This window comes from Thalassotalea euphylliae (assembly GCF_003390395.1).
Taxonomy (GTDB): domain Bacteria; phylum Pseudomonadota; class Gammaproteobacteria; order Enterobacterales; family Alteromonadaceae; genus Thalassotalea_F; species Thalassotalea_F euphylliae_C.
Window position 1 is genome coordinate 115343 of sequence record NZ_QUOV01000001.1, and the last position, 57671, is coordinate 173013.

At 41.5% G+C, this 57671-nt stretch carries 49 protein-coding genes (2 of these 49 running past the window's edge); 39 read left to right on the top strand and 10 right to left on the bottom strand.

Annotated elements, in window-relative coordinates; genetic code table 11:
• The 4 genes from DXX92_RS00515 to glpG all read left to right on the top strand — a co-directional run.
• Nucleotides 1-820: the 3' portion of a glycine C-acetyltransferase gene (locus DXX92_RS00515; protein ID WP_115998637.1), read on the top strand. The gene continues 383 nt to the left of window position 1, outside the view; the window shows 820 of its 1203 coding nt (coding positions 384-1203); its start codon lies off the left edge, out of view; it ends in the stop codon at nucleotides 818-820.
• Nucleotides 821-832: 12 nt separating this feature from the next.
• Nucleotides 833-1861: an L-threonine 3-dehydrogenase gene (tdh, locus tag DXX92_RS00520; protein WP_115998638.1), complete on the top strand. Its 1029-nt coding sequence runs from the start codon at nucleotides 833-835 to the stop codon at nucleotides 1859-1861.
• A 205-nt stretch (nucleotides 1862-2066) separates the two neighbouring features.
• On the top strand, nucleotides 2067-2396 hold the full coding sequence (glpE, locus tag DXX92_RS00525; RefSeq protein ID WP_115998639.1) for a thiosulfate sulfurtransferase GlpE: 330 nt from the start codon (nucleotides 2067-2069) through the stop codon (nucleotides 2394-2396).
• Nucleotides 2396-3250, top strand: coding sequence for a rhomboid family intramembrane serine protease GlpG (glpG, locus tag DXX92_RS00530; protein ID WP_115998640.1), 855 nt, complete (start codon nucleotides 2396-2398; stop codon nucleotides 3248-3250). Before glpE ends, glpG begins: the two co-directional genes overlap by 1 nt.
• A 196-nt stretch (nucleotides 3251-3446) precedes the next feature.
• Here glpG and DXX92_RS00535 read toward each other — a convergent pair whose 3' ends face one another.
• Nucleotides 3447-3827 carry a flagellar basal body-associated protein FliL gene (locus DXX92_RS00535; RefSeq protein WP_115998641.1) on the bottom strand — a complete coding sequence of 127 codons (381 nt, stop codon included), beginning with the start codon at nucleotides 3825-3827 and terminating at the stop codon, nucleotides 3447-3449.
• Nucleotides 3828-4006: 179 nt separating this feature from the next.
• Between DXX92_RS00535 and DXX92_RS00540 the strand changes: the two genes are divergently transcribed.
• Both DXX92_RS00540 and ubiA read left to right on the top strand, forming a co-directional pair.
• Nucleotides 4007-4585, top strand: coding sequence for a chorismate--pyruvate lyase family protein (locus DXX92_RS00540; protein WP_115998642.1), 579 nt, complete (start codon nucleotides 4007-4009; stop codon nucleotides 4583-4585).
• 2 nt (nucleotides 4586-4587) lie between these two features.
• On the top strand, nucleotides 4588-5448 hold the full coding sequence (ubiA, locus tag DXX92_RS00545; RefSeq protein WP_115998643.1) for a 4-hydroxybenzoate octaprenyltransferase: 861 nt from the start codon (nucleotides 4588-4590) through the stop codon (nucleotides 5446-5448).
• A gap of 72 nt (nucleotides 5449-5520) precedes the next feature.
• On the opposite strand, the gene plsB is transcribed toward ubiA, so the two are convergent.
• The 6 genes from plsB to DXX92_RS00575 all read right to left on the bottom strand — a co-directional run bounded on the left by plsB (nucleotide 5521) and on the right by DXX92_RS00575 (nucleotide 13792).
• Entirely contained in the window at nucleotides 5521-7962 is a 2442-nt protein-coding gene (plsB, locus tag DXX92_RS00550; protein WP_115998644.1) for a glycerol-3-phosphate 1-O-acyltransferase PlsB, read from the bottom strand.
• 86 nt (nucleotides 7963-8048) lie between these two features.
• Entirely contained in the window at nucleotides 8049-9107 is a 1059-nt protein-coding gene (locus DXX92_RS00555; RefSeq protein WP_115998645.1) for an XrtA/PEP-CTERM system-associated ATPase, read from the bottom strand.
• A gap of 2 nt (nucleotides 9108-9109) precedes the next feature.
• Complete coding sequence (locus tag DXX92_RS00560) at nucleotides 9110-10696, bottom strand: TIGR03016 family PEP-CTERM system-associated outer membrane protein (protein ID WP_181901659.1); 1587 nt, start codon at nucleotides 10694-10696, stop codon at nucleotides 9110-9112.
• Complete coding sequence (locus tag DXX92_RS00565) at nucleotides 10659-11516, bottom strand: XrtA-associated tyrosine autokinase (RefSeq protein ID WP_115998647.1); 858 nt, start codon at nucleotides 11514-11516, stop codon at nucleotides 10659-10661. Before DXX92_RS00565 ends, DXX92_RS00560 begins: the two co-directional genes overlap by 38 nt.
• A complete protein-coding gene (locus DXX92_RS00570) occupies nucleotides 11516-13117 on the bottom strand; it encodes an XrtA system polysaccharide chain length determinant (protein WP_115998648.1) in 1602 nt (533 codons plus the stop codon). The genes DXX92_RS00565 and DXX92_RS00570 overlap by 1 nt, the downstream gene beginning before the upstream one ends.
• Before the next feature lie 36 nt (nucleotides 13118-13153).
• Nucleotides 13154-13792, bottom strand: coding sequence for an XrtA/PEP-CTERM system exopolysaccharide export protein (locus DXX92_RS00575; protein WP_115998649.1), 639 nt, complete (start codon nucleotides 13790-13792; stop codon nucleotides 13154-13156).
• Between the two features lie 275 nt (nucleotides 13793-14067).
• On the opposite strand from DXX92_RS00575, the gene DXX92_RS00580 reads away from it, so the two are divergent.
• The 15 genes from DXX92_RS00580 to DXX92_RS00650 all read left to right on the top strand — a co-directional run bounded on the left by DXX92_RS00580 (nucleotide 14068) and on the right by DXX92_RS00650 (nucleotide 33418).
• Nucleotides 14068-15399, top strand: coding sequence for a TIGR03013 family XrtA/PEP-CTERM system glycosyltransferase (locus DXX92_RS00580; RefSeq protein ID WP_245961367.1), 1332 nt, complete (start codon nucleotides 14068-14070; stop codon nucleotides 15397-15399).
• 6 nt (nucleotides 15400-15405) lie between these two features.
• Complete coding sequence (locus DXX92_RS00585; RefSeq protein ID WP_115998651.1) at nucleotides 15406-16242, top strand: XrtA system polysaccharide deacetylase; 837 nt, start codon at nucleotides 15406-15408, stop codon at nucleotides 16240-16242.
• Between the two features lie 4 nt (nucleotides 16243-16246).
• Complete coding sequence (locus DXX92_RS00590) at nucleotides 16247-17329, top strand: FemAB family XrtA/PEP-CTERM system-associated protein (RefSeq protein WP_245961368.1); 1083 nt, start codon at nucleotides 16247-16249, stop codon at nucleotides 17327-17329.
• A gap of 5 nt (nucleotides 17330-17334) precedes the next feature.
• On the top strand, nucleotides 17335-18579 hold the full coding sequence (locus tag DXX92_RS00595) for a TIGR03087 family PEP-CTERM/XrtA system glycosyltransferase (protein ID WP_115998653.1): 1245 nt from the start codon (nucleotides 17335-17337) through the stop codon (nucleotides 18577-18579).
• Entirely contained in the window at nucleotides 18576-20009 is a 1434-nt protein-coding gene (xrtA, locus tag DXX92_RS00600; protein ID WP_115998654.1) for an exosortase A, read from the top strand. The genes DXX92_RS00595 and xrtA overlap by 4 nt, the downstream gene beginning before the upstream one ends.
• 93 nt (nucleotides 20010-20102) lie before the next feature.
• Complete coding sequence (locus DXX92_RS00605) at nucleotides 20103-21707, top strand: polysaccharide deacetylase family protein (RefSeq protein ID WP_147301907.1); 1605 nt, start codon at nucleotides 20103-20105, stop codon at nucleotides 21705-21707.
• A gap of 19 nt (nucleotides 21708-21726) precedes the next feature.
• Nucleotides 21727-22893: a TIGR03088 family PEP-CTERM/XrtA system glycosyltransferase gene (locus DXX92_RS00610; RefSeq protein ID WP_181901660.1), complete on the top strand. Its 1167-nt coding sequence runs from the start codon at nucleotides 21727-21729 to the stop codon at nucleotides 22891-22893.
• Between the two features lie 2 nt (nucleotides 22894-22895).
• Nucleotides 22896-24794, top strand: a complete 1899-nt coding sequence (locus DXX92_RS00615; protein ID WP_115998657.1) for an XrtA/PEP-CTERM system amidotransferase — start codon at nucleotides 22896-22898, stop codon at nucleotides 24792-24794.
• Nucleotides 24795-24796: 2 nt separating this feature from the next.
• Nucleotides 24797-26017 (top strand): TIGR04063 family PEP-CTERM/XrtA system glycosyltransferase, encoded by a 1221-nt coding sequence (locus DXX92_RS00620; RefSeq protein ID WP_115998658.1) that lies wholly within the window; start codon nucleotides 24797-24799, stop codon nucleotides 26015-26017.
• A complete protein-coding gene (locus tag DXX92_RS00625; RefSeq protein ID WP_115998659.1) occupies nucleotides 26010-27098 on the top strand; it encodes a glycosyltransferase family 4 protein in 1089 nt (362 codons plus the stop codon). Before DXX92_RS00620 ends, DXX92_RS00625 begins: the two co-directional genes overlap by 8 nt.
• Nucleotides 27091-28446 carry a phenylacetate--CoA ligase family protein gene (locus DXX92_RS00630; RefSeq protein ID WP_245961369.1) on the top strand — a complete coding sequence of 452 codons (1356 nt, stop codon included), beginning with the start codon at nucleotides 27091-27093 and terminating at the stop codon, nucleotides 28444-28446. Before DXX92_RS00625 ends, DXX92_RS00630 begins: the two co-directional genes overlap by 8 nt.
• A gap of 100 nt (nucleotides 28447-28546) precedes the next feature.
• On the top strand, nucleotides 28547-29860 hold the full coding sequence (locus DXX92_RS00635) for a putative O-glycosylation ligase, exosortase A system-associated (RefSeq protein ID WP_115998660.1): 1314 nt from the start codon (nucleotides 28547-28549) through the stop codon (nucleotides 29858-29860).
• On the top strand, nucleotides 29835-30803 hold the full coding sequence (locus DXX92_RS00640) for a glycosyltransferase family 2 protein (RefSeq protein ID WP_115998661.1): 969 nt from the start codon (nucleotides 29835-29837) through the stop codon (nucleotides 30801-30803). The genes DXX92_RS00635 and DXX92_RS00640 overlap by 26 nt, the downstream gene beginning before the upstream one ends.
• Before the next feature lie 2 nt (nucleotides 30804-30805).
• Entirely contained in the window at nucleotides 30806-31885 is a 1080-nt protein-coding gene (locus tag DXX92_RS00645) for a glycosyltransferase family 4 protein (RefSeq protein ID WP_115998662.1), read from the top strand.
• Nucleotides 31886-32092: 207 nt separating this feature from the next.
• Nucleotides 32093-33418 (top strand): hypothetical protein, encoded by a 1326-nt coding sequence (locus DXX92_RS00650; RefSeq protein WP_115998663.1) that lies wholly within the window; start codon nucleotides 32093-32095, stop codon nucleotides 33416-33418.
• 125 nt (nucleotides 33419-33543) lie between these two features.
• Here the strand turns inward: DXX92_RS00650 and DXX92_RS00655 are convergent, their stop codons facing one another.
• The 3 genes from DXX92_RS00655 to DXX92_RS00665 all read right to left on the bottom strand — a co-directional run bounded on the left by DXX92_RS00655 (nucleotide 33544) and on the right by DXX92_RS00665 (nucleotide 36757).
• Entirely contained in the window at nucleotides 33544-34425 is an 882-nt protein-coding gene (locus tag DXX92_RS00655; protein WP_115998664.1) for a sulfotransferase family protein, read from the bottom strand.
• A gap of 247 nt (nucleotides 34426-34672) precedes the next feature.
• Nucleotides 34673-36082, bottom strand: coding sequence for an oligosaccharide flippase family protein (locus tag DXX92_RS00660; RefSeq protein WP_115998665.1), 1410 nt, complete (start codon nucleotides 36080-36082; stop codon nucleotides 34673-34675).
• A gap of 9 nt (nucleotides 36083-36091) precedes the next feature.
• On the bottom strand, nucleotides 36092-36757 hold the full coding sequence (locus DXX92_RS00665) for a tetratricopeptide repeat protein (RefSeq protein ID WP_181901661.1): 666 nt from the start codon (nucleotides 36755-36757) through the stop codon (nucleotides 36092-36094).
• 135 nt (nucleotides 36758-36892) lie between these two features.
• On the opposite strand from DXX92_RS00665, the gene DXX92_RS00670 reads away from it, so the two are divergent.
• The 18 genes from DXX92_RS00670 to ctaD all read left to right on the top strand — a co-directional run.
• Nucleotides 36893-37831: a glycosyltransferase family 2 protein gene (locus DXX92_RS00670; RefSeq protein ID WP_181901662.1), complete on the top strand. Its 939-nt coding sequence runs from the start codon at nucleotides 36893-36895 to the stop codon at nucleotides 37829-37831.
• 2 nt (nucleotides 37832-37833) lie between these two features.
• Entirely contained in the window at nucleotides 37834-39090 is a 1257-nt protein-coding gene (locus DXX92_RS00675; protein ID WP_115998668.1) for a glycosyltransferase, read from the top strand.
• A gap of 15 nt (nucleotides 39091-39105) precedes the next feature.
• Nucleotides 39106-40830: an asparagine synthetase B family protein gene (locus DXX92_RS00680; protein ID WP_245961370.1), complete on the top strand. Its 1725-nt coding sequence runs from the start codon at nucleotides 39106-39108 to the stop codon at nucleotides 40828-40830.
• A gap of 4 nt (nucleotides 40831-40834) precedes the next feature.
• Entirely contained in the window at nucleotides 40835-41791 is a 957-nt protein-coding gene (locus DXX92_RS00685; protein ID WP_245961371.1) for a polysaccharide deacetylase family protein, read from the top strand.
• On the top strand, nucleotides 41788-42921 hold the full coding sequence (locus DXX92_RS00690; RefSeq protein ID WP_115998670.1) for a DegT/DnrJ/EryC1/StrS family aminotransferase: 1134 nt from the start codon (nucleotides 41788-41790) through the stop codon (nucleotides 42919-42921). The genes DXX92_RS00685 and DXX92_RS00690 overlap by 4 nt, the downstream gene beginning before the upstream one ends.
• Before the next feature lie 3 nt (nucleotides 42922-42924).
• Nucleotides 42925-43956, top strand: a complete 1032-nt coding sequence (locus tag DXX92_RS00695; RefSeq protein ID WP_115998671.1) for a GNAT family N-acetyltransferase — start codon at nucleotides 42925-42927, stop codon at nucleotides 43954-43956.
• Nucleotides 43957-43969: 13 nt separating this feature from the next.
• On the top strand, nucleotides 43970-44215 hold the full coding sequence (locus DXX92_RS00700) for an acyl carrier protein (RefSeq protein ID WP_115998672.1): 246 nt from the start codon (nucleotides 43970-43972) through the stop codon (nucleotides 44213-44215).
• Between the two features lie 2 nt (nucleotides 44216-44217).
• Nucleotides 44218-45018, top strand: a complete 801-nt coding sequence (locus DXX92_RS00705; protein ID WP_115998673.1) for a hypothetical protein — start codon at nucleotides 44218-44220, stop codon at nucleotides 45016-45018.
• A 14-nt stretch (nucleotides 45019-45032) separates the two neighbouring features.
• Nucleotides 45033-45857 (top strand): hydrolase 1, exosortase A system-associated, encoded by an 825-nt coding sequence (locus tag DXX92_RS00710; protein ID WP_115998674.1) that lies wholly within the window; start codon nucleotides 45033-45035, stop codon nucleotides 45855-45857.
• Between the two features lie 43 nt (nucleotides 45858-45900).
• Nucleotides 45901-49155: a right-handed parallel beta-helix repeat-containing protein gene (locus DXX92_RS00715; protein WP_115998675.1), complete on the top strand. Its 3255-nt coding sequence runs from the start codon at nucleotides 45901-45903 to the stop codon at nucleotides 49153-49155.
• 89 nt (nucleotides 49156-49244) lie between these two features.
• Complete coding sequence (gene tviB, locus DXX92_RS00720) at nucleotides 49245-50519, top strand: Vi polysaccharide biosynthesis UDP-N-acetylglucosamine C-6 dehydrogenase TviB (RefSeq protein ID WP_115998676.1); 1275 nt, start codon at nucleotides 49245-49247, stop codon at nucleotides 50517-50519.
• 10 nt (nucleotides 50520-50529) lie between these two features.
• The gene (locus DXX92_RS00725; protein WP_115998677.1) at nucleotides 50530-51552 is read left to right on the top strand and encodes an NAD-dependent epimerase/dehydratase family protein; all 1023 of its coding nucleotides are present in this window, start codon (nucleotides 50530-50532) and stop codon (nucleotides 51550-51552) included.
• A 23-nt stretch (nucleotides 51553-51575) separates the two neighbouring features.
• Entirely contained in the window at nucleotides 51576-51962 is a 387-nt protein-coding gene (locus DXX92_RS19395) for a GtrA family protein (protein ID WP_147301909.1), read from the top strand.
• Nucleotides 51963-52023: 61 nt separating this feature from the next.
• On the top strand, nucleotides 52024-52977 hold the full coding sequence (locus tag DXX92_RS00735) for a glycosyltransferase family 2 protein (protein WP_115998679.1): 954 nt from the start codon (nucleotides 52024-52026) through the stop codon (nucleotides 52975-52977).
• 1 nt (nucleotide 52978) lies between these two features.
• Entirely contained in the window at nucleotides 52979-54376 is a 1398-nt protein-coding gene (locus tag DXX92_RS00740; RefSeq protein ID WP_115998680.1) for a hypothetical protein, read from the top strand.
• 84 nt (nucleotides 54377-54460) lie between these two features.
• Entirely contained in the window at nucleotides 54461-55075 is a 615-nt protein-coding gene (gene lexA / locus DXX92_RS00745) for a transcriptional repressor LexA (protein ID WP_115998681.1), read from the top strand.
• 574 nt (nucleotides 55076-55649) lie between these two features.
• Nucleotides 55650-57152: a cytochrome c oxidase subunit II gene (gene coxB, locus DXX92_RS00750; protein ID WP_115998682.1), complete on the top strand. Its 1503-nt coding sequence runs from the start codon at nucleotides 55650-55652 to the stop codon at nucleotides 57150-57152.
• A 24-nt stretch (nucleotides 57153-57176) separates the two neighbouring features.
• Nucleotides 57177-57671, top strand: partial view of a cytochrome c oxidase subunit I gene (ctaD, locus tag DXX92_RS00755; protein WP_115998683.1) — the 5' portion only. It continues 1098 nt past the right edge of the window; 495 of the gene's 1593 nt are visible here — the first part of the coding sequence; it begins with the start codon at nucleotides 57177-57179; its stop codon lies off the right edge, out of view.

Below are 57671 nucleotides of genomic sequence, written 5' to 3' on the forward strand. Positions count from 1 at the left end.
GATTATTTCTGATGCGTTAAATCATGCCTCAATTATTGATGGTGTACGTTTGTGTAAAGCAAAGCGTTTTCGTTATGCCAATAACGACATGACAGAGCTAGAAGCAAGATTGCAAGAAGCCGATGAAGCTGGCGCTCGTTTCAAACTGATTGCGACCGATGGTGTGTTCTCAATGGATGGTGTTATTGCTAACCTGAAAGCTGTTTGCGATTTGGCCGATAAATACAACGCCTTAGTGATGGTAGACGATTCACATGCTGTTGGTTTTGTCGGTGACAAAGGTCGAGGCAGCCATGAGTTTTGCGATGTAATGGGCCGTGTCGATATTATTACTGGCACCTTAGGCAAAGCGATGGGCGGCGCTTCCGGTGGTTACACTTCGGGTCGAAAAGAAATTGTTGAATGGCTACGTCAGCGCTCGCGCCCTTATTTATTCTCAAACTCATTAGCACCAGCCATTGTTTCTGCGTCAATTCGCGTGCTGGATTTATTGGCAGACGGCGATGACTTACGTAAAACCTTGTGTGAAAACCAAAGCTACTTCCGTACACAAATGGAAGCTGCTGGCTTTACCTGTGCAGGCGCTGATCACGCAATTGTGCCTGTGATGATTGGTGATGCGGCATTAGCCAGTAAAATGGCAGATAAGTTATTGGCCGAAGGTATTTACGTGATTGGCTTCTCGTTCCCCGTCGTTCCGAAAGGGCAAGCGCGAATTCGCACGCAAATATCAGCAGCACACACTCGTGCACAATTAGACAAGGCGATTGCGGCCTTTACGCGCATTGGCCAAGAGCTAGGTGTGATTTCAGCGAGCTAGTAAGGAAAACAGATGAAATCTTTAGCTAAGTTACATGCCAAAGAAGGCATTTGGATGACCGACTCGCCAATGCCTGAGTTAGGTCACAATGATTTATTAATCAAGATTAAGAAAACGGCCATTTGCGGCACCGACATTCATATTTACAACTGGGATGAGTGGTCACAGAAAACCATACCCGTTCCTATGGTAGTAGGACATGAATACGCCGGAGAAGTTGTCGGCATAGGTCAAGAAGTTAAAGGCTTTGCTATTGGCGATAGAGTGTCTGGCGAAGGGCATATTACTTGTGGTCACTGCCGTAATTGTCGTGGCGGTCGTACGCACTTGTGTCGCAATACTGTCGGCGTTGGTGTTGATCGCACTGGCTGCTTCGCAGAGTACCTAGTGATCCCCGCTTATAATGCATTTAAATTGCCGGATGAAATATCTGATGAACTAGCTGCCATTTTTGATCCGTTTGGTAATGCAGTGCATACGGCATTGTCTTTTGACCTTGTTGGTGAAGATGTGCTGATCACAGGGGCTGGCCCGATTGGCATTATGGCCGCTGCAGTGGCAAAACATGTTGGCGCACGCCATGTGGTGATCACGGATATTAATGAGTACCGTCTTGATTTAGCGAGACAAATGGGCGCTACTCGAGCAGTTGATGTATCAAAGCAAAAGCTGAGCGATGTCATGGCTGAGTTAGGCATGACAGAAGGCTTTGATGTTGGCTTGGAGATGTCTGGTGTACCTGTGGCATTCCATGACATGCTCGAAAATATGAATAATGGCGGCAAAATTGCCATGCTCGGTATTCCTGGCCAAGATATGGCAATCGACTGGAGCAAGGTGATTTTTAAAGGGTTAACAATCAAGGGCATATATGGCCGTGAGATGTTTGAAACCTGGTACAAAATGGCAAGCCTGATACAGTCTGGCTTAGATCTAACGCCTATCATTACGCATCAATATTCAGTAGATGACTTCCAGCAAGGTTTTGATGTGATGCGCTCTGGTCATTCAGGGAAAGTTATTTTGGACTGGCAATCATAGCACTGCTGTAGCAAAGCTAACGGATGAATAGGCACGTAATACTACGTGCCTTTTTTATTTATGCACCGTTATTTTAGCTCAGATATTTATGCTCAGATTTTCATGCTCAGAGACATGTGCAAAATGGTATAAGGTTATTTATTGAGAATATTCGTATAATAGCGACCAGAAGATACTCTATTTTATGAGTTAAGAGGTTTTAAATATGCAGCAAGCAAGTAACTTTACGCATTTATCGGCCAACCAATTGGCTGAGCAGCTTGGCGAAGATCACTATGTGGTACTTGATATTCGAGATGCGAACACGTTTAACCAAGGGCGTATTCCAGGTGCAATTCATTTAACCAATGAAAATCTAGCCGATTTTATGCGCGAGGCTGACTTTGATAAACCGACAGTCGTTTGTTGTTACCACGGGATTTCTAGCCAACCGGCAGCGGATTTTTTACATAACCAAGACTTTAGCGATGTCTATTCGCTTGATGGCGGTTTTGTTCAGTGGCAGCAACTTTACCCAGAACACATTGAAAAGTAATGGATAGTTTGCCGTTGCAACCGCTTGTTAAAGTAGATCAACAAGCTATTGGCCAGCTGTTTGTCGATTATCTCTGTAGCCTAGAAATACCCGCTAAGCTTGTTGAACAAGATCATGCCCATTGGATATGCGTTGCTACTAATCAAGTTGAACAAGCTAAGCAACTCTTCAATGAGTTTGCCCTGCAGCCTTATCACCCTAAATATCAGCAAGCGGCTCAGCAGCATAGTGGCGCTCAGACATCGATGCCTAGCCATGCGTTTTCAGGTGTAAAGCAGCAGTTTTTTGCGCAAGCTGGCCCGTTCACTTTGATTGTGTTTGGTACCTGCTGGCTAGTGTACATATTGGCGAATTTAGGCTTAGGGCGAGATCTTTTTTCCAGTTTGTCGTTTTACAGTCAGCTTGATGTTCAAAGACTAGTGACCGAGCCATGGCGTCTTATTGGTCCAGCATTTCTGCACTTCTCGTTACTGCATATTGCTTTTAATACGCTGTGGTGGTGGCAATTAGGCGGTGCGATTGAGCGTATTTTTGGTCGTTGGCAAATTGTGAACTTATTTCTGTTATCGGCGATTGCCTCTAATGTAGGCCAGTTTATTGTTTCTGGCCCGAATTTTGGTGGCCTATCAGGTGTTGTTTATGCGGTGGTTGGTTTCGCTTGGTTTGCTGGCTGGTTAATGCCAGAGCGTGGTGTTGGCTTATCAAAGTCTATAGTTGGCTTTTTACTGATCTGGCTGCTGTTAGGCTTTGTCGATGTGTTACCGATTAATATGGCAAACACAGCACACTTAGTCGGTTTAGTTGTTGGCTGCGCGATGGCTTGGTTGATTGCTAAACGGCAAAAAGCAATTTAACTAGTTTCAGCTTTTGGGACACTTGGTTCAATTTGATTGAGCCAATTCGGTAGGTATAAAAGGTAGCTTAGGTTTGGCTACCTTTTTCATAGGTTCTTTCTTATTCGCTTTTTCTTACGTAGATGTGCGGAATCTAGACCAAGATAAATGGCTAAGCCAGTGTCAGGCTAACTATTTGGCTTGAGTTTTTGGGCTGCTAGTTATCGAGCCACTGGGTAAACATTAATCTTTTCACCAAAGGCTGGCCAGTTTCCTGCGTAAGTAGCTCTTTTACCTTAGCTTCACATTCACGTTGGATTTGTTGCCTGCCATTAATTGACTTTATTTTTTCTTCCGGTTGCTGGCCAATAATGTTGATAATGGCATCGCGCAGCAGCGGGGCATGGTGCTCAACGGCTTCTAGGTTACCACTTCCTTCAATCATTAACTCTACTGTTAATCGGACGTAGCCGAGCTTTTTCTTAACCGCAACATAGTTAGTTACGATATCTGGCTGGAAGCCATAGTAGACGTAATCAGAAGCTTTAACTGCTAACGAGGAAGAAGCGAGTAACAACAGCAGGAAGAGTTTTTTCATGTAATTAAAACTTAATCGCAAGGCATTCTTAATATATGTAAATCATTGTAACTTGATGGCAAAAAAAGGGTAGTTCTTGAAGTAAATTTATTCACATTCATTGGCAAATTCCCGTCAAAACTGGTGTAAATCGTTATTGCCCTGTTATTATTGCGCCATTGCCAACGATTTCTTTTGTTATGTTCGACTATACACGTCTATTCCCCGTGACCTTAAATGCCAACTGGCTGACCGAGCCGCAATTGCCATTATCGCCAGAGCTTAAATCTTGGTTGTATGATGGTGGTTCTTTGACGGCAAGGTTAAAGGCACACTGTCATCAATTTGAAGTAATTGTATTGGGTCAATCAGAGCAACTTTGCAGCGCCGAAGAAGCTTGCAGCCATATTAAAGAAGGTGAACCGGTTATCGTGCGCGAAGTGTTATTGTTATGCGATGGTAAACCACAAGTGTTCGCCCGTAGCTTGATGCCACTTTCCACATTAACAGGCGACGAAGCTTGCCTAGCTGGGCTAGGCAATATGCCCTTAGGGCAGGCTATCTTTAATAGTCCGCATTTACAGCGCGGTGAGTTTTCTGTCGCTAAATTTTCATCACAGAGTAGTGTCGCTCAGCTAGCTGAACAACTTGAGTTGACGCCACAGCACGAGCTTTGGGGCCGTCGTTCTATCTTCTTTTTACACGATAAACCGCTAGCAGTAGCGGAAGTATTCCTTCCTCAAGCGTTGGCGTATCAAGCAATGGAGGCAAGTGCATAGCGATGACGACGTTAAGTTGGCAGGCGATTAAGCAGATCACTCGCATCGACAAACCCATCGGTACTTATTTATTGTTGTGGCCGACCTATTGGGCGTTGTGGGTAGCGTCAGACGGTTTACCAGATGGTATCTTGCTGTTGATTTTCACTATGGGTGTGGTGATTATGCGCAGCGCTGGTTGCGTCATTAATGATTTTGCTGATCGTAAAGTAGATGGCAAAGTAAAGCGTACCGAGCAGCGTCCCTTGGTATCGGGTTTAATGACACCTGAGCAGGCGATTATGCTGTTTGGCTTTTTAATTGGTGCGGCAATGGCTCTTGCCATTAACCTCAGTTGGCTAACTATTCAATATGCTGTGGTGGCGCTGGTTTTGGCAACCAGTTACCCGTTTATGAAGCGCTATACTCATTTGCCGCAAGTGGTGCTTGGCGCAGCATTTAGTTGGGGCATGATAATGGCGTTTGCCGAAATTCAGGGGCATGTACCGACCGTAGCCTGGCTTTTGTTTGCGGCAAACCTATTGTGGACGGTTGCTTACGATACCATGTACGCCATGGTGGATAGGGACGATGACTTAAAAATAGGGGTGAAATCAACTGCTATTTTATTTGGTCGTTACGATATTCGAATTATTGGCTTTTTGCAGTTAATGGTCTTGGCCATTTTGCTCACTGTTGGTGAGATGATGGCGTTTGGCTGGCCATATCAGTTGTCACTAGTGGTGGTTGCTGGGCTATTTTGTTTTCAACAAATTTTGATTAAAGACCGACTGCGTGAGCCTTGTTTTAAAGCGTTTCTAAATAACCACTATGTTGGTTTAGCGGTTTTTGTTGGCTTGGTGATTGAGTACTGGGGTTATTAATCAAAGGTTAGCTACCAAACGAGATCAAAAAAGGCGCTTAGGCGCCTTTTTGTTTATTTAAGAGACTAAGCACTATCTTGCAATACTCTGCAGTACTTCAATATCGACCAAGTTATTAATCAACTCTTTAAGCTGCCTTAGCTCGGCGGTATCGCTCAAATAGCTGTTATCACTATTGGTTGCATATCCTTGCTCTTTCAGTACGCTGATAAGTGCGGATTGTGCTTTTTTGTCGATAAATTCCGGCGCGTTAATATTGTTTAACTTGGACAGTCGTTTGGCAATCGTGATGACTTGCTCTTCCAGCGCACTTTTACTGACTGGCGCTAATTGTGTCAGTAGGTTGGCGATAATCGCGAAGCGCTGTAAGGTTTCATCAATACACTCGCCCATCACTCTCAACTTAGTTTTTACTGTCGTGTCGTCAATCACAGACCAAAAACCAGCTTTGGTTTGTTTGATCATGTTTTGCTCGGCAAGTGCTTTCAAGACCTGCTCAGTTTGAGTATGAACCTCATCTTGGCTTTGCCATAAAAACAGTTCAGCTTTAATCAAAGCAAATAGCTGACTGACCTGTTCGAGCATTTCTTGGTGACCGGTTTTCGCGTTGCGCTCTAAGATTCGACAGACGAGTGACGGAACAACATATGCGTGCAAGATGTTGTTGCGGTAGTAACGCATCTCTAATGCAGCTGTACTATTCAAAGATAAAATAGTCCCTAAGTTATCTCGCTCAATAGTAACTTTAGCTAGCGATTTAATATGGCTAATCAATGTTTCTGCATCATCTTCTGGCAGTGTCATTGACTCGCTATAGGGGGCTAGCTTCTGCATATCAATAAAGAATTTAAGTTGTTGTGCAAGCTCGCTCTCAGCCATAGCTTTGTTTTCAGTCGCCAGCAGTATAAGTGCTGTTAGTGATACTGAATTGAGCGCGACACTCTTGTTAACAGAAACCATTACATCGTTGGCAAGCGTATTCACGGTTGGGGTTAGCCAACTGGGCTTTTGCGGGTCGATTGGGTCGATCGCATCTCGCCAGTCATCGACATGCTTATTTAAGAACTGATTAATGTTAATCGGTTCACCAAAATTCACATAACCTTTACCGTAGTTACGCAGGCTCTTGATGGCTTTAATGACACCACCAATGGATTCTTTTTGCTTTTTGCTGCCGCTGAGTTCTTTGTGGTATGAGCCAACTTCCATGACATGTTCATAACCTATATAAACAGGGACTAATGTCAGTGGTCGGTCAATGCCGCGTAATAGGCTTTGAATGGTCATCGCTAGCATGCCAGTTTTAGGCTGAAGTAAACGACCGGTGCGGCTGCGGCCACCTTCGGTATAGTATTTTACTGCGTAACCTCGCTCGAATAACAAGCCCAGATACTCACGGAAAATCGTTGAGTACATGCGATTACCACGGAAGCTTCGGCGGATGAAAAACGCGCCTGCTTTTCTGAAAATCGGGCCAGCTGGCCAGAAATTTAAGTTAATTCCTGCAGCGATACGGGGCGTCACAAGCCCTTCATGGAAAATTACATAGGTCAGTAATAAGTAATCCATATGGCTGCGATGACATGGTACGTAGATAATTTCGTGTCCGTCTTGAGCGACTTCTCTCAGTTTGCTGGCATTGTTTACTTCGATGCCTTGATATAGACGATTCCAAAGCCAAGTTAAAATGCGATCGCCAAAGCGAATCATTGAATCACGATAATCGCCAGCGATCTCATCCATCATTTTAAGCGCATTTTGTTTAGCTTTTTGTTCTGAGATTTTTTTACTGGCAGCCTCGTCAGCAATTACACGTTTTACCGCAGGGTTTGCAAGCAAAGCGGTAAACATTTGATCGCGATGCATTAGGCGTGGGCCAGTTGCAGCGATAGTTTGGCGATGAAAATGAAAACGAGCAACCCGTAATAGCTTGTGAGCAGTTGATTTGTCTGTACCGTGATCGTCTGCCATCGCGCGTAGTGATAATGCTTCGCTAAAGCGCACTAGTGTATGACGGCCTAGAAAGAGGACGATAAAAAACTTGCGCAGCGGAGTTGGAGACTCTTGATCTGCGAGCAAGGTGCCGACATTAGCATTGTTTTTTTCTAATGTTGGACGACGCCCCCAAACAAGATTTGCAGGTATTAATTGTGCGTTAAGGTCGCTGTCTTCGGCATGAAGTTTTAGTAGCCTGATACCTTGGATAAGTGCTTTTGTTTTGCGATGTTTTTTACCAAATAGCAGGGCGGTTGGCTTTTCCAAGCATAAGGTGCGATCGAAAGTTTGCCCTTTGATGGTGACTTGGCTTAATGGGTCAGGTAAACCCATGCGCTTACATGCTTTTTGTAGCGCGAGTAAATCACTGGCCGATTGGTGTCGAACAATATAGAAAATCGGCTGTTTGTCATTCTTTTTGGTAAGTTCAGGTAGGCTGTCCGGTACGATTTTACAGCGAACCAATAACCTGACAGGCAGTGACAGTAAAAAGTAAAAAAGTGAACGTAATGCTAACATGTGAAATCGCTCAGATTTATCAGGCCGCTGATTTTAGCATTAATGCTAAGCGTTGTCGCACCTGTAAATGTTGCAACTAATGTCGTTTAGTCTGGCTTAGTTTCGTCAATATTAGCGGCAACAGAGGCTTCAGCAAGCTGACGATTCTTCTGCTTGAGTAACTTATCAACGTAACGGGCCATTTTTACTTTTTGCTTTATCGATGTTTCTAAAATATCTTCAATTTCACGCAGTACATCTTTGATGTTTTCGACATTTTCTGAGGAATTGACAATAAGTTGCTCTTTGCTCGTTTGCGGCGCCGCTTCACTTTGTTCAAGACTTAACGAGCCGGTTAATTCAGCGCCCATTTCTTCTGCGACGGCGTTAATCGCGTCGATGTCTATGCTTGGTAATTCTTCTAAAAAACCAAATAGTAGTATACGGTCAACAAAGATATTGATTTTCCGTGGCACACCTAAGGTTTTTTCGTGAATTAAGGCGTAGGTTTGTTCAGAGAATAGCTCCTCTTTGTCGCAGCCCGCTAATTGAAGCCGATGTTTAATATAGTTTTCAACTTCTTCCACGGTGAGCGGACGTAGGTGGGCAGATGCAATAATTCGCTGGCGAAACTGTTCCATATTGGGCGCTTGGATAATACCTTTAAGCTCTTCTTGGCCGAGCAAGAAGCTTTGAATAAGAGGCTGGTTATCCAGTTGAAAGTTTGAAAGCATCCGCAATTCTTCAACCGTTTCTGCGGGTAGATTTTGCGCTTCATCAACTAACAGCAATGCGCGTTTACCTTGCTTATGTAAGGCAACCAAAAATTGCTCAATTGCTTTGAGCATGTCAGCTTTGCTATCCCCTTGATAGGCAATACGGAACTCGGCAATAACAAGCTCTAACAGCTCTTCAGGGTTAAGCTTGGTGGTCACTAACTGGGCTGCAACGATGTTGGCTTCCGGTAAATTGCTCATTAAGTTTCGCGCAATGGTGGTTTTACCCGTGCCAATCGGCCCAGTGATCACAATAAAGCCTTCTTTTTGATCTAAGCCATATTGTAAATAAGAGAGTGCTCGTTGGTGGTGTTTAGAGGCGAAGAAAAAACGAGGATCTGGACTGAGCTGAAACGGACGCTCAGTAAAGCCGTAGTAACTTTCGTACATAATTAAAAATCTTTTGTTATCGAGAGCGTTGCGCGGTTTTCGTCGTAGTCTCGAGTATTGGTATTAGATGTTCGCGCAAGATGTCTGAGATCAAAGTTTACAGAAATAGATTTACCAAGAGTTCGTGAATAGCCAATCGTATAAGTGCGGTAATAGTCGCGTCGCTCGGTATCAATGTCGACATTTCGAGTAAAAAAGTCATTTCGAGAAAATTGATAAGCTGCTGTTAGCTGACTTCTTGCGTTTAACTGCCTACTTGTGCTTAAGCCAAAGGATACGTCGTCTTGGGTATTGCCAGTATTAAGATCTTCCCGTTCATTGCTGGAAATCGTGAGGGAAAAAGTTGTTCGCGATAATGAGAGAGTTGAATTCCATGCAAGACGTTTGTTCAAAGAAAATTGATTATCCTCAACGGGTCTAATATCGAAAATAGGTAGTTCAAAAAATAGTTCTGGCTGCGTTTCGTTGTCTAAGTTTGATAAGCAGCTATCGATATCAATTGGTTGATTGAGTGGGCAGAACAAAACAGATTCAGTGAAAACCTCAAAGTTATCCCTTTGAAACGCTTGAATTTGTTCGTTGTAGCTAATGGTGTTGGTAAGTCTTTTGTTTCTGTGATTAATGTTTAACCCATACGAATCACCAAAAAATCGTTGGTTATAACTAGCAGATATTTGGGTGCGAGTAGTTGGCTGCCAGTTAAACTCAAATGCGACGTAATCATCGCTTAATTCTTCATCTTCCGCTGCATTATATGACAAGTCTATTATCATTAGGTTGACGGGCTGCCAACGAAAACCAGCACCATATGACTCACCCTGATTCAAGCTGTTGTTTGACACACTGCCAGAAAAATTCTCGTCAAAATAGCGTATAAACGGATTGAGCTTCCATGATGTAATGACACCAAATCTTGCTTGAACTTGATAGCTTCTGGCAGACTCTCCCCTATTTTTTCGATCTGAGTAGCTGCTCGAGATATCCCAAAATACATTTTTTTGGCCAATACCATTTTGGAAGCTAAAACTGTTGGTGTAGCCATAGCTTTCACCTACGTTGTCACCTGATCGGCTATCATTATATTGGCCACCTATAGATAACAAAAAGTCGCTGTTTTGAACTTGATAATTAAGGCCCGCTCCGTAATTAGTTGTTCGTACGGTGTCACCGGATATTAGGTCTGACGCAAAATTGCCACCTGTGCTACGTGGTACGTTAGCAATATTAGCCTGTAAATTAACTGTTGGTCCTTTACGCCAAGGGGTAATGTTTATTTGAGAGCTTAATGATTCATAGCCTTCATTTGCGTCACTGTCATGACTATAAAACTGATGAGTATAATTGCCATTTATGTTGGCATTGATGATAGCCGATGAAATAGAGTGGTTAAGGCCTAAAATAGCTCTGGTAACAAGGCTGTTTTGCTTATCAAAAGAGCTAAGCTCGACATTGTCTGAAAACACCTCTTCAATACTGATGGTAGGCGCAAAGCTTGAATCAGCTGCTTGAACAGAAAAGTGTAGCAACTGACATAGCATTGCGATTGAGACTTTACCTTTTACGTCCATAGCCATATCCGTAATAGCCATACACATCCTTGCTGGTTTTAATGGTTTTATTGAGTACAAAGCCAACGGCAAGATCTTCATCAAGCTGCATAGTCGCTCGCTTAATATCTTCGATTTTGGTTTTTGATTCCTCTGCGACAACTACGGCTTGGCCAACAAGGCTAGCAAGTACGGGTGTCTCAGTGACACCGAGCAATGGCGGACTATCGAATATCACGACTCGATCAGGATAGCGCTGAGATAATTCGTTGGCTAGTTTAGCCATACGCTCACTGGCTAGCAGTTCGTTAGTTAAATGGTGTGCAGTGCCTGCCGGCATAATTTTTAAGTTAGGTAAATTAGTTGGATAGATTATGCGAGCGACATCATCGGTATCGCCACAAAGGTAATCTAGTAGGCCAGTGTCATTCTCGAACTCTAATTCGCGGTGTAAACTCGGCCTTAATACATCAGCATCAATGAGTAGAACGGTTTTATCTTGTTCGAGTGCAACACTTAACGCTAGGTTAATGGAAACAAAGGTTTTCCCTTCGTTAGGGTTCGCGCTGCTAACCATGATTAAGTTGCTTTGACGTAATGTTTTGGCGGCAGGGCCAAATGCATTATTGAGCAGTTTACGCTTGATATGCCTAAATTCTTCTTGCTGGTGATGCGAATCTCCACCGCTGTGTAGGAAACCACGTTCTGTGAGTTTGTCATTGTCGACAAAAATACTGTGCTTTTCTTGCGGTACATTTTCTACAGGGGGAGGAGTAGCGCTTTCTTCGCTCTTAGATTGACTAGACTGCTCTACAATCTGTGCTGATTTTCGCTTTGCAAGCGCTTTTTCAATAGTACTCATTAACCTAGTACCCCTTTTAATGGTGCTTGAACGATATCAGGAAACGCAAAATAGCTAATAAAGCCAACAAGCAAAACAAGCAGCACTAAATTAGACATCATAAATAGCACAGTTTTTCTACGGTGCCATTGATGCAGCCCTAAAGTCTCATTCGCAGAAACAGTACCAAATACTGGGACACCTGTAACTCTCGATAATTGTTGAGTAGAAGTAATGACTGGGCTAATTTGACTCATTAATAACGACATTCCAAGTCCAGCACCAACCCCGAGGATTGTCACTCCGATAAAATAAACTAATCTTGGCGGACCAGAAGGCTGTAAAGCCGCTCTCGGCGGGTCAATAACTCGGAATTGAATTTTATCCGTTGTCTCGTCTGCCTGTTGTGCCAGTTGAGCGGTTTCTTTACGTGCTAATAACTCTTCGTATTTATTTTTTGTGATGTTATAGCCGCGGTTTAGTGCGGTAAGCTCTGCTTCTATCTCCGGCAGAGAGTGTATTTTGTTTCCTATTTCAGTTACGCGCCTTTTAAAATTTTCTACGCGCACTGTCAGTGAAGCGACCTCATTTTCATATTGGTTAGCTTGTATTTTTAGCTCTTGATAAACTGGGTTTTTGTCAACGCTTGTAACAGCTTTGTTAGTCTCTTCTTCAGAAGTTTTAATAGATGAGTAATAAGCTTCTATTTCTTCAGTTCGAAGGCGGTTGAGTTCATCTAATCGACGCTGAATTTCTTGAACTTCTGGATGCTTTTCAGTAAAGCGAAGTAATTTCTCATCCATACTGCGTTCAAGCTGTTCGATACGAGAATCATAAGTGGTAGCGACGCTATTATTGCTTTTAACCCGACTCGTGAATAAACCGAATACTGGCTCCTCACCGGCAAGTTGTGCTTTAGCGGAAGCTAATCGAGTTTTGGCTTCTTCCAGTTGAAGTTGCGCTCGTTCCAATTGCTCTTGCTCACTATTTAGCGTGGCATAAAAACCGCCACTATTGCTCATTAGTACATCACCGTACTTCTGTTTAAAGCTTGTTAAACGTGTTTCAGCCGCAACTAAGCGATTTTCATAATCTCTAATTTGCGCATTCAGAAACTTTTGTGCTTCATCTGAATCACTGCGCGTCTCACCCAAAGTATTTTCAATAAAGACGGTAAGTGCTGCCTGAACTATATTTTTCGCAACTTCTGCATTTTTGTCTTCGATAGACAATGTATAGATATTTTCGCGGCCCGCGCTGGATATTCTTAGGTCTTTTTTTAAATCTTCAATGATTTTATCGTACTCTTCGGTTGTATTGGCCTGCACGTCCAAGTCTGTCATACGAGAAATACGTTCTAGATTTGGTCGGCTTAGTAAAGTCCTGACCATTAGGCGGATTTGGGTATCGGGGTTTGTTTCTACAGTTAATCCGCGTAGCAGGGGCCTCAGCAATGATTGTGTGTCGACATAAACACGTGCGGAAGATTCATAAACATTGGGCATCTGAGCAACAAAATACCAGCCGATTGGGCAAATTGCCCAAGTTGCGATAATAATATAACGGCGTTTAATCCATATACCTTTCAGATAGTCGACTATCTGTTCAAGTAATTCTTGCATTCCCGACCTCTTACTAACAGGCTCTTGTCTTATTAATTAAAACCATGTTTCCGGCACGATTATGATGTCTCCGGGCAGCATATCAACATTGGCAGAAATATCACCGCTTTTGATAAGGTCATCAATTGCTAGTGGATACTGCTTCTGCACACCATTTTCTATCCTTACTAGCACAGCATCATTACCATCGGCAAATTCTGTTAAACCACCGACAGTGATCATGACGTCGAGCAGTGTCATATTCTTTTTGTAATTTATCGCAAGTGGCTGTGCTGCTTCGCCTATAACACGAATTTGCTCGCTAAATGGACCGACAAAGCCACCAACGGTGACGGTAACGATTGGATCTCTTAAATAAGTGCCTAGAACTTCTTCAATATCTCTAGCCAATTCAGTAGGCGTTCTGCCTGATACCGGAATATCCTCAACGAGTGATGTAGTAATCATACCGTCTGGTCGAACAATGAAGCTACCTGAGACTTCAGGGTTGCCATAAACAAAAATATTGACTGAGTCACCAGCACCAATAAGATAGCGATAAGAGTCAATATCGGTTGTTTTTGAAGGGTGCAGTGTTGCTTGAGGTAGTTGGTCTACAGAGCTACAAGCCACAAGCAAGTTTACGAAAAACAGTGCCGCAATGGTTTTTATAGTGTGGATAATACGTTTTTCCATGGTTAGTACCTTAATACCCGACATTCTAGTGATATTGCAAAATGATTGTATTGCATTTTTTTATTGTGTGCACACTTTTTAACAAATGGGTTGCGCTATTTAAAGTGTGTAAATGCATAGTTAACTCTGCTAGAGTTATCAACGCGCCAAAATAAGTGTTTTTCTGTTTTTTTAAGCGTACTCAAAGGAATAGTATAACTAATATGCCAGTCATTGCATTTCGAGACTTATCCATAAGTAGCAAGTCGTTTGTTTTGCTGGAGCTACTTGTTTTTATGTCTAGTTTATTGGTTGCGATTTCAGCGAACCAGTGGATAGGCATAGTCGATTTTACTCTACCGCCAAACAACGTATTGTTCATATATGCGTTAGTTTTCGCGTTAACTTTTCAGTTAACATGCTTGGCGCTTGGTTTATATAACTCTAAACTAAGAGAGAACTTTAGAGGCTTATTTCGCCGTATACTACTTGCTATCGCAATAGCCTTCTCTATCGTTACCCTGTTCAATCCACTTTACGGTGACTTTGCATTACCCATTGAATTACTCGCACTGTCCTCATTGATCGGTTTATTGTTCGTACTTGTTTTGAGATTTAGCGCACATCGCCTTGATTTTTTTGGCTTCCATAAAAGAAAGGTGTTAGTCATTGGTGCTGGTCAAAGAGCATCTATTATTGAAAAGCGTATGCGTCGCGACGTTGATAGGCAGTCGTTTAAAGTACACGCCTACGTGCAAATGGAAGGTGATAGTGCAGATGGCATTGAGCGAGAAACTAAAATTCGCCTCGATGGCTCGCTTGTTAGCTATGCGCTTGACAATGAAATTGATGAGATTGTTGTCGCCAGTGATGAAAGACGTAACAACCTGCCAGTTGATGAACTCTTCGCATGCAAAATTCGTGGTATCGAAGTTACTGAAATTTTAGATTTTATCGAGCGAGAAACAGGGCAAATCGCGGTTAATTTGATCTACCCAAGCTGGGTGATTTATTCTAACGGTTTTACCTCAACGAATTACTTACGCAACACTTTAGATTGGCTCTTTAACGCAGCAATCGCCTTTGTACTGTTATTGATTACATGGCCAGTGATGTTGATCACGGCCATCATTATTAAACTAGATGATGGATTTTCTGCACCGATATTTTATCGTCAAGAACGTGTAGGTGTAGATGGCCATCCGTTCTATATCATCAAGTTTAGAAGCATGCGCGTCGACGCGGAAAAAGATGGCGCGCAATGGGCGTCAAAAAATGACGATAGAACAACGCGCATCGGTAATTTTATTCGCAAATATCGCATTGATGAGCTACCGCAAATTTATAATGTTATGCGTGGTGATATGGGCTTTGTTGGGCCGCGACCAGAGCGTCCAGAGTTTGTACAAAACTTAGTTAAATCAATTCCGTATTACAATGAGCGACACAATGTCAAACCAGGCTTGGCTGGTTGGGCGCAATTAAAATATCCTTACGGTGCAACTGAAGCTGATGCATTGGAAAAACTTAAATACGACCTGTATTACATTAAGCATCGCAGTTTCTTTTTAGATTTGTTGATTCTGATCCGCACGGTCGAAATTGTTGTCTTTGGCAAGGGTAGGTAAGGTCATATGACTAAACGTACTCACCAAGCTATGACAGTTGATGTGGAAGACTACTTTCACGTGTCTGCGTTTGAGCAAAATATCTCTCGGCAAGACTGGCAAAAGTTACCGCTTAGAGTCGAGCAAAACACCTATCGTTTGCTAGAACTGTTTGATCAACACAACGCAAGAGCGACTTTTTTTACCTTAGGTTGGGTTGCTGAGCAGTGTCCACAATTGATTAAAGACATTGTAGCGCAAGGTCATGAACTGGCTAGTCATGGTTATGATCATCAGCGCGCTATTGTGATGACACGTGAACAATTCAAGCAAGACGTTGCCAAGAGCAAAGACTTATTAGAACAAGCGAGCGGTGAACAAATCTTGGGGTATCGCGCTCCCAGCTTTTCAATTGGTGAGCAAAATGTCTGGGCATATGATGTTTTAGCTGAGCTTGGTTTTGAATACAGCTCGAGCACTTACCCTATTGAGCATGACCTTTATGGCGTTCCTCATTGGCCGAGATTTAAATTCAGACGTGATGAGGGCATAATCGAGATTCCGGTACCTACAATACGTAAAAATGGCAGTAATATCGGTATTGGTGGCGGCGGCTATTTTAGGCTTTACCCATACTCCTTTTCTAAACGCAGAATTGACAAGTATTTATCACAAGAATCAGCGCCTTATAGCTTTTATTTCCATCCATGGGAGATCGATCCTGAGCAACCTCGTATAGAGGGAGCTTCATTGCGCTCGAAAGTTCGTCATTACATCAACTTGTCAAGAATGGAAGGCAAGATAGTTAAACTGCTCAATGATTATCAATGGTCAACAATGCGGGCCGTTTATTTAGAGGGATAATCGCATGGGGATCATGGATGTGAACAATAACGCGGTACAAACAGAATCATTAGCGGCAGAACATTTCATTGTGACTGAGCTAACGTCCGAGCATGAATTGTGGGATAACTATGTACATAGTCATACTCAAGGGTCATTTTTTCATTTAAGCAATTGGCAGAAAGTCATTTCATCAGTGTTTGGTCATCGCTGCTATTACTTAATAGCTTGGCATGGTGAGAAAATTGCTGGTGTGCTTCCCTTAGTCCAAGTGAAAAGTCAGCTTTTTGGTCATGCGTTGGTGTCTACACCTTTTTGTGTCTATGGTGGCGTGCTAGCAGACAGCCATGAAGTGCAGCAAGTACTGGAGCAGAAAGCGTGCAAGTTAGCTGAACAATTGACAGTAGATTATTTAGAACTACGTTATCGCCACGCTCAACAAAACAACTTTCTACTTAAACAAGTGCATAGCACTTTTGCCTGTGAAATAGCAGCTTCAGATGAAGCTATTTTGGCGGCGGTAAAAAAGAAGCAAAGAGCGGTTATACGTCACTCACTTAACAACGGACTAGCAATTGAACATGGCGAAGATGTCGATAACTTCTATCACTTATTATCGACGAGTTACCGCAACTTGGGCACACCCATATTTACGAAAAAATATTTTGCTGCCTTGCTAGAGCACTTCGGCGAAGATATTGATGTTTCGTTAGTTCGAGATAGTAGCGGTCAAGCGTCCAGCGCGGTGATGAACTTTTACTATCAGCAGCAAGTGTTGCCATATTACGGTGGTGGGAATGATGCTGCTAGAGCCCTTAAAAGTGCAGATTTTATGTACTATCAAGTGTTATGTTATGCGCGAGCAAAAGGCTGCAATTATTTTGATTTTGGCCGCAGTAAAAACGACAGTGGACCTTATAAGTACAAGAAAAACTGGGGAATGACTCCTGAGCCTTTGCATTATTACTATTACTTAGTAAAAGCCAAAGAGCTGCCGAACTTGAGCCCCAATAATCCTAAATACCAGTTATTCATTCGTCTGTGGCAAAAACTGCCACTAGCTGTTAGCCAGTGGCTTGGCCCATTATTGTCTAAATATTTGGGATAGCGTTTATGAACAAGCCACCGCTACTATTTTTGTGTCACCGCATTCCATTCCCACCAAATAAAGGGGATAAAATTCGCTCGTTTAATATTTTACAAATGTTGAACAAGCATTATGACGTTTACCTCGGCTGCTTTATTGATGACCCTTACGATGAGCAGTACGTTGATGAACTTAAAAAGCACTGTCATCAGCTGTTTTACCGCAATCAGAACAAACTCGTCGCTAAAATTAAAGGCATGACGGCTTTTCTTACTGGCAAACCAATAACCTTGCCATACTACTATGACCGAGAAATGGCGAAGTGGTGTCAAGAGGTCGCTGATAGACATGCCATTGAAAAAGTATTTGTCTATTCATCGTCAATGGCACAATACTGCGAAACAGCGCAATTTAATCAATGCCAACGGGTGATAGACTTTGTCGATGTCGACTCTGATAAATGGCGTCAGTATGCAGAAAATAGGTCAGGGCTAGCAAAATTCATATTCCAGCGCGAGTTTAAAACACTGGCGCGATACGAAGACAAAGTTTGCCTGCAATTTGATGCCTCGCTCTTTGTTTCGCCTGATGAAGCAAAGTTATTTAGAGCACGCCAGCAAGTTACTGCACAGGCAAAGGTACAAGGCATATTAAATGGTGTCGATATTGGATTTTTTAATCCAAATGCTTCACTTGCGCCGGAAAATAAAGTGCCTGATGGCCCTTTTATCAGTTTTACGGGCGCTATGGATTACTGGGCAAATGTTGATGCCGTGCTTTGGTTTGCAGAAAACGTGTGGCCGATTGTTAAAAAAAATATCCCGTCACTTAGTTTTGTGATTGCTGGGGGTAACCCAACCAATCAGATTAAATCATTAGCAACACAGCCAGATGTTATTGTCACTGGTCGGGTTGAGGATATACGCCCCTACATAACTCAGGCTGCGTGTATTGTCGCACCGCTGCGCATTGCCCGTGGTATTCAAAACAAAGTGCTTGAAGCCATGTCACTGGATAAACCAGTAGTGTGTACTTCAATGGCAATGGAAGGGATCAATGCTCCGCATCATCGATATTGTCAGGTGCATGATGAACCGGAAGCCTTTGCTGAGGCGGTAATCGAGTTGGTTAACTCGACACAAGTTTCAGCAACTACCGAACTTGTCACTGAAAATCGAGCATGGATAAAAGAACATTTTACTTGGCAGGCAACCCTAGCACCGCTTGCTAAGCTTTATCAAATAGAATCTTCAGAGGTTACAAGCCAATGATGGCGATCAACAGTCGACAGTTTATCTTGATGTTTGCTGTCCTGATAGCAGCTTGGATGCTGGTATTTTGGGATGGTATTACGGGCATGGAAGCAATTTGGCGTCGTTCTGACACATTTGCGCATGGTTATTTTATTTTACCGATAGTGATCTGGTTGTTGCATCGCGATCGTGCTTATTTACAATCCGCTAAAGTCCAGTCAACTTGGTTACCTTTGCCACTTTTAGCTGCCAGTAGTTTTGTTTGGCTCTTTGCATATGCAGCTGACATCAATGTGTTGAGTCAGCTGGCTGCCGTGACCGCGCTCATATTTCTAGTTTGGATGTTAATAGGTAATCAGTTGGCATGGCGATACAAGTTTCCATTGGCCTACTTACTCTTTGCTGTGCCTATGGGGGAAAACTTAATTCCTAGCCTACAAGATATTACGGCGTGGATAACAGTTTTCTTGCTTAAAGTACACGGCATACCCGTATTTCGAGATGGCTGGTATATCCAGATTCCAACTGGCATGTTCGAAGTGGCTGTGGCTTGTTCTGGTATTCGTTACCTCATTGCTTCTATGGCGGTTGGCACCTTATACGCTCACTTAACTTATCGTTCGTTCAAAAAGCAGCTATTGTTTATTGTTTTCGCTTTCTTACTGCCAATTTTAGCCAATGGCGTGCGTGCATACTTGATTGTCATTATCGCCCACTACTCAGACATGAAGTATGCAACTGGGGCTGATCATTTAGTTTATGGTTGGATATTCTTTGGTTTTGTCATCATGCTAATGTTTTGGGTTGGGGGAAAGTTTGCCGACCCTGAACCCAAGACGGAGCTTTATAGCGATAGCGAATCGACGAAATCTAAGGGGCATTACAACAAGTTCTGGGTGAGTACCTCAGCCTGTTTATTGCTGATGGCGACCTTGTTTGTTGAGCATAATATTAATGCCGTTGAGTTACCTGAAAGTGCAGATACAGTCATTCAAATGCCTGACTCGAATTGGGGTGTTAGTTTTACCCAGCCGCTGCAATCTAACGTTCAGCGTGAGAGCAATGGTATAGAGTTGTTTTTTGCTCGCTATGGCAATAAGCAAAGTGAAGGCGAGTTAGTGAGTTTTGCCAATAAGCTTTATGATGCTGAACGCTGGACTGTGGTTGATCGAGTTACCAAAATTGACAATGGGCAAACCTACCGTTACTTACTGTTAAGAGATATTCAAGGTCAAGAAAGGACGGTTTTATACTGGTATCAAATTGGTGAAAGAACATTTGTCAGCCCTTCAATTGTGAAGTTATATCAGGCATTTGCGCTACTTACCGGTCAAGTTAAATTCGCTAGTTTTGTTGCAGCGTCTAGTTTAAATACAGGCCAAGATGATTTAGCAGAGCGGTTATTATTAAATGCAATGTTAGGTATTAGCCAAGTGCCTAAAAATTAATAAACCTAGCTAAATCGCTAATTTAACAACTAGTACCTAATTTACTTTTAGAGGAAAAGTTGGTGCTTAAGCCCAATTATTAAAGTGGTGACAATGGAAAAACAATATTTGAAGTTAGCCGTCTATACAGGGGATATATATAGTCATAGTACTGTAAAGCCTATTTATCATATTGCTAAACACTTTCCTGATTCGAAAATTAAAGTCTTTGTTAATGTACCCCATGTTCCCTTTAGGAAAGTTATTAAGGCACAAATAAAAAATTTGAAGTTAAATGGTTTTTTTCGAGTACTCGAAATAAGTGGTATTTTGTGGGAACGAGGCACTAATAAATTAGTTGAGTTATTTACATCAAATAGAAAGCAAAGCAATGGAAGATTGATTGATTACTTTCAAGAAGTATTCGAAAGCCCTAATATTGAGATTGAGTTCATTCGTAATATAAACGAGCTTGGACCTTCTCTTATTTCAGAATTCTCTCCTGATATAGGCTTATCAATTGCAGCACCAATCTTGACTGAAAGCGTTTTATCCATTGCTACATTAGGAAATTTAAATGTACATAAAGGTATGCTGCCAAAATATAGAGGCATGCCACCAGCGTTTTGGGAAATTTATCATGGAGAAAAGGTAGTTGGTTGCACGATACATGAAATGACCGCAGAGCTTGATGGAGGCAATATTTTATTGGAAGAAGAAATTCCTACCCATAAATGGTCTACACCCAAAGGGCTTCAAGTCCAGTTAGATGAGATGGCAACAAAAATGTACCCTGAAGCTATTTCAATGTACTTGGCTGGCCATAAAGGAAAAGAGCAATTTGGGGAGAAGAATACTTTCACAAAACCTAGCTTGAAAGCTTATCGTCAATTAATAAACAAACAGTCTGCCAATCTAAATATTCACAAATTAAAGTACATTATTAAACAATTGGTTCTGATTAGTATTCTCATACCTTATGGAAAGTTGATTGCACTCTATAGAGGGCTAACAGGAAAGCAAATTACTACGGTACTTCTATATCACCGAGTAAATGATTTCCAGCGTGACAACCTTACTGTTGGTGTTGAGCAATTCAATTGCCAAATGGAGTATATAAGTAAATCATTGAATGTTATTGGTATTGAAGATTTGCAGGCTAATAAAGTAGATCGTTTCAGCTTAAAACCAAATGTCGCAATAACATTTGATGATGGATATCTCGATAATTTTCTTAATGCTTTCCCTATTTGCCAAAAAAATAAAGTATGTGCTTCATTTTATGTCTCAACTGAAATGGTTGATAAAGGAAAACCATTTCCACATGATCAAAAGCATAATCTTATATTTGCAAATATGACTTGGGATAATTTAAAAGAAATGAAGCTTGCTGGTATGCATATTGGTTCTCACACGATGAATCATGTAAGAAGCAGTACAACCCAACCATGTGAATTAAAGAGAGAGTTTAGTTATTCAAAAATGGTATTGGAGCAACAATTGAATGAACCTGTTGATTCACTAGCCTACCCTTTCGGTGGAAAAAGTGATTTTAACAAAGAGTGTTTAGAGTTAGCTAAAGAGGCTGGCTATAAAACTGTTTTATCAGCATATGGTGGGGTAAACAGACAGCTAGATTTGTTTAACATCAAGAGAAAAGGGATCGATTGGACATTCTCACATTGGGCGTTCGTTTCACAAATCTATGACTGGAAATAATTGAAGGAGGATGTACGGGTTGATTGAGCAAAAAAATAAAATTCATGTGTGCCATATCGTTCATCATTTTGTTGCAGCAGGTTTGGAAAATGGAATTGTGAATTTGATAAATCACTTACCAACTCAAGAGTATCGACATTCAATAATTTGTATTGCTGATTATGATCGCAACTTCATAAAGCGCTTAAAAGTAAGAAATATTGATATATATGAGCTCCATAAAACAGCAGGGAATGGAGTTGGTTGGCTATATAGATGTTACAAGCTTTTTAAAAAAATAAAGCCCGATTTATGCCATAGTCGTAATTTGAACCCCCTAGAAGCGCAAATAGCCGCTTTTTTAGCAGGTATACGCGTTAGGATTCATGGAGAGCACGGCTGGGATGTAAATGATCTAAAAGGAAATAACGTAAAGAACCAATATATAAAAAAGTTGTTTAAACCCCTAATTCACCAATACGTGGCTTTATCGAATGAAGGTATGGATTATTTAAAATATAGAATTGGTGTAAATTCGAATCAACTTTATCATATATGTAATGGTGTTGATGTTGATCGTTTTCATCCGAAAGTGAACGTTTCAAATCCAATAGATATTAACTTTTCCAAAGGAGCTATTGTTTTTGGCACAGTAGGCAGACAGGTGCAAGTTAAAAACCATCAGCAACTCCTTAACGCGTTTATAAAGCTTAAGCAAAGTGATATACCCAATGTCCAACGAGCAAAGCTGTTAATTGTCGGTGATGGGGTATTGAAAGAGCCCTTAACAGCAATGGCTCAACAATCTGGATATCGAGATGATATTTGCTTTGCTGGCCACCGTGACGATATTCCTCAAACAATGGCCTCAATGGATGTATTTGTGCTGCCTTCACTCGCTGAAGGAATTTCCAATACGATATTAGAGGCGATGGCATCAGGCCTACCGGTAATTGCCACCAATGTTGGCGGCAACCCAGATTTAATCATGGCAGACCATCACAATTCTCATCTTGTTGAAGTCAACGATGTAACCGCATTATCTAATTCGATGGCTCAATATCTGATAAATCAAGAACGCTTGGAAAAAGACAGCATCAAGGTCAGAGAGCATTGCGTTAAACACTTTAGTATTGAGTCTATGGTCGCTAAGTATCATGACCTTTACACTTCGTTATACCAACAAAAAGTCTCAGGGAGGGGTTAGAGATGTGTGGCATAGCTGGAATTTTTCATGTTAGCGAGCAGCAAGCGATAGCGCCGGAGCTGATTGCGTCAATGAATGATAAGCAAATCCATCGCGGCCCTGATGCTGGCGACTACTATTTTGAACCGGGTTTGGCATTGGCTCATCGGCGTTTATCCATTATAGATTTGGAAGGTAGTCCGCAACCCATGGCAAGCGCTTGTGGTCGGGCTGTGATCGTTTTTAATGGTGAGATCTATAATTTTAAGGCCTTGCATACTGAGCTTAAAGCCAAGGGCTATCAATTTAACACCGATGGCGATACAGAAACCATTTTAAATGCCTATTTGGAATGGGGCGAAGATTGTGTGCATCATCTGCGAGGCATGTTTGCCTTTGCCGTTTGGGACACTCGCAAACAGGCGTTGTTTGTCGCCCGTGATAGATTAGGTATCAAGCCGCTTTATTTCTCATTGCTAGATAATGGCCATTTTGTTTTTGGCTCTGAGCTGAAAGTATTAACGCAACATTCGCGCTTTGACCGCAGTTTGCGTGATACCACCATTGAAGATTATTTTACCTTTGGCTATGTACCTGAGCCATATACCATTTATCAACATGCTTATAAGCTTAGACCCGGTCATTGCTTCACCATAGCGCGCGGTCAGCGGCAATTGCCAGAGCAACAAGAGTACTGGGATATTCCGATTAATCCGCACAGTGAATTAAGCGAACAGGAAATTGAAGCGCAATTGGTTGAGCGTTTAAAAGAAGCGGTTGATATTCGCATGGTGGCGGATGTGCCATTGGGCTCGTTTTTATCGGGCGGTGTTGACTCCAGTGCAGTTGTTGCGCTGATGTCACAACTGCAAGATGATCCTGTCAATGCATGTTCGATTGGTTTTGATATTGCGGAATTTAATGAAACTGAGTTTGCCAAACAGGTCGCCCATCGCTATCAGGCCAATCACCATATCGAGATGGTGGATCAAAATGACTTCGAGCTGATTGATAAACTGGCGTTTTTATACGATGAGCCTTATGCCGATAGTTCGGCCATGCCAACCTATCGCGTTTGTGAACTAGCGCGCAAACATGTCACGGTAGCCCTTTCTGGCGATGGTGCAGACGAGTTGTTTGCGGGCTACGGTCGCTATCGATTGCATGGGCACGAAGAAAAAGTGCGGGCCATGTTGCCACTGTCAATGCGCAAGCCTATTTTTGGGCCACTTGGGGCCTTGTACCCGAAACTGGATTGGGCGCCAAGAGTATTAAGAGGGAAAACGACATTTCAATCCATGGCACTTGATACGGTGCAGGGCTATCACAACTCAATGTCGATTCTGCGCCAAGACGAGCGGATGAAGCTCTTTTCAGAGGAGTATAAACAGAAGTTAAATGGCTATACTTCAGTCGCCGTTTTTGATCAATACCGCGATAAATTAGCTGGGCTAGACCCAATTAAACAAGCACAGTACTTGGATATGAAAACCTACTTGGTTGGGGATATTCTGACTAAGGTTGATCGCGCCAGTATGGCGCATTCATTGGAAGTTCGCGTGCCATTTTTAGATCACAAGTTTGTGGAGTGGGGCTTTAATGCCCCTACCCAGCTGAACTTAGTGGGTGGTGTTGGTAAAAGCACCCTGAAAAAACAAATGGAGCCGCATCTACCCCATGATGTGCTGTATCGGAAAAAAATGGGCTTTTCTGTGCCGCTTGCCACTTGGTTCCGTGGGCCGCTTAAAGACCGGCTTTACGATAGTTTGTTAAGTGAAGCCATGGGGCAGTTTGGTTACTTTTCGTCAAAGCAGCTCAAAACCTTAATTGATCAGCATGTCAAAGGTATCCGAGATAATAGTGCTTCGCTGTGGACCCTAATGATGTTTGAGTCGTTTTTACGACAAAGCAAGGCCGCCTAGCGATGAAAGTGTTACATGTACTCGACCATTCGATCCCACTGCATAGTGGTTACACTTTTCGAAGCCGAGCGATATTACAAACTCAGCATCAGTTAGGTATTGAAACTTGTCATGTGACTAGCCCTAAACACGGCAATACTGAGGCTTTGATTGAGCAAGTGGATGACCTGATATTTTATCGCAGCGCGCCAGCCAATGGTTTGTTGAGTAAAGTGCCTGTGCTTAATCAATGGTCAATTATTGCCCCCTTGGAAAAACGTATTCTTGAAGTAATTGACCGTGAAAAGCCAGATATTATCCATGCCCATTCGCCAGCCCTTAACGGTTTGGCGGCACTAAAAGCGGGCAAAAAGTTGGGGATACCTGTGGTCTATGAAATTCGCGCGTTTTGGGAAGATGCCGCGGTTGATCACGGCACCTGCAAGCAAGGTGATCTGCGTTATCAAATGACGCGTTCGCTGGAATCCCATGTAGTTAAACAAGCGGATGCGGTAACCACCATTTGCCAAGGTCTGAAAAATGATTTAATTGCCAGAGGTGTCGCTGAGCAGAAACTGACGGTTATCCCTAATGCCGTCAATGTTGAGAAATTCGAGCGCATTACCGAGAAAGACGCTCACTTAGTTGAGCAATTGCAGCTGAGCAATAAAAAAGTGCTTGGCTTTATTGGCTCGTTTTACGCTTATGAAGGCTTGGACTTATTGGTCTCTTCACTGCCCGCCATTCTTGAAAAAATGCCAGATGCGTGTTTATTACTGGTCGGTGGAGGCCCACAAGAGCAGACCCTTAAATCGCAGGTGGCAGCGCTTGATTTGTCTGAGCAAGTGGTGTTTACGGGCCGGGTACCACATCAGCAAGTTAGCCAGTATTACTCACTTATTGATTTGTTGGTTTATCCTCGTAAATCGATGCGATTAACGGATCTTGTTACCCCGTTGAAACCGTTAGAGGCGATGGCGCAGGGGCGTTTGTTTTTGGCGTCAGATGTCGGCGGTCATCATGAACTGATTGTTGATAACCAAACCGGTTATTTATTTGCCGCCGATAATAGCGCGGCATTAGTGACTAAAGTGATGGACATTTTTCAACAGCAGCAAACTTGGCCTGAGATTCTAGATAATGGCCGGCGCTATGTTGAACATGAGCGCAATTGGCGAAACAGTGTGAGCAATTACTTACCTGTCTATTCGGCGTTAACGGAAAAGGCGGTGTCGCATGGCTAACGTCAATCACGTCGCGATTGTTGGACCATTGCCTCCACCAGCTGGTGGCATGGCGAATCAAACGAAACAGCTTGCTAGCTTTTTAGAGGCGGAGGGGCTAAAGGTGACGGTGGTTCAAGTAAATCCGCCTTATCAACCCAAGTGGGCCGGTAAAATACCGATGTTTCGTGCTTTTGTTAGGTTAATCCAGTATCAACGAGCGCTAAAGAAACAATTAGCCGACGTTGATGTTGTCCATATTATGGCGAATTCGGGCTGGTCCTGGCACCTGTTTGCAGCACCCGCAATAAAAGTGGCTAAACGTCTAAACAAGGCTGTGGTACTTAATTATCGTGGTGGTTATGCCGCAGACTTCTTTGCTAAATCGTGGTCATCTGTCCGTAAAACTATGGATTTGGTCGATGATATTGTCGTGCCTTCGAGCTTTTTGCAGGATGTTTTTCAACAATATGGAAAACAGTCTCGCGTTATTCCCAATGTACTCAATCAAGCACGTTTTAACCCTGAAAGCCGTCAGGCGTCTATGAAACCACGTGTCATCGTGACGCGAAATCTTGAAGAAATCTACGATGTAGAAACATCTATTCGGGTTTTTGCTGGTATTCTACAAGCTTTTCCAGGTGCAGAATTGAAAGTGGCTGGTACAGGTCCTGAGCTCAGTGCTTTAGAGCAACTATCTAAGTCATTAGGTATCTCAGAACATGTTGAATTTTTGGGAAGACTTTCTCCAGATGAGATAGCAGCCTTGTATAAATCTGCTGACCTGATGTTAAACACTAGTGTTGTCGACAATTCACCAAACTCGCTTATTGAGTCGCTCGCCTGTGGCACGCCAGTGGTTAGCACAAATGTCGGAGGTATTCCTAAGTTGGTGACTGATCAACATGATGCGCTGCTCGCAAACCCAAGAGATGCAGAGTCACTAATAAAGCTATCTTTGTCGTTATTAGAAGATAATAGCGAGCGAGAACGTTTGACCAAGAACGGGTTGCTCACCGTAGAAAAGTTTAGCTGGTCGAACGTTTGGCAAGCATTGGCGAGTTGTTACCAAGCGGCATACGTTGGAGCAAAAAATGATTAGTATGCTGTACACAAAATTTATTGCCAACGTGCTGTTTCCGCTTCATGAATTGCTTAAAAAACATGACACGGTGCGCATCAAAAAGCAGTTAGAGCAAAGCCAGTGGCAAAGCCCACAAACCATTAGTGAAAGCGCCAATAAACGACTGACGAAGTTTTTGGAGAGGGCCGCCAAAGAAGTCCCTTATTATCAGGATGTGTTCAATAAGCGAGGCATTGAAGCGAGTGCGATTCGCTCAAAAGCAGAGTTATCGGCGTTGCCTTTCCTTGATAAAGCGGTTATTCGAGAGCACTTTGAGCAGCTTAAATCAAAAAGTGCTGGCCCAACTCAACCGTTTACGACAGGTGGCTCAAGTGGTACACCGCTGACCTTTCTGTTAAGTAAAGAAAGGGTTAGCCATGATGTTGCCGAAAAATGGCGAGCGACTCGTTGGTGGGATGTTGATATTGGCGATAAAGAGATCGTTGCTTGGGGCTCACCAATTGAACTAGGTGCCCAAGATAAAGTACGAATCACCCGCGACAAGCTATTTCGTTCAATCTTGATCCCAGCATTTGATATGGATGAGCAAAAGCTGCTTGGTTTTATCGACCAGATCAAGCGAATTAAACCCAAAATGCTGTTTGGTTATCCGTCGGTTTATGCGCTGATTGCCAAAACGGCACAAAAGCATGGTATCTCGCTCGATAACTTAGGCATTAAGGTGGTGTTTGTCACCAGCGAGCGCCTTTATCCATACCAACAAGAGCAAATTGAACAAGTGTTTAACGCCCCGGTTGCCAATGGCTATGGCGGCCGAGATGCCGGCTTTATTGCCCATGCTTGTCCGCACGACAAGATGCATATTAGTGCCGAAGATATTATCGTGGAAATCATCGATAGCGAGGGCAGAGTACTGCCAGATGGTGAAACTGGCGAGATCGTGGTCACACATATGGCCACCTCAGACTTTCCGTTTATCCGCTATCGTACGGGTGATATTGGCGCGATAGATACTGAGCCTTGTTCATGCGGCCGTGGCTTACCCGTACTTAAAAACATTGAAGGGCGCGCGACGGATTTTGTGATTGCCCAAGACGGCACTATCATGCACGGTCTGGCCCTGATCTATATCTTACGAGAAATGCAGGGTATTGAAGCGTTTAAAATTATTCAGGAATCCCTATTGCACACTCGTATTCAATTAGTCCCGACAAAAAATATAACAACAGAAATGAATGAGCGGATTGTTGTGGGTTTTAAACAACGCCTTGGCGCTGAGGTAACTGTTGAACTGCAAATCGTTAATAGTATTTCGGCAGAGCAATCGGGCAAGTTTCGCTACGTGATAAGTAAGGTGGCTAATTAATTATGATCGATAGTTTGTTTTTGTTGGTTGATGTTGTTGCTATGATAATTTTAATGCGCTGGTCAACACAGAAAGATGATAATAATGAGGAGCAGGAGTAATGCGTGATTTATTACTCGTCGTTTTTCTCTTCGTTGCGATTTTTTACTCATTTAAAAGGCCTGTTGCAGGTGTTGCTGCTTGGATGTGGATTGCGCTAATGGCGCCAACCGAATGGGCTTTTGGCTTTTCCCAAACATTTAGAATGAATTTGACCATAGTCTTATTTGTTGCACTGTCTTACTTTATTTGGAAAGAAAAACCTAAAGTTAAGTTTACCGCGGTTCATTTTTGGGTGTTCTTTTTTTGCTTTTGGATGCTAGTGTCAAGTGTTCTTCATCAGCGAGTAGATTCAAGTTATGTTTGGTTCAAGTATATTGAGTTTATAAAAGTTATTGTTTTGTTTTCGTTTATTTCACTAACTGTGAAAACCAAAAAAGACATTGATACTATTGTTTGGGCAATTGTGTTGGGGCTATCTGCATATTCAGCAATGGAAGGAGTTAAATTTTTGTTGTCAGCGGGTAGCCACAGAATTGTTGGTCGCTCGGGTATTTTGGCTGATCGAAATGATTTAGCAGTTGCGATTAATATGTCAATTCCACTAGTGCTTTATTTATGGAGTGTCACTACCGATAAAAAGCTTAGATTAGGGTTACTTGGCATCGCTGGTTTATGTGCTGTCGCTATTGTGGGTACATACTCGCGAGGTGGTTTTATCGGATTATCTATTTTAGCGTTTGCAATGTGGTTAAGATCAGAAAAAAAGGCCATTTTTTTGATAATTGGTTTGATGGCAATACCCGTGTTGTACGCAACTGCACCCGCTGAATGGAAAGATAGACAGGCAACCATAGAAACTGCTTCGGCAGAAGACGGCTCATTCATTGGTCGCTTATGGGCATGGAAAATCGCTACCTTGATTGCCATTGACAATCCAATAACAGGCGGAGGTTTCAAAGCAACAACTGATCCCTTACTGTGGCGAACTTACGCTGATGAAACGCCCAATTTTGGACCTATCGAAACACCACCAATCCCACCAGAGTTGAGGCCAAAAGCTGCTCACAATATCTATTTCCAAGTACTTGCTAGTGCTGGTTTCGCGGGGTTAACTATTTTTCTATTGATGCTTTTAACCGGATATTTAAAGGCGCTCTCGATAGCAAGAAAAGCTGCAAAAGAAAATATCGAATGGCGGAAAAACTTAGCAAATGCTATTTCGCTGTCTCTAGTCGGCTATGGAATCACCGGTTTAAATGTCAGTTTGGCGTACTTTGAGCTGGTTTATGCAATGTTAGCTCTATTATGCGTATTAAGTATTTACCAAATGAAGGGTAGTGGTCCAGATGCCAACATTAAACGATCAATATGAAGTAAGCATAATCATGCCTGTATATAATACGGGTAAAGTAATGCTCAAAACTGTTGAATCGATAGAGCAACAAATTTCATATAAAAATCATCCAGTACCTTCCTTTGAAGTGATATTGATTGATGATGGAAGCGATGATGTTGAAACTTTAGACATATTGAAGTCAGTAAGGAATAAGCTTAACTTCAAAGTCGTGAGGAACACTTCTTACAAAGGTGCCTCTGGTGCTCGAAATTTTGGCATTAGTTTAGCGCAAAGTGAGTGGATTGTATTTCTTGATTCAGATGACTTATTGATGCCAACTGCTTTGGCTTGTAGCTACAAATATATTTGCGAAGATAAGGGAATTAGCTGGTTAGCTAGTGCTATTAATATATTTGAAGACGGTAAAAGCATTATTCCAAGGCCTTTGAAAGATTCCAGCCCTGTGCTTTATAAGCTTATTGGCAAGTATTTTGACTGTGGTAAGCGCGCTGTATTAGTAAATCCAACAATAGAGTTACTAGAAACTTGTTTTGTCTCTACATTGAATGTGTGGATAAGAAGAAGTTTACTGAAAGGATTGAATACTTTTGATCGGCGATTACGCAGGGCTGAAGATTATAAATTGTGGCTTGAGTTGTCTTTAACTACAGATCTTCATTTTATACCCCACTATTTAGGTGCTTATCGGCAAAGAAGTAATAGTTTAACGAGTGGCCAACAGCCAATGTTCAGCTGCGAAGACATTATGCTAGTTCAGTTATTGCAAGATAAAAAATTTAAAATATACCGCAGTGCTATTCTAAAGCGATTAATGTTTGTACTAGTTGATCAGTGTTATTTTTATCGAAAATATGGCGCTTACAGGCAAGCTGTTTTGGCAAGTTCAAGATTAATAAGGAAATTCCCTTGTCAACTAGTCGGGTGGAAAATGCTGTTTATGTCGGCAATAGGAAAGTGAGCATGCAACACAATAAGATTGTTTTTTTTGATCCTTGTTGTCCTGAACCTTATTCTCAAGAAAGTATAAAAACTGGGGCTATCGGAGGGACTGAATCTACGGCTTTGCACATATCTAATGCATTAGGAGTTCCATTGATACAACATAATCGAACTCAGGTATGTGGCAACTGCTACCCCGATATGCATTTCGAACAAGTTGATACTCTTGTTGTATTGAGAGATGCCGAAAAGCTTTACCAACTTTCGCTGCTGTACCCCAAGGCTAAATTATTTCTATGGTGCCATGACTTACTTTATTTGGGATCAGATCGTGCTGAAAAATTAGTGAATGCACTGTGTGATTTTACTCAACAGGTAACAATTGTCGCTGTGTCTGAGTTTCACCGACAACAAATAGAAAGCACATTAGCGCAAGCTGGATTAACACAACACTCTATTATTAGAATCTACAACCCTTTGTCACCCAATATCAGAAAAGATCGTGCTAAAAAAACTATTAACGGTAAATGGGTGTTTTTTTCCTCACCACACAAAGGTTTAGAAAATGCGCTTGATGCGTTCGAGTATATCAGAAAAAAACGTCCGCACGTTAGGTTATACATAGCCAACCCCGGATATCAAAATGTGAATACAGAGCTTCCAGAAGGAGTGATCAATCTTGGTAAACTTAGCCCTGCTGAGGTCTATTCACATGTCCAAACTGCGGAGTTGGTGTTTTACCCCAATTTTGTTTATCCAGAAACCTTTGGGATTGTCTTTATTGAGGCAAACTATCTGGGAACACCAGTATTAACTCATCCTATAGGGGCTGCCTGCGAGGTACTTTCTCAACAGAATCTGAACATGCGAGTTCCTTTTTTATTGCGGCTAGTTCAGTCTTTGCAATATCGATCTGAACTACTTGCGAAGCTCGCTAAGTTTTTTATACCTAATGCATGGCAATACACGGAATACAATAAAGTAATTGGTAATTATTTTGATCAGCCAAGACGAGATTTAGTTTCTATGCAATCCAAATTTGAACTAAAGAATATTGTCTCCCAATGGAAGAGGGTACTGTCAGGTGATTTCAAGCAATGAAAGCAGTTAAGTGTCTAAGCCGTATTGTCGATTAGCCATAATTTATTCAGTTTTCGGGATGCTAAAAGAGCTTTTCATATTTCATGTTTTAAACTCGGAATAACTGTTATAAAACCAATATTTAAATGGATCTTGTAATCTGGGGGAGCCTTGATTGCGATGATAATCTGCATTTAGCACAACCGTTAAGCCTTAGCGGATCATTTAATGAGTAAGATTATGGAAATATTAAAAACCCTTGTCGATACAGTCAAACTATACCTTGTCTTATTAAAGTATGAGTTATCGTTTATAACAAGTAATTCTAGAAGCGATATTAGAGATAAAGAAGCTCTTATTTTGGCGCCTGAATTCCCCCCAGTGGTCACTGGTGGTGTTTATCGACCACTATCTTGGGCAAAATACAGTAAAATAAATCAATGGGCTGTAAAAATTGTTACAAAGTTTGAAGCCACAAATCATATTACTACTGACGCGGCTAAACACTTACACAGTCAAATAGCGCAAGAAAGCAGTGTATATAGACACTGTGAATACCCCATAAATCCTAGTTGGCGAGCATGCCCGACAATAAACGGAAGCATATTGTTCGCTATTGGTGCTGTAGAAAAAGCAAAAGAGATATATCGGAATAGCCGACCAAAAGTTGTGGTTGCAACTGGTCCAACGTTTGACTATTTTGTCGCAGGTTACTATTTGTCAAAATATTTCGATGTACCATTGATTTTAGACTACCGAGATGAATGGACTGAAAACCCTTTTGATTTTGTAAAATCAGGGGGGGTTGATAAGTTTTGGGAGCGGCGGATAGCGAAAGCTGCGGATAAAATAATATTTACGACCGAGCTCATGAAGCAGCACTTTTCGCGCCAGTTCAATAGATATCAAGGACTTGAAACTATTTATAATGGCTGGGAACCAGATGAGCATAAGATAAGTTCTAATGAAGAAAAATGTGGTGATGGTCCAATAGATTTGCTCTTTGCTGGCTATCTTGGGACACATACTCCGCCATTTGATTTTTTAGACAATCTATTAGAAATTCAGAGTAATTTGGCGCTTGAAGTTAGGGTCACTTTTTTGGGGGGGGTTGCAAATAGCATCAAAGAAAGGTTACTTACTTCAAAATATATCGAAATTTGTAGTTTCAAAGATATAGTACCTCGCAATCAAGCTGTAGAAGCGATGAAAAATGCCGATGGGCTATTGCTGTTTGTACCTGAAGCTATGCAGAGGTATATTCCAGGTAAATTGTTTGATTATGCAGCAAGCGACACTCCCATTATCGCTTATGGTAAGGAGGGAGAGACCTCGCAAGCAGTAATCGCCGGAAGGCTTGGGTACTTTGTTACGAATAATGATTCTGCCTCACTGCAAGAAGCACTATCGCGAATTAGAAACTATGAAAATAACGAGCGATTAGTTACGTGTGATTGGCTGCAAAGTAAATCCAGAAAGGCATTAGCAGCTGAGTTATTCACTTTATTGGATAGGACTACCCAAAGGATTGGTGTTAGCCCAACTGTTCAGTAAGTTGGTTGGGCTTACAGCATAAAAGAGATATATAGTTGAGTTAGTTAAAAGCTTATTCCAACTGAATTAATTGACCAATGTAGACCGCTATCAGAATTAATACTAGCTGTCGGTATGGGGAAAATTTAATCGCTATAGGTTTGCAGATAATATACTTCTTTAAGCTTTGCAAATAAAGAGCGAGAAAGGGGGGGGACTTCATAGCCCATTCTCGCTAAGCTATTATAGGCAAAACCTTGAAAAATTTTTCTGTCTGACTTACTGAGTTTAGTTTTCCATTCATCAATTTTGTTGATATCGGGTTTTGACACAGAGTTTTTGTGCCACTGCATACTTTCTGCAGGCATCTTTTTCCGACTTGAGTTGTAGTAGTCAAGCATACTTTGATCGAATTTTACGTCGATAAATTGGCAAACTTGTTCCGTAACCTTGTCGGTGTCTCGGACAAGGTCTTCGTACCTTATTTCTAGGTAGTTATTTGGGATCATCGCTCCCATTTTATTGGCCAGCTTTAGGTCGTTATCCCACTTCATCGCAAGCTTCATAACATTCTTCTCACCCCATTCAATATTGCGCTGAGAGTGCGCGATGGCTCGACCATCTCGAATTATGTGAATAAATTTTGCGCCGGGAAATAAGCGCCACAAGCTATCAATTCGTATGTGATAGCCGGGGGTTTTTATTCCCCATCGTTGCTTGCCTGCTTTTTGTGTTGCAATGCTCAGAGCGGTTGAAAATAATTCATGGAAGGTTTTACTTTTGATAAGTTCGGGCAAGTAACTCTGCTCTAGAAATTGTCCCTTTTTTGTAAGTGTTTCGTTGAGAAGGGCGCTGTAGGCTTCTTCAACATCTTGAGGTGATTGGTACTCAGTCGAGTATTTTCGTTCTACAGCTAAAAAATCAGACTCAAAGGGGACAAATAATTCGGGGTGTGCGTCCATAATAAGCCTTAGCATTGTTGTACCTGAGCGTTGACTTCCTACAATGAAAAATGGGGCTAATTGCATTTGTGTATTCCATTAGGTGAAACGAAGTTTTCGATTCGTTGTTAATCCATAGAGGTTACTTATTCTAAAAATTTTCACAATACATCTGAATACTACTTCAAGTCCTGCAGACAGTAATTGAAAAGACTAGTTGTCTGTAGCTAGTTATTCGTTCATTTTGGGCGGTTTCTGGTCTGCAGTTAGACTTGTTTAATGCGATTCAATGCCCAAATGAAACAGTCTAGTATATGTCGATTACCCAGAGCCTTTATTTGGCTTGCTTACCTAAAACTATATTGATGACTGGCTTATCAATGAGATATATGACGGAAAGCCACGATAGTCCTGCAAGCAATAGGTACAAGAATAGCTGCCACTCAAATAAGCTCTCTTGCTGGTACTTGTATAATGTTACGAAAATGGTAACACCAATACTTGCAACTATTGGCTTTAGTAATGTTTTAATGTAATTAGTAATTGACAGTGAAATCAATTTTCTTAGTGACCAAATTACCCAAAGCAGCCGAGAGCTAGCTATACAGTAAAAGCTTATTAACACTTGTTCTAATGGTAAAACGAAAATCGTCGAACCAAGTATTAACCTAAATAAACTCAAACTCACTTTAAATTTCATATAGAGCTTATCATTGTTCGTCACTGTAAGCACCTGCTCATAAAACAAGGTAATGGTGTAAATACAATACAATCCTGCGAGCAGTGATAAATACTTACCTGCATCTAGCCATTGCTCACCGTAGAGAATGTACAAAATAGACTCGTTTAGTGAAGTGACAATAATGGTAAATGGTATAGAAAAGTACAGAATTATTTTAGTACAAGTGAGGTAAGCTTCTTGCAAGGATTTCTTGTTAACCGATTGGGCAAAATAAGGCGATATTAAGGGTTTTACGGCATCTATAATACCTATTTCAAACAAGGTGATAGTCGATCTGCCTCGGCTATACAAGCCCAAAGTATCTAGAGTGATTGCTTTCGCGATGAAAATTTCGAGAATATTATTCGCGATATAGTTAAAAATATTGCTTCCGCCGACATTTTTACCAAAATCAAAAACCCGTCTAGTGCCTTTAAATTGAACACCAAAGGAGATGTCACTTCCTTTATATAATGTAATTATAGATACAGTAGTGATTGTGCCGAGTACTGACGCAAAAGCTAAACTATAGGCACCAAAGTCATAGTAAGCGAAGATAATTGATGCCAATGCATTGACCATAGTGTTGCCAACGTTCGCAAATGAAATAGGTTTGTAATTCATGTTTTTTCGCATTACGGCCATTGCTATTGAGCCAAATGGTGATAAAAACATGTTGAACGACAAAATAAAAACCAGCCAGCCAGCTTCATCTTGCTCATAAAATGAGCCGATTAAAGGTGTAATCGCCATCATTAAAAATGCGATCGGCCATGCAATTAAAATAGAGGCAGTAAAGGCAGTAGAAAGCGTTGAGTAAGAGGAGTCTCTTTCTTTAATAATATATTCAGAGATACCAAAATCTCTAAACATCTGCGCAATGCCTGTAAGTGCTGCTGCAACGGTAAATAAACCGATATGTTCAGGTGTTAATATTCTTGCCAGTATTAGAGTTGATGCAATTTGAATAATGAGTGTGACGTACTTCGAGGCAAATGAGTACATCAAGGCTTTACGGAACATCTAGTTTGGTTACTTTGCTGTTTTAGCTTTTGCTAATTTATTTTTAAGCCCAGGCAGTGGATATTTGTTCTGATACGCTACTTTAGCGTGGTATTCTGCTTTTTCCAAATCGCCGATAGAGATATAAAATAGTCCCATATTGTAATGTAATTCGGTGTGGTTGGGTTGTTTGGCGAGCGCTCTCTCATACATTTGCTCTGCTGATTTGGCGTCTTTTTCAATACTGTGCAAATACATGGCGTAAAGCATATGGGTGGTTGCGTCATTTGGTTGAAAATAGATCGCTCTTTCAAAGTAACACTTAGTGGAGTAGTGAGACGGCGTGAATATTTCCCATTCTTTTAAGGCTCTCCTATCTCTAGCCTCTAGTTTAGTTATTGCGTGTAGTGCCGGGTGATAGTTAGGGATGGCACGCAAGGTGTAGTCAATATCGCCATGAGGAGTTCTGTTAGTCGTGCCTCGCTTGAGAGTGCGAACATCGGCAGTAAAATGTGCGGTAATTACTAGTGGTAATTTTGAGGCATGAGATGGATTAGTGTAGTCAAAAGGACCATAAGCATTTCTTAATGGTTTACCTGGATTTATACCACAAGTCTTGTTATCCCTGATTGATTGCGCTTGAGTTATTGCGACCAAACCTAACAGCAAGATTAGGAAAGTGATAAAAGGTCTCAAAGACATCTTCCATTTACTCCATTAGTGATAGTCAGTAGACATTGTTTATGTTAAAAGAATTTCTTTGCGATTGAAATAACTCGTTTTACAATCTTATCTGTTTAACCATTGAACAATGCATTGAAAGGACGCAGAGTGCTAAAAATCTCAGTTATTATCCCTTATTACCAAAGGCAAGAAGGGACATTACATCGCACGCTAGCATCTATTGCTAGTCAATCTGCACTTCCCTGTATTACAGAAGTTATAGTGATAGATGATGGTTCTCCTATTCCAGCAGAGTCTGAACTGTCTGCTTTGCCTGAAGCTCTCTCAAATAAACTTCGTGTTATAAAACAAGAAAATGCTGGCGTGTCTAAAGCGAGAAACAAAGGATTAGACAGCGTAGCAGACGGCATTGATATAGTGGCTTTTTTAGATTCAGACGATAATTGGCAACAAGGCCATATACAACATATGGTGCAAGCGTTTGAAAATGGTGCAGATTTCTATTTTGCTAACTTTTGCCAATTAAACCAAGATATTGATGCATTTTCTCGTGGTGGAAGAATGCAGTTACATGAACATGCCGCGCTTACTGACATTCTTCATACCTATCAAGGCGATATGTCTACGCAAATACTAACGGGTAACTTAATCGGCACATCGACCGTTGGTTATCGCTTCACTAAATATCAGTCAAATCGCTTCAGGGAAGATCTTAAGTTTGCCGGTGAAGACTATTTGTTTTGGTTAGAAATTGCATTGTCAAATCCAAGCATTATGTTTACCAGCACGGTTCAAGTTGTTTATGGCGAAGGCGTAAATATTTTTTCTTCTGCACAGTGGGGCACAACTCACTTGCAACAGCGCTTAAGGGATGAAATTTTTTTCAGATCAAGCACTCTTAAAGACTATCCTGTTGCTGAACAAACTGAGCAGGAGTTAACAAAGCGATTAAAGGAAAACTGTAAACAATTTTTCTCTAACGCTAAAAGCTGTCTCAAGCATGGTGAAATATCAGCCATGTTCATTGTCTTATCTACAGTGGTTAAAAAGCCTTCTATTATTTGGCTCGCGTTGCAAAAAGGCTAAAAATGGAATCTCAAAACAATCGATGTTTGTATGTCGCGTTTCATTATCCTCCAATATTAGGCAGTAGTGGTGTACACCGTACATTAGCATTTACTCGGCATTTGGCTGAAAATGACTGGGATGTCGACGTGTTAACGGGTTCTCTTAAAGCTTACGACCGTTGGGAAGCATCTCAGCTGTCTTTTATCCCTGAAAAAGTAAATGTTATTCGGGCGTTTGGACGCAATACGGCTAAGCACTTAAGTATTAAGGGTAAGTACCTAGGGTTAATGGCCTTACCTGACAACTGGCAAAGTTGGATTTTTGGTGGTGTAATTTCGGGGCTTTTTTCTACCTTACGTAATAGACCTGATATTCTTGTCTCTACATACCCAATTGCTTCAGCCCATATTATTGCTTATGTCCTCCATAAGTTATCGGGTATTCCATGGGTTGCTGATCTGCGCGACCCAATGGCACAAGAAGGTTATCCTTCAAATCCTCGTAAGAAGCGAATTTTCCAGTGGTTAGAACGTAAGATGGTGAAACATTGTCATCACATTATTTTGACGACTCCTGGCGCTAAAGCTCTCTATGTAGAGCGCTTTCCTGAAACGTCTGATGATAAATGGAAAATAGTGCCAAATGGTTACGATATCGCTATGTTTGAATCACTTCAAACTACAAGTAACCGTCAGCAAAGTGAAAAAATAATATTGTTACACAGTGGTGTTGTTTACCCGAGTGAGCGTGATCCCAAACCATTATTTCATGCGATATCTGCGCTCAAAAAAAGTGGTCAGTTAACTGTCAGTAACTTTGAGTTGCGATTAAGGGCAACAGGACATGATGCAATTTATCAACCGCTGCTTGCTGAGATGAATATAGAAGATATTGTCAAATTAGAGGCACCAGTGCCTTTTCATGATGCGCTTAAAGAGATGATAATGGTTGATGGCTTATTGCTTATGCAAGCCGCTAATTGCGATTATCAAATACCTGCCAAGGCATATGAATATATTAGGGTTGGTAAGCCCATTTTTGCATTAACGACTGAGCAAGGCGATACCGGCCAGCTAATGGCAAAACAGCCAAATAGTGTGATAGCGCCTTTAGATGATGCGTCAACTATTGAACATCAATTAATGAATTATTTAAAACAGTTGCGCAATGGTGAATTGGCACCATTGCCAGAAGAGGAAATACTTCGCTATTCTAGACAATATCATGCAAGTTCATTTGAAGCATGTTTGCAGCATAGCATAAGAAATAGTATTTAGGAGTGAGGCAGTAAAGTGGAAGAAATCAAAGCAAGGAGCTCATTCAGTCATTCTTTATCAAATTCGATGAATGTGAAGCTAACCTCTGATAAGCCAATGTCGCAAGTTGCGAACGATCAATTCTTTGTCGCTTTATTAGGAAATATTGATAATACCAGTGCTCAAGATGTTTTAGATAAACTAGACAATGGGGAAATATTATCTGGCTTTTATCAACAACTAAGAGGTAGTTTTGTCTTAGTTATCGCCAATCAGCACGATTCAACACTGACTTTAGTGAATGACTTTATTGGTCAACTGCCTTGTTACTATGCTGAGCATGGCGGAGAAATCACAATTTCTCACTCGTTAAAGTTACTAAAAAAGGCTGTTCACGAGACATTGGAAATTAGCGAACAGGCAATTTTCAATTACATGTATTTTCATTGTATTCCCTCTCCTACAACGATTTACAAAAAGGTATATAAACTTGAGCCGAGTAAAGCGGTAACCTTTGATAAGGCGTTATCGTTATCAACTAATGTTCTTTATGCCCCTGAGTTTTCGAATAATATTCAAGATAAGCAAAGCTTGTATAGCGAATGCTTGGATATTATTGAAACAACGGTGAAACAGCAGACTTCTGACAATTGCGGTGCATTCTTAAGCGGCGGTTTAGACAGTTCGACAGTCTCAGGTATGCTGGCGAAACATCAAACACCCGCGAAAACCTTCTCTATCGGCTTTGAAGCAGAAGGCTACGATGAAACACCTTATGCGAAAATCACGGCGAATCATTTCAAAACGCAACATGAGGTACTTTATTTGCAGCCTGAACAAGCCGCAGAAGCCTTTGTCACAGTGGCACAATATTTTGATGAACCCTTTGGTAACTCGTCTTCTATGGCAGCCTATTTTTGTGCCAAATTTGCTAAACAGCATAGCGTGAATACCTTACTAGCGGGTGATGGTGGTGACGAGTTATTTGCTGGCAACGAACGTTACGCGAAACAAAAACAATTTGAACTGTATTATAAATTACCGTCGCCAATTCGCAGTTTAATGAATACCACATTAAACAATAAGGTAATGGCGGGGATACCAGGCATTAGCAAGGCATCAAGCTATGTGCGTCAAGCTGAGATTAAGCTGCCAGCACGATTACAGAGCTATAACTTTGTCAATATTGTCGGTTTAGAGGAAATGTTTACATCTACGTTTCTATCAAAAGTTGATGTTAACCAACCAATCGAACAATTAGTTCAGCGATATCAAGAGTCTAGCGGTGGGCACCCTGTAGATAATATGTTGTATCTGGATTGGAAATTTACACTCGCTGATAATGATTTAATCAAAGTAAATAAAATGTGTGAACTCGCTGACGTTGAAGTTAAGTTCCCACTGTTGGACAAGGCGCTGGTCGACTTCAGCTGCAAGGTATCGGCAGACGTAAAATTGCCCGGCTACGAACTGAGAGATTTTTATAAGCAGGCATGTCGAGGCTTTTTAGCCGATGAGACACTTGATAAAAGTAAACATGGCTTTGGTTTGCCGTTTGGAGTCTGGTTAAAAGAAAATGAAACGTTAAAAAATATTGCGTTGGATGCATTACAGCAGTTTAAAGCTAGAAATATTATTTCGGAAAATTTGATTGATAAAGCGCTTAATGCACACAATAGCGTGCATACGGGCTATTATGGCGAGCTTATTTGGATTATGGTGGTGTTAGAACTTTGGCTTCAAGGTAACGAGAGTAGTTAAAGCCGTGGCGCTTACTCATCAATTGCTTGCTTGGCTAGGTAAAGCTTTTGCCAAGAATAAGCTTAATATTCTTATCTATCATCAAGTTGTAGCGCAACATGATGTGATGAGACCTTCTGAGCCTTTTGCTGAAGAATTCGATTGGCAGATGCAATTGGTGGCAAAGTATTACACGCCTATATCGTTATCTGACGCGATTAAAGCGTTGAAGTCAGATACGCTGCCTGATAACGCTATTTGTGTCACTTTTGATGATGGTTATCTCAATAATTTAACGGTTGCTGAACCGATTTTGCGTAAGTATGGTATTCCAGCAACTGTTTATGTCGCGACAGGTTATTCCGGTGGCAGCAATATGTTTAATGATCGCATTTTAGACCTGATTGGTGATACCCAGCATGCTCAATTCAATTTATCTGCTGTCGGTATAGAAAAACAATCGGTTAACGATACCCAGTCTCGTATTCGTCTTGCTCATAAGATTATTGGCAAAATAAAGTACTTACACTTTGATGAGCGTAATGAGGTCGTGGATCGACTATATCGTGATAATCAAGCGCAGGAATATGATGCGAGAATGATGACTCCTGCACAGATCCAAGAGCTGGCTTTTAAAGGAGTTGAAATAGGAGCACATACACAAGACCACCCCATATTGGCGTCATTAGATGTGGAAGAGCAACAGCGGCAAATTGTTGCGTCAAAAGAAGCGCTTGAAATAATCTTAAGTCAGCCAGTCAAGCACTTCGCCTACCCGAATGGTAAACTCAATGATGACTATTCTGAACAAACGGCGGATATTGTCAAAACACTCGGTTTTGATAGTGCGGTTTCGACCCATTGGGGAATCTCGACGGTAGCGAGTGATTTTCATCAGATGAGACGGTTTACGCCATGGGACGCGACACCCGTTAAGTTTCATCTTCGTATGATGCTAAATCAATTACGAGGCGAACAATGAACACAGTCACTTTTCGTTCGCCACTGGCATGCGCGACAAATTATCCAGAGCCACATATTAGTGCAACACCTGATTATGTTCATTGGGCGCCATGGGGCAAGTCGGTAGCGCAACACTCTCAGTTTTCGCGAAACAGCTACTTTACTAAAAATGGTCGTTCAGCATTAGGCTATATTGTTCGCGAATTTGGACTAACTTCAAACAGTCGGGTTCTACTGCCAGAGTTTCATTGTCCGGCCATGATAGAGCCGTTTTTAGCTGGCAAAGTCAACGTATCATTTTATCGACTAAACGATGATTTGTCTGTTGACCTTGATGCACTAGCACAAGCTATCGAAGGATTTGATGTAATACTGCTGGTCCGATTTTTTGGCTTTCCTACCAATATTGAAAAGGCAATCGATATCGCCAAACAACATCAGATTCGCGTGATTGAGGATTGCGCCCATGCTTTTTTCAGTGAGCAGCTACAAAGTGGCAAGTTTACTTCAGATGCGAGTTTTTGTAGCTTAAATAAGTTTTTTAGTTGTTCTGATGGTGGCATGCTGAGAACGCAAAGCGAGTCAACCAAATCTCAACTACTCGCTTTATCTGGCCCTGGTGCCAAAAGTGAAATTAAGTACTTTTTAGGGAAGAGTGATTTCGTTGCCGCGTTGTCAAAAGCAGTTAAGCGATTTAAGCCAAGAGAAATTACTGGCAGTGACTCTAGTGTTGGCGTGGAATCTTTATCAAGTGAATTTCGTTATTTCAATAACACAGACATGAATCAGCGATGCTTTTCGCTAACGAAAGCACAGCTATGTATTGAAAACTATGGGCACATCGTGTTTTGTCGTCGCAACAATTATGCAACTTTATTTGAAGCTTTGCATGCCTCAAACATTGGACGCCCTTTGTTTGCGCTTGATGAGCAAACAGTACCTTATGTATTTCCATTTCTACTCAATGACAAAGGTGACTTTGAGTACATTAGGCAGCGTGGTATTCAAGTTTTACGTTGGGAAGAGTACTGCATTACTGAAAACGTTGTAATCGAAGAGTATCGGGAGCGGTTAATCCAAATACCTTGCCATCAAGATTTATCACAAGAACAGTTAATGTTTATTATCAATACGCTAAACAAGAGTTAATTCATGGATGCAATTAAGTGGCAATTATTGCCTGTTTCAGAATTTCATACGATTTATGCTCAGTGGGATGACTTGAATCAAAGTACTCTTAATCAAGCGGTTTTATCTGCGCTTTTCGTGCAAAGTTTAATAAATACGTTTGCAAAGCAGCCGCTATATATTCTGTGTAAGTATGAGAGTGGTTGTTTGACGTTTGCTGGTATTTTTGAGCAACTCTCAAACTTTCGTTGGGCTATCTTTCAAACCTCTCAAGGGCCTTTGGGCGCAATATTATCTAAAAGTAATACGCTAAACCGCCGCCTTTTTGCTGAAATTAATCAACAGCTGCCGGGAACACAACTGTTGTTTGATCTAACTCAGCTAGACAGTGCATGGTTTGAACAAAGTGAAGACGTAGAATGCTTGCCATATATAACGACAGGATCGTTGAAAGTACCTGAGGATTTTGACGCTTATTTTGCCAGTTTAAGTAAAAATACACGCCAGAATATCAATAAAGCGAAAAATCGCCTTAACAGAGAAGGCGTGACTATTGAGTTGTCAATAGTGACCAAGCCTGAGCAGATAAAAACCTATATTACGCATTATGGAGAGCTGGAAAGCAAAGGTTGGAAAAGTTCTCTTGGTACAGCCGTCAATGTCGACAACGAACAAGGTACGTTTTATGTTGATATGATGACATCTTTTGCCGAGCAAGGTTTAGCTCAGATTTGGTGTTACAAATTTAACGACGACATTGTTGCAGTTGATCTGTGTATTGTACATGGCGATACCGTCACTATTTTGAAAACAACGTTTGACGAAAGCTTTGCACGTTATTCACCCGCATTGCTTATGAAAGTGGATGCCTATAAAGCAATGTCCGAACAAGGTAAAATCAAACGTATAGAATATTACGGTAAAGTAAGGGACTGGCATCGAAGGTTGACTTGTGATGAAAGAGCATTGTTTCATGTAACGTGGGCAAAAAACCAAGCACTTTATCGTTCATTGAATTGGCTGAAAAATAAAATCAGTAAATCAACTTCAGATTAAGGAATTAATGTAAATGTCTTTAGAAGCAGAATTAAAAGAACTCATCCAAGAAAGCCTCCAACTGGGCGAAGTTGCTGAGTGGGGTGCAAATACAGAAATATTAGGTGCTATCCCTGAATTTGATTCGATGGCGATAGTGACAGTGCTAACTCTTGTAGAAGAAAACTACGGCATCGTTATCGAAGATGATGAAGTTAGCGCTGAAGTGTTTGAAACATTGGGTAGTTTAACGGCGTTCTTATCAGAAAAGATCGGTTAATTATGTCGATTCAAGGGCATTTTATTGCGTCCACTAAAGGGCGCATTTTTGTTAGTCAGTTTGGCAATTCAAAGCGCGATGTCGCTGTGTTGTGCTTACCGTCGATCGCGGAGGAACTGAACCTTTCTCGTGCGGTACTGGCAAAACAATGCCAAGCGTTTGCTCAGCATGGGCTCGATAGTTTTATTCTCGATTACTTTGGCACTGGCGACAGTGAAGGTGAATTCGAAGAAAGCTCCTTTAATAGTTGGTTTGGAGATGTTGTATCGGTAGGCGAATGGCTACAGAGCTTAGGCTACCAAAAGCTTATTGTGCTCGGTGTTAGGGTCGGTGCCTTATTGCTTGGTGTGAATCAACAGAAGTTACACGCCCAGCTACCAATTCTAGGTCAAATTTTTTGGAAACCTATTACCAGTGGTAAGGTTTTCGCCAACCAATTAATACGGATAAAACAAGCCAACCAAATGATGGGTAATAGCTCTGATAAGGTCAACTGGCGTAATGAAATACTTGCAGGTAATGATACAGAAATTGCTGGGTACGTAATCACAAAAAACTTTATTGAAGAAATTGAAGCTGCCGTTATCTCGGCGGCTATAGAGTGGCAAAGCCCAGTCAATTGGTTAGAGCTGGCAACACAAAAGATAACGCCTGCAACGAGAAAGTTTGCAGAGGCAAGCGACGTTATTACCGTGCATACCTTGCATACCCCCGCTTTTTGGCAAGTACCAGAGGTTTTCGACTTACCAGAACTTTCTGCACTGGGTGTCACCATAACCCATAAGTTGCTGGGTGAATACTAGTGGATAGGCGAACAATGGAATACGCTCTTACTTTCTCATCCAATAACGAGCAACTGCTAGCCATTGTTCACCCTAGTGCTAAAAATAGCGAAACAGGGGTACTAATTGTTGTTGGCGGGCCTCAATATCGTGTTGGCAGTCATCGCCAGTTTGTGCAGTTAGCGCGATGTTTAGCCGATGCTGGCTATAGCACCATGCGTTTTGATTACACGGGGATGGGGGATTCATCTGGCAATAAAGCTGAATTTGACAATATCGATGATGATATCGCTGCGGCAATCGATGCTTTTATGCAGCAGCAACCTGAGCTAAAGCGCGTGGTGATTTGGGGACTTTGTGATGCGGCTTCGGCGGCGCTTATATACGCCCATCAAGACCCCAGAGTAAAAGGGCTGGTTATTTTAAATCCATGGCTAAGAAGTGAACAAGCGATGGGTAAGACTATGCTCAGGTTTTATTATTTACAGCGACTATTCTCAAGAGATTTTTGGCGAAAGCTAATCGCCGGTAGAGTCGATGTGACCGCCAGTGTTAAAGAGGTAAAAAGCTTCGCCGCAGATAGTATTAATACCGGAAATAAGAGCCATCAAGCGAGCTATCAAGAGCTTATGAAAAAAGGTTTACAGCAGTTTAATGGCAAGTTATTACTGATCTTGAGTGGTAATGATTTGACGGCAAAAGAATTTGAACAACAAGCATTTACTGATAAGACGTGGCAAAAAATTAAGTCAGCCCAATGCTTTACCGAGCGCTTGACTGACTCCGATCATACCTTTTCGACAAAAAAGTGGAAACGAAAAGTAGAGCGGTATACTCTAGAATTTCTAAGATCTATCTAATTTCTGAAATGTACTTTGTGCGATTGAGCTTGGTTGACTGAAAATGAAAAAACTAATAGCGATCCTGTATGTGATTATAGCTTATGGCTCGCTTTACCCTTTTTTATTTTCTTTAGAGGAACTGTCTGCGAGTTCTTTAATATGGCTGAATATCAACATACCAAGTATTGGAGACGTACTTGGTAATTTATTACTTTTTTTACCTCTAGGGGTAGCGTATAGACTCAGTGCACTGAAACAGGGATTGCATTTATCGCAAGTAGACACATGGTTGAGGCCATTTGGAATTGTGCTGTTTTTTGCTTTCATTCTGCAAGTACTCCAAATCGGAATTGCAGAGAGGGATCCCAACTTAATTGATGTATTATTTAACAGTATTGGATTCGCTCTTGGCTTTATTGCGATAAATTTTTTCGATAGAGTTAAAGTCTCGTTAGAAAACCCAATAGCTATGTTGCCCATAGCTATTGTTATCGTTTATTTACTTTCACAGCTTGCCCCATTTGTACCAAGTATAGACTTTCAAGCCTTTAAGCACAGTATCAAACCCCTCTTGGTTCCACCCAGTGCATCTAATATTTTGTTAGTTTTATTCAATACAGTCACATGGCTTGTGATGTTTAGGTTATTAAGCTTTTGGCGGCCCGTTCCACTAACTTTTTTTGTATTCGGCTATTTCGGGTTGCTAGTTGCAAAAGTTGTTATCTATCAGAATAGCGTAACATGGGCGGTTATTATTGCCCCCTCAATAGGGTATTTGATCTTTCGTTTGAGAGATTGGCACGACGATGGAAATCAAAAACAGCTTTATGTGTTGTTTCTTGCATCTATCTTTTTCTCAAGTCTTATTAGCGCAGGAAAACCAATACACAATGCGTTCAGTATGTTGCCGTTTCATAGCTATCTTAGTGGCCAAGTATATGCGGGTGTCTCGACAATTCTTCTAAAAGTCTCGCTATTTTCTGCAGCAATGTGGCTATCGCTTGAGCTCAAATACAGCTTGCATCGTCAAGCTTATGTACTGGCAGGTTTAGTTTTAATAACTGAGTGTTCGCAAATATTTATTTCAGGTCGGACGTTTGATATTGGCGATGTGGTATTGGTCGGTGTTACTTTTTTATTGGTTAGACATATTGGTGATTTACTTGCCAGTATGCTAGGTAACGTAACCGAACATTATAGATCGCAAACACAAGATAGGGTCCCAAAAACAGCAATTTCTTGTAGCAAAGAAAAAAACACTTCTGTGTTTTTAACAAGCTTATTGGTAGGTGGCTTTATGCTGCTTTACATGGCTATTAGCCTTGTCCTGTTGTTGCCAAGCATTCCATATAACGTTAGAGAGTTATTTGAAAATAACGGTTCAATACTAGATGTTCTATTCTTCTACGTGTTTCTCTTATGTATATTTGGTGGTGGGTATTGGTCTGCTAGTACAATTAAGGAAGACTGTGAGCTAAGAGTTTCAGAGTTCATTGGGACTCAGGTGAAAATTCTCCTCATTGCCTTTATTGCAATCACGCTAGCGATTTCTGAAGAAAGCCTACAAGACATAATCGGGGCCTCAGTTTACGCAAGAGATATATTGGCAATGCGTGCAGAATCTAGCTGGCTGGCTTCCCTATTAAAAATACTTAGTCTGTCGATGACTGCTAACTTTGTCAGATATGTCGAGTACTTTGTGCGCTTTTCTGCGTTTATTGGTTTTATTTATTTTCCATTGCTTTTGACTCTCTTTTGGGTGAGAAAAAAGCAGGCTATAACAAATAAATTTAAAGTGACAATTGTTTCCTCAGGGGCAATTGTATTTTGCTATATCACGGTTTTTATTAATGCTTCGACTGATAACCTTACCGAACTTATCGAAAGTCCTATAGCAATAAGTACTGCATTTATTTCGCTGTCTATATTAGCTGGGTTGGCTTACTTGATCGTGTCAGTAAAGGGTACGGCTCGGCTAATTTGGTTTCCTTTGATTATTCTGAGCTCAATAGCTAGCTCATGGTACACACTTAACTATGGGCTTGAGCCAGTTATTGTGAAATATGGCCAAACCTTCTCGGCTGCTGATTTTCTTCTTGGTCCAGATAGGGAGAATCAGCTTAGCCAATCAGAGCTGGTGATACGTTGGTCAGTGTTGGTTCTAGGGCTTATCTTTGTGACATGCTTTGCATGTACGGTAAGTAGAGCAGCATTAAACTTGAAAGGACATTTTAATACAGCTTTTCTACCCAAAGAATCCTCCGTCTTATACAGTGCTGCTGGTGTTTTTTGTCTGTATTTATTGTATCGAATATTTGGTGAGCCTTTTCATATTCAAACAATTAGTTCAATGCTAAATCCTCCTGCTCAAGAAGTTGTAAAAGTCCAGCTGCAGAAACTGACTAATCTAAAACATGCTCCGGGGGTTATTACACTAGATGGTAAACCGGTTAAAGATTTCCAGACAGCGTTAAAAACAGCTAGAGCTTTTAGCGAGATTAATATTGGCAGAGGTCTATACAAAGCATCGGGTGTGGTGACAGCTAATAATGTCAAGATTACTGCCGAGCCTGGCGCAGTTATTTTTGGTTCTGCCAGTCAAGGTAAGGGAGCAATTGTTGCAAAGGGCAACAATTTGATAATTGATGGACTTGAATGTCATTCAATATCAGTTCCTTCAAATAATGGAGTCTGCGTTCGTCTTGAAGGGCGAGGTCTTACTTTAAATAATGTTTATTTTCATCATGCACAAGGTGGTTTGTTAGGCTCGCCAAAGGGAGGGGATATCGTTATCCAGAATAGTCGTTTTGAATACATGGGACATGGTAGCTTTTTTCATGGCGTATATACGATGGCTAAAACACGGCTATTGATTAAGAACTCGTCTTTTTTAAATAACCAAACTGGCGGCCATGAAATAAAGTCTCGCTCTTACTACACCGAGATATTAGAGTCTGTTATTGGAAGCAGTTTAACAAGAGATAGCAGGCTCATCGACATCCCGAATGGAGGACAAGTTAGGATCGAGAATAGTGTTTTAGTCGAAGGCGCCTATAGTGAAAACCATGACCTACTAAGTTGGGGAGTTGAGGGGGTATCTCATGACGAAGGCAGTATTGTCATTAGGAACAACATATTTATTGCTGACAAGAGTTATGCTCGCTTAATAGCAATGAAGGAGGAACCTCAAAAATTAGATATCTCAGACAACATTATTGTTGGAGGTATAGAAGGAGCCCCTAAGGCTTTCAATATATTCTTTGAAGATCGAGCTGATTTGGGAATCAAACCTGCACCGTTTATTCCGAATTTATAAAATACAAAATATCGCGTTTTGTTTGTTATGTTTCTATGTAAGAATAAGTTAAATAATAAACAAATTGTAAACAACCCAAGGAAGAGAGCATGCCTAATGGTGATATTAGAATTGCAATTATTGGCTTAGGTTATGTTGGCCTGCCATTGGCGGTAGAGTTTGGCAAACAGTACCAAACTATTGGCTTTGATATTCATCAACAGCGAGTTGACGAGCTAAATGATGGTTTAGACCGCACTAATGAAGTTGACGCTGAAGAATTGAAGCAGGCTAGCAAGCTGGTATGTACTGCAGACAAAACGCTGCTCAAAGATTGTGATTTTTATATTGTTACTGTACCAACCCCTATTGATAAACATCGCCAACCGGACTTAACTCCCCTGCGCAAAGCATCAGAAATGCTTGGCAGCGTGATTGGTAAAGGGGCAACGGTGGTCTACGAATCAACCGTTTATCCGGGGGCAACGGAAGAAGACTGCATTCCGATTATTGAAAAAATCTCTGGTTTAACGCTGAACCAGGATTTCTTTGCTGGTTATTCCCCTGAGCGCATTAATCCTGGTGATAAAACTCACCGCTTACCGACAATTTTAAAAGTCACTTCGGGCTCAACTCCTGAAATTACTGACAAAGTAGATGCGCTCTATGCATCAATTATCACGGCAGGCACCTATAAAGCCTCGTCTATTAAAGTGGCTGAAGCTGCTAAAGTCATTGAGAACACGCAGCGTGACGTTAATATCGCGTTAATTAACGAGCTATCGGTGATATTCAATAAACTTGATATTGATACGTTAGAGGTGTTGGAGGCCGCAGGCACCAAGTGGAACTTTTTACCGTTTCGTCCGGGCTTAGTCGGTGGGCACTGCATTGGCGTTGACCCTTATTACCTAACACACAAAGCGCAATCAGTGGGCTATCACCCTGAAATGATTCTTGCAGGGCGTCGCCTAAATGATGGCATGGCGCACTATGTGGTTTCACAGCTTATCAAAGGTATGTTGAAAAAGCGTATTCAAGTAGAACAGGCTCATGTGTTGGTGATGGGCTTAACCTTCAAAGAGAATTGTCCTGATCTTCGCAATACCAAAGTGATTGATATTGTTGAGGAACTTAAAGAGTACAACGTAAATGTTGATGTTGTTGACCCGCTATGTGCTTGTGAAGAAGCGCAAGAAGAATACGGTATTAAGCTTACTGCCGAGCCTAAAAAAGGTGATTATGACGCGGTGATTTTGGCGGTAGCGCACGATGAGTTTAAAGCGATGGGGGCTGAGCAAATTCATGCGTTAGGTAAAGCGACACATGTCTTATATGACTTAAAGTGTGTGCTTCCCAAAGACAAAGTTGATATGCGTCTATAGAGCAGAGTGGATGAATAAGTACGAACAAATATGCCAAGAGTTGAAAGCGCAGCCTAAAACTTGGTTAATTACAGGTGTTGCTGGCTTTATTGGTTCTAACCTTTTAGAAACCTTACTAAAACTAGATCAACGAGTTGTTGGTCTTGATAACTTTGCCACCGGCTATCAAAAAAATCTGGAAGAAGTGAAACAACTCGTTTCATCAGAGCAATGGCAGGCGTTTACGTTTGTAGAGGGTGATATTCGCGATGTTAGCACCTGTTCACAAGTATGCGATGGCGTAGACTATGTTTTACACCAAGCAGCTTTAGGCTCTGTGCCGCGCTCGCTGGCAGACCCTATTACCTCTAATGCCGCCAATGTTACAGGCTTTTTAAATATGCTTGAGGCTGCAAAGCAAGCCAATGTTGCGAGCTTTACTTATGCCGCCAGCAGTTCTACTTATGGTGATCACCCGGCATTGCCCAAAGTGGAGGATAACATTGGCAGTCCACTTTCCCCTTATGCGGTAACAAAATACGTTAATGAGCTCTACGCGAATGTCTATGCAAGAGCTTATGACTTTAATTGTATTGGTTTGCGGTACTTCAATGTGTTCGGTCGCCGACAAGATCCTGATGGCGCGTATGCGGCGGTAATTCCCAAATGGACTGCTGCTATGATTAAAGGCGACACTGTGTTTATCAATGGTGATGGCGAAACCAGCCGTGACTTTTGTTATATCGACAATACCGTACAAATGAATATTCTAGCTGCCACCGCGCCCGCTGAAGCGAAAAACGCGGTATATAATGTCGCACTTGGCGATAGAACGACGCTCAACGAGCTTTATGCGTCTATCAAGCATGCCTTATCAGATAATAGTGTTCAGATTGAAACAGAGCCTGAATATCGAGATTTTAGAGCGGGCGATGTTAGACACTCGCAAGCTGATGTTTCTAAAGCAAAGTCAGCACTTGGTTACGATCCAAGCCATCGCATTCAACAAGGTATTCTTGAAGCTATGCCTTGGTATTTGGCACATTCAGGTTGACGAACGATAACGCGGAAGTTGCAATGAGATTTCTAAAATTCATTGGCGTAGGCGGGGTGGCAACAATTTGTCAATATTGCCTACTAATTATGTTTGTAGAATTCGCTTCTTTGGCATTATTAGCGTCCACGATGTTATCTTACTGTTTAAGCACATTGTTGAACTACTGGTTAAATTACCACTTTACGTTTACCAGTGATCAAGCACACGCCAAATTATTGCCTCGTTTTGTATTGGTTGCATTAGTCGGTTTATTAATTAATACCTCAGTTTTTGCGTTGTTTAGTCTAGTACTTAACTTTTATTATCTAGTTGCACAGGTTGCAGCCACTTTGTTTGCTCTTATTTGGAACTATGGAGCTAATAAGCTTTGGACATTCAAGAGAGTTGAGAAAGTTAAATTAAGCTAATCAGATAAGTCGTATTTAGAGATAGTGTATTAACAAAAATTAAAAAAGGATTTATTAGTCGATGACTCCAATAAATGAAATACCTAGTCTTTCAATCGTTGTTCCGTGTTACAACGAAGAAGAAGTGCTACCCGAAACAATTCAGCGTATTTCAGCTATAATTGAACTGCTCATTGAAAAAAACAAAGTAAATTCATCTAGTTGTGTTTTTTTTGTGGACGATGGTAGTCGAGACCGTACATGGGAAATTATCGAATCTCATGCACACTCTAACTCCTTTGTGAAAGGTTATAAATTGTCGAGGAACCGAGGGCACCAAAATGCGCTACTGGCTGGTTTACACAATGCTCAAGGAGATATACTGATTAGCATTGACGCTGATTTACAAGACGATACCAGTGCGATTGAAGCTATGGTTGATGAATATGTGAAAGGCCATGAAGTGGTTTATGGGGTGCGTTCTAAGCGAGAGACAGATACTTTTTTTAAACGCTATACGGCGGAAGCTTATTACAAACTACTGGCGAAATTGGGTGTTGAATTAGTGTTTAATCATGCAGATTACCGCCTGTTAAGTCGCAAAGCACTGGAAGAATTAAAGCGTTACTCAGAAGTTAACTTATTTTTACGTGGAATTGTGCCGCAACTTGGGTTTAGTTCAACCAGTGTTGAATATGAACGACACGAACGCTTTGCTGGAGAGTCAAAATATCCGTTAAAAAAAATGCTAGCATTTGCAGCCGAGGGAGTGACCTCTTTCTCCCACGCGCCACTGCGGTTTATAACAGGCTTGGGATTTCTTGTTTCGTTGTTCGCGTTTTTTATGATTTTTTGGGTGCTTGCAGTTAAGCTATTTAGCGACAACGCGGTTCCAGGTTGGGCATCTATTGTAATTCCAGTGTTTTTTATTGGCGGTGTACAGCTACTCAGCTTAGGAGTGGTCGGTGAGTATATTGCCAAAATATACATGGAGACTAAATCTAGACCGTTATACACGATAGAGAAGGAAGTTTAATATGTTAGACACAGCATTTTGCCAACTGCATAGGTTGGTTTGGACGGCTATCGTGCCTCTGGCTGTGTTTAGTGTTTTTTTACTTATATTAGAGGCATTTTTAACGCAACCAGCTATTGCTTATGTAGTTTCTATAGGGCTAACGACATTAACATTAGCTGTATTTTTATATTTTGGGAAAAGAATTCGCTGGAGTTTCAATTACACAGTGTCACCGCTATTAATAGTTGCGTTGGGATTGGTAATAAAAATAGCCGTTTTTGTTCTCTTCCCTGTCAACTTTGTTTCAGACTCGGCAACGTATGTTTCGCTTGCCAACCAGCTGATATCAGAAAATAGCTATCAACATGGCAATACATACGCATATTGGCCACCGGGCTACCCACTGTTTTTATATATTTCTCACCTTGGCATTATTCCCGTATCTACTAGCACTATATTTATACAAAATTGCCTCATTGCCTTAATTGCTAGCTACTTGATCTTTCAATTGACGCATAAATATCATTCGCGACGCGCTGCAATAATCGCCATATCAATTTTTACGTTTTGGCCAACAGGACTTTTTGGCGCACCAGATGCTTACAAAGAACTACTCTTAATGACGCTATTATTGCTATCTGTTTATTTATACACTCAGAAAAGTGGTGTCAAATATCACTTTATTAATGGGCTTGTTCTGGGGTTTTGCGCTTTGATTCAACCTGGCACGATTCTCTTTGTCTCTGTTTTTGTCGTTTTAAACTGGTTTAAAAAATTACAATTTACGAACCAGTTAGGCTTGTTTGTCTGCTTGCTTGCTGGAATGCTATCAGTAATTGCACCTTGGAGTTATAGAAATACACAAGTATTTGATCAGTTTGTGATGATATCGACCAATGGTGGCTCAAATATGTATCGTGCGAATAATGAAATTGCGACGGGGGGCTACATTGCTAAAGGAGCAATTGATATTTCACATTTGTCAGAATTAGAGCAAGACAAGCGAGGGAAAGAGTTAGCAAGAGAATGGATCAAAAATAATCCAGTAGACTTTTTTCACTTGTCATTTATCAAAATGACCAAGTTTTTAGGAGACGATAGTACTGGTATTTATTCGATTCTTAAGCGAAGTGCTCAACAACCAATAGGCGAGATACCTTATTACGGCTTGAAATTAGGGGCTAACACATTCTGGTTATTATTGTGGTTGATAATCTTTTTCTGTCGAGAAAAACTGTATAGCCTGATAACGTCTGACCATTTGACTGCTACTTTAAGCTTGTCTTTTTTATATTTTTTTACAGTACATTCAGTATTCGAAAGTAATGCAAAATATCACCTGCCTGCGATACCTATGTTCTTTATTTTAGTGGCTATATTGATTGCTGAAAGAGTCGAGACATTCGATAACAAGTAGCTTCCATTTTGACTTGCATATCCATACAGTGTGTATATACTTACAGTAATGCTGTATGGATATCAGGAGAGGACCTGTATCGCTATGAAGCCATTAACCGCACGACAATCTCAAATATTTGAGCTTATCAAAGATAAAATTGCTGATACTGGCATGCCACCAACACGAGCTGAAATTGCCGACTTCTTCGGGTTTAAATCAGCTAATGCCGCTGAAGAGCACTTAAAAGCACTGGCAAAGAAAGGCTACATTGAAATGCTGCCAGGCACTTCGCGTGGTATCCGGTTAGCCGATGCATTTGTTGAAGAATCTGGTTTACCGTTAATTGGTCAAGTTGCAGCTGGTGAGCCAATATTGGCACAAGAGCATGTGGAAGACCGTTATCAAATTGATGGCAATTTATTCCAACCTGCTGCAGATTACTTACTGCGTGTTAACGGCGAGAGTATGAAAGACATCGGTATTATGGACGGTGATTTATTGGCAGTGCATCAAACAACTGATGTTCACAATGGCCAAGTCATTGTCGCGCGGGTAGAAGATGATGTTACTGTGAAGCGCTTTAAACGCGAGGGTAATGTGGTTTATCTGCATGCAGAGAACGAAGAATTCGCACCAATAGAAGTTGATCTAACCAGTCAGCACTTTAACGTTGAAGGTATTGCTGTTGGCGTTATTCGAAATGCAGACTGGATGTAAGATAAAGCATCTCTTTTCTAGGTTTATTTTTTATCATTAGCTAGACGAATAGATTGATATTGATAGTCTTCTGTTTAGTTATCTGACCTATATTTTTCTAATTAAGCCAGCGAATTTCGTTGGCTTTTTTATGTCCAAAAAACCTATCACTACTAAACTTTCTAGTTGACTGTATCCCCTCCCAAGCGCTTGATAGCACATAAATTAATCGATACGGTGTTCTTTTATTAGAGTTCATACTCTACTGATAAATAAGGAAAAAATAATAAGAATTGATCATAAATCACTAGATCTTGATTAAAAATTGAGTAATTCTAGGTTGTAAAGTGCGCAAGCAATAATAACGAATAAAACATAAGAATAAGTGATGTGCGCACAACAACTACATTACAACATACATCACAACACGATCTGCAAAGTAAGCCCACGTCGAAAGTTTTACTATCGACGGCTTTGATGTCTTTGTTATTCAACAGGGTAGAGGAGATGTCGAGTGAAAAGACGTAACCTAGGTTGGCTGTTTTTGGGGAGCATTTTTAGTAGTACGTTGTTTTCCAGCACAGCTTGGGCGGAGATGGAGCTGAACTTAACCAAAGGGGTTACCGCAATTAGCAATGAGGTTTATGACCTTCATATGCTGGTACTGTGGATATGCACCGTTATTGGTATTTTAGTGTTCGGCGCAATGTTTTGGTCGATGGTATTCCATCGCAAATCAAAAGGCGTTAAGCCTGCAACTTTCCATGAAAGTACCAAGGTAGAAATACTCTGGACTGCCATTCCTATTGTTATTCTCATCGCGATGGCAGTGCCTGCCACTAGCACATTGATTGAGATGGAAGATAATGATAATTCAGATATTACCATTTTAGTTACAGGCTCTCAGTGGAAGTGGCATTACAAATATTTTGACCAAGGTATTGAGTTCTATTCGGTGCTTTCGACACCAAGAGAACAATTTGACAATCGCGATGGCAGTGGTCAAACAAAAGGTGAAAACTACTTATTGGAAGTAGACAAACCATTAGTTATTCCCACTAATAAAAAAGTCCGCTTCTTAATTACTTCTGACGATGTTATCCATTCTTGGTGGGTGCCTGCTTTCGCAGTTAAACAAGATGCTAACCCTGGTTTTATCAATGAAGCGTGGACGAGAGTAGACGAGCCTGGTGTCTATCGAGGCCAATGTGCCGAGCTTTGCGGCAAAGATCATGGTTACATGCCAATCGTTGTTGAAGTTAAATCTGAGGCAGATTATGCCACTTGGGTGAGTGAGCAAAAACAATTGATTGCTGATGCCAAGGCCGCGGAAGCTGCCTCACTCAATGCCAATGTTTCGATGGATGAGTTAATGCAGCTCGGTGAAACCACATATACCGCCTACTGCGCCGCTTGTCACCAGCCAACAGGCTTGGGCTTACCGCCAGCATTCCCCGCACTTAAAGGCAGTGTTGTTGCAACTGACCCAAATCAAATCGACCAGCATATTGCGATTATCCTCAACGGTAAAAACGCTATGCCAGCCTTTGGCAAACAACTGTCTTTAAAAGAAGTTGCCGCTGTCGTGACCTACGAGCGTAATGCTTGGGGTAACAATACAGGAGAGAGTGTGCAAGCGAGTGACGTCAATGCATTAGCTGGCGGCGAAAGCGCTGCGGCAACTGTCGAGCAAGCATCAGAAACTATGTCGCAAGTGGTAAATGCTGCTACCAGTGAATTAGAAAACCCACAACCCACAACTGAAGATTTAAGCAAAACCTACACACGTGATGAATTAATGGTGCAGGGTGAGGCGGTGTACATGAAAGCCTGTGTTGCTTGTCATCAGCCAACAGGTGCTGGCTTACCACCAGCTTTCCCGTCATTGATTGGCAGCCCAATGATCTTGGGAGATGTTACTGCGCATATCGATATTGTGTACAACGGTAGTAAGAAAAATCCCGCTATGCAGGCATTTAGCGGTCAGCTCACGAAAACAGAAATCGCCGCTGTGGTGACCTACGAGCGCAATGCTTGGGGCAACAACACGGGCGATGTCGTGCAACCTGCAGACGTTGATGCTGTAAGTGCTAAATAGTCGTATAGCTAGGGAGGAAAGATTATGACAACTGATGTAATTCATGATGATCACCACCACGGCGACCATCACGATCACAAGATGACAGGTATTAAGCGCTGGCTATATACCACTAACCACAAAGACATAGGTACACTCTATTTGTGGTTCTCATTTATTATGTTTTTAACTGGCGGCGCTATGGCTATGGTGATTCGCGCCGAGTTATTCCAGCCAGGCTTACAAATTGTAGAGCCAGACTTTTTTAACCAAATGACCACAGTGCACGGTTTGATCATGGTGTTTGGTGCCATCATGCCGGCCTTTACGGGCTTGGCAAACTGGATGATTCCGATGATGATAGGTGCCCCTGATATGGCACTGCCACGTTTGAACAACTGGAGCTTTTGGATATTACCATTTGCTTTCAGTATTTTACTGGCTTCTTTCTTTATCGGCGGTGGAGCACCTAACTTCGGTTGGACCTTCTACGCACCGCTATCCACCACATACAGCAATGGCAGCACGGCATTCTTCGTG

Excerpts from the sequence above, each read along its gene's own strand:
- tdh (WP_115998638.1), top strand. The coding sequence starts at position 833 with ATGAAATCTTTAGCTAAGTTACATGCCAAAGAAGGCATTTGGATGACC.
- glpE (WP_115998639.1), top strand. The coding sequence starts at position 2,067 with ATGCAGCAAGCAAGTAACTTTACGCATTTATCGGCCAACCAATTGGCT.
- glpG (WP_115998640.1), top strand. The coding sequence starts at position 2,396 with ATGGATAGTTTGCCGTTGCAACCGCTTGTTAAAGTAGATCAACAAGCT.
- DXX92_RS00535 (WP_115998641.1), bottom strand. The coding sequence starts at position 3,827 with ATGAAAAAACTCTTCCTGCTGTTGTTACTCGCTTCTTCCTCGTTAGCA.
- DXX92_RS00540 (WP_115998642.1), top strand. The coding sequence starts at position 4,007 with ATGTTCGACTATACACGTCTATTCCCCGTGACCTTAAATGCCAACTGG.
- ubiA (WP_115998643.1), top strand. The coding sequence starts at position 4,588 with ATGACGACGTTAAGTTGGCAGGCGATTAAGCAGATCACTCGCATCGAC.
- plsB (WP_115998644.1), bottom strand. The coding sequence starts at position 7,962 with ATGTTAGCATTACGTTCACTTTTTTACTTTTTACTGTCACTGCCTGTC.
- DXX92_RS00555 (WP_115998645.1), bottom strand. The coding sequence starts at position 9,107 with ATGTACGAAAGTTACTACGGCTTTACTGAGCGTCCGTTTCAGCTCAGT.
- DXX92_RS00560 (WP_181901659.1), bottom strand. The coding sequence starts at position 10,696 with ATGGCTATTACGGATATGGCTATGGACGTAAAAGGTAAAGTCTCAATC.
- DXX92_RS00565 (WP_115998647.1), bottom strand. The coding sequence starts at position 11,516 with ATGAGTACTATTGAAAAAGCGCTTGCAAAGCGAAAATCAGCACAGATT.
- DXX92_RS00570 (WP_115998648.1), bottom strand. The coding sequence starts at position 13,117 with ATGCAAGAATTACTTGAACAGATAGTCGACTATCTGAAAGGTATATGG.
- DXX92_RS00575 (WP_115998649.1), bottom strand. The coding sequence starts at position 13,792 with ATGGAAAAACGTATTATCCACACTATAAAAACCATTGCGGCACTGTTT.
- DXX92_RS00580 (WP_245961367.1), top strand. The coding sequence starts at position 14,068 with ATGTCTAGTTTATTGGTTGCGATTTCAGCGAACCAGTGGATAGGCATA.
- DXX92_RS00585 (WP_115998651.1), top strand. The coding sequence starts at position 15,406 with ATGACTAAACGTACTCACCAAGCTATGACAGTTGATGTGGAAGACTAC.
- DXX92_RS00590 (WP_245961368.1), top strand. The coding sequence starts at position 16,247 with ATGGGGATCATGGATGTGAACAATAACGCGGTACAAACAGAATCATTA.
- DXX92_RS00595 (WP_115998653.1), top strand. The coding sequence starts at position 17,335 with ATGAACAAGCCACCGCTACTATTTTTGTGTCACCGCATTCCATTCCCA.
- xrtA (WP_115998654.1), top strand. The coding sequence starts at position 18,576 with ATGATGGCGATCAACAGTCGACAGTTTATCTTGATGTTTGCTGTCCTG.
- DXX92_RS00605 (WP_147301907.1), top strand. The coding sequence starts at position 20,103 with ATGGAAAAACAATATTTGAAGTTAGCCGTCTATACAGGGGATATATAT.
- DXX92_RS00615 (WP_115998657.1), top strand. The coding sequence starts at position 22,896 with ATGTGTGGCATAGCTGGAATTTTTCATGTTAGCGAGCAGCAAGCGATA.
- DXX92_RS00620 (WP_115998658.1), top strand. The coding sequence starts at position 24,797 with ATGAAAGTGTTACATGTACTCGACCATTCGATCCCACTGCATAGTGGT.
- DXX92_RS00625 (WP_115998659.1), top strand. The coding sequence starts at position 26,010 with ATGGCTAACGTCAATCACGTCGCGATTGTTGGACCATTGCCTCCACCA.
- DXX92_RS00630 (WP_245961369.1), top strand. The coding sequence starts at position 27,091 with ATGATTAGTATGCTGTACACAAAATTTATTGCCAACGTGCTGTTTCCG.
- DXX92_RS00635 (WP_115998660.1), top strand. The coding sequence starts at position 28,547 with ATGCGTGATTTATTACTCGTCGTTTTTCTCTTCGTTGCGATTTTTTAC.
- DXX92_RS00640 (WP_115998661.1), top strand. The coding sequence starts at position 29,835 with ATGCCAACATTAAACGATCAATATGAAGTAAGCATAATCATGCCTGTA.
- DXX92_RS00645 (WP_115998662.1), top strand. The coding sequence starts at position 30,806 with ATGCAACACAATAAGATTGTTTTTTTTGATCCTTGTTGTCCTGAACCT.
- DXX92_RS00650 (WP_115998663.1), top strand. The coding sequence starts at position 32,093 with ATGAGTAAGATTATGGAAATATTAAAAACCCTTGTCGATACAGTCAAA.
- DXX92_RS00655 (WP_115998664.1), bottom strand. The coding sequence starts at position 34,425 with ATGCAATTAGCCCCATTTTTCATTGTAGGAAGTCAACGCTCAGGTACA.
- DXX92_RS00660 (WP_115998665.1), bottom strand. The coding sequence starts at position 36,082 with ATGTTCCGTAAAGCCTTGATGTACTCATTTGCCTCGAAGTACGTCACA.
- DXX92_RS00675 (WP_115998668.1), top strand. The coding sequence starts at position 37,834 with ATGGAATCTCAAAACAATCGATGTTTGTATGTCGCGTTTCATTATCCT.
- DXX92_RS00690 (WP_115998670.1), top strand. The coding sequence starts at position 41,788 with ATGAACACAGTCACTTTTCGTTCGCCACTGGCATGCGCGACAAATTAT.
- DXX92_RS00695 (WP_115998671.1), top strand. The coding sequence starts at position 42,925 with ATGGATGCAATTAAGTGGCAATTATTGCCTGTTTCAGAATTTCATACG.
- DXX92_RS00700 (WP_115998672.1), top strand. The coding sequence starts at position 43,970 with ATGTCTTTAGAAGCAGAATTAAAAGAACTCATCCAAGAAAGCCTCCAA.
- DXX92_RS00705 (WP_115998673.1), top strand. The coding sequence starts at position 44,218 with ATGTCGATTCAAGGGCATTTTATTGCGTCCACTAAAGGGCGCATTTTT.
- DXX92_RS00710 (WP_115998674.1), top strand. The coding sequence starts at position 45,033 with ATGGAATACGCTCTTACTTTCTCATCCAATAACGAGCAACTGCTAGCC.
- DXX92_RS00715 (WP_115998675.1), top strand. The coding sequence starts at position 45,901 with ATGAAAAAACTAATAGCGATCCTGTATGTGATTATAGCTTATGGCTCG.
- tviB (WP_115998676.1), top strand. The coding sequence starts at position 49,245 with ATGCCTAATGGTGATATTAGAATTGCAATTATTGGCTTAGGTTATGTT.
- DXX92_RS00725 (WP_115998677.1), top strand. The coding sequence starts at position 50,530 with ATGAATAAGTACGAACAAATATGCCAAGAGTTGAAAGCGCAGCCTAAA.
- DXX92_RS19395 (WP_147301909.1), top strand. The coding sequence starts at position 51,576 with ATGAGATTTCTAAAATTCATTGGCGTAGGCGGGGTGGCAACAATTTGT.
- DXX92_RS00735 (WP_115998679.1), top strand. The coding sequence starts at position 52,024 with ATGACTCCAATAAATGAAATACCTAGTCTTTCAATCGTTGTTCCGTGT.
- DXX92_RS00740 (WP_115998680.1), top strand. The coding sequence starts at position 52,979 with ATGTTAGACACAGCATTTTGCCAACTGCATAGGTTGGTTTGGACGGCT.
- lexA (WP_115998681.1), top strand. The coding sequence starts at position 54,461 with ATGAAGCCATTAACCGCACGACAATCTCAAATATTTGAGCTTATCAAA.
- coxB (WP_115998682.1), top strand. The coding sequence starts at position 55,650 with ATGGAGCTGAACTTAACCAAAGGGGTTACCGCAATTAGCAATGAGGTT.